This window comes from Spirosoma fluminis (assembly GCF_054778895.1).
This window is the reverse complement of record NZ_BAAGZD010000041.1, coordinates 632961-689781: the sequence shown is the minus strand read 5'-3', so window position 1 is coordinate 689781 and position 56821 is coordinate 632961. Positions and strand designations below refer to the sequence as shown.

General features: G+C 49.9%; 58 protein-coding genes (2 of these 58 only partly in view). 29 read left to right on the top strand and 29 right to left on the bottom strand.

The window, feature by feature from the left end:
• Both ACYVBJ_RS24865 and ACYVBJ_RS24860 read right to left on the bottom strand, forming a co-directional pair.
• Positions 1-2819, bottom strand: the 5' portion of a protein-coding gene (locus ACYVBJ_RS24865; protein WP_460984989.1) for a hydantoinase B/oxoprolinase family protein. It extends 1078 nt beyond the left edge of the window; 2819 of the gene's 3897 nt are visible here — the first part of the coding sequence; its start codon is at positions 2817-2819; its stop codon lies off the left edge, out of view.
• Positions 2820-2870: 51 nt separating this feature from the next.
• The gene (locus ACYVBJ_RS24860) at positions 2871-3656 is read right to left on the bottom strand and encodes a DeoR/GlpR family DNA-binding transcription regulator (protein ID WP_460985280.1); all 786 of its coding nucleotides are present in this window, start codon (positions 3654-3656) and stop codon (positions 2871-2873) included.
• Between the two features lie 21 nt (positions 3657-3677).
• On the opposite strand from ACYVBJ_RS24860, the gene nudK reads away from it, so the two are divergent.
• From nudK to ACYVBJ_RS24845, 3 genes are all read left to right on the top strand, one after another.
• Positions 3678-4262: a GDP-mannose pyrophosphatase NudK gene (gene nudK / locus ACYVBJ_RS24855; RefSeq protein ID WP_460984988.1), complete on the top strand. Its 585-nt coding sequence runs from the start codon at positions 3678-3680 to the stop codon at positions 4260-4262.
• A gap of 125 nt (positions 4263-4387) precedes the next feature.
• The gene (locus ACYVBJ_RS24850; RefSeq protein ID WP_460984987.1) at positions 4388-5398 is read left to right on the top strand and encodes an aldo/keto reductase; all 1011 of its coding nucleotides are present in this window, start codon (positions 4388-4390) and stop codon (positions 5396-5398) included.
• A 73-nt stretch (positions 5399-5471) separates the two neighbouring features.
• Positions 5472-6392: a helix-turn-helix domain-containing protein gene (locus tag ACYVBJ_RS24845; protein WP_460984986.1), complete on the top strand. Its 921-nt coding sequence runs from the start codon at positions 5472-5474 to the stop codon at positions 6390-6392.
• A gap of 72 nt (positions 6393-6464) precedes the next feature.
• Here the strand turns inward: ACYVBJ_RS24845 and ACYVBJ_RS24840 are convergent, their stop codons facing one another.
• Complete coding sequence (locus ACYVBJ_RS24840) at positions 6465-8978, bottom strand: PIG-L family deacetylase (protein ID WP_460984985.1); 2514 nt, start codon at positions 8976-8978, stop codon at positions 6465-6467.
• A gap of 291 nt (positions 8979-9269) precedes the next feature.
• Between ACYVBJ_RS24840 and ACYVBJ_RS24835 the strand changes: the two genes are divergently transcribed.
• The 3 genes from ACYVBJ_RS24835 (at position 9270) to ACYVBJ_RS24825 (ending at position 13184) form a co-directional block, all read left to right on the top strand.
• The gene (locus tag ACYVBJ_RS24835) at positions 9270-11516 is read left to right on the top strand and encodes a sodium-translocating pyrophosphatase (RefSeq protein WP_460984984.1); all 2247 of its coding nucleotides are present in this window, start codon (positions 9270-9272) and stop codon (positions 11514-11516) included.
• 149 nt (positions 11517-11665) lie between these two features.
• Positions 11666-12481 carry an AraC family transcriptional regulator gene (locus ACYVBJ_RS24830; RefSeq protein WP_460984983.1) on the top strand — a complete coding sequence of 272 codons (816 nt, stop codon included), beginning with the start codon at positions 11666-11668 and terminating at the stop codon, positions 12479-12481.
• Between the two features lie 64 nt (positions 12482-12545).
• Complete coding sequence (locus tag ACYVBJ_RS24825; protein WP_460984982.1) at positions 12546-13184, top strand: NAD(P)-dependent oxidoreductase; 639 nt, start codon at positions 12546-12548, stop codon at positions 13182-13184.
• Between the two features lie 129 nt (positions 13185-13313).
• Here ACYVBJ_RS24825 and ACYVBJ_RS24820 read toward each other — a convergent pair whose 3' ends face one another.
• A complete protein-coding gene (locus ACYVBJ_RS24820; RefSeq protein WP_460984981.1) occupies positions 13314-13697 on the bottom strand; it encodes a YtxH domain-containing protein in 384 nt (127 codons plus the stop codon).
• Between the two features lie 32 nt (positions 13698-13729).
• The gene (locus ACYVBJ_RS24815) at positions 13730-13978 is read right to left on the bottom strand and encodes a YtxH domain-containing protein (protein WP_460984980.1); all 249 of its coding nucleotides are present in this window, start codon (positions 13976-13978) and stop codon (positions 13730-13732) included.
• Positions 13979-14278: 300 nt separating this feature from the next.
• Between ACYVBJ_RS24815 and ACYVBJ_RS24810 the strand changes: the two genes are divergently transcribed.
• The gene (locus ACYVBJ_RS24810; RefSeq protein WP_460984979.1) at positions 14279-15352 is read left to right on the top strand and encodes an endonuclease/exonuclease/phosphatase family protein; all 1074 of its coding nucleotides are present in this window, start codon (positions 14279-14281) and stop codon (positions 15350-15352) included.
• A gap of 219 nt (positions 15353-15571) precedes the next feature.
• Here ACYVBJ_RS24810 and ACYVBJ_RS24805 read toward each other — a convergent pair whose 3' ends face one another.
• Positions 15572-15733, bottom strand: a complete 162-nt coding sequence (locus tag ACYVBJ_RS24805; protein ID WP_460979212.1) for a lmo0937 family membrane protein — start codon at positions 15731-15733, stop codon at positions 15572-15574.
• A gap of 479 nt (positions 15734-16212) precedes the next feature.
• Between ACYVBJ_RS24805 and ACYVBJ_RS24800 the strand changes: the two genes are divergently transcribed.
• Positions 16213-16587 (top strand): response regulator transcription factor, encoded by a 375-nt coding sequence (locus ACYVBJ_RS24800; protein WP_460979211.1) that lies wholly within the window; start codon positions 16213-16215, stop codon positions 16585-16587.
• A gap of 94 nt (positions 16588-16681) precedes the next feature.
• Positions 16682-18148 (top strand): sigma-54-dependent transcriptional regulator, encoded by a 1467-nt coding sequence (locus tag ACYVBJ_RS24795; RefSeq protein WP_460984978.1) that lies wholly within the window; start codon positions 16682-16684, stop codon positions 18146-18148.
• Positions 18149-18252: 104 nt separating this feature from the next.
• On the opposite strand, the gene ACYVBJ_RS24790 is transcribed toward ACYVBJ_RS24795, so the two are convergent.
• Positions 18253-18897 (bottom strand): porin family protein, encoded by a 645-nt coding sequence (locus ACYVBJ_RS24790; RefSeq protein WP_460984977.1) that lies wholly within the window; start codon positions 18895-18897, stop codon positions 18253-18255.
• A 656-nt stretch (positions 18898-19553) separates the two neighbouring features.
• On the opposite strand from ACYVBJ_RS24790, the gene ACYVBJ_RS24785 reads away from it, so the two are divergent.
• The 6 genes from ACYVBJ_RS24785 (at position 19554) to ACYVBJ_RS24760 (ending at position 23878) form a co-directional block, all read left to right on the top strand.
• Positions 19554-19994: a response regulator gene (locus tag ACYVBJ_RS24785; protein WP_460984976.1), complete on the top strand. Its 441-nt coding sequence runs from the start codon at positions 19554-19556 to the stop codon at positions 19992-19994.
• 68 nt (positions 19995-20062) lie between these two features.
• Positions 20063-21535, top strand: coding sequence for a two-component system sensor histidine kinase NtrB (locus ACYVBJ_RS24780; RefSeq protein WP_460984975.1), 1473 nt, complete (start codon positions 20063-20065; stop codon positions 21533-21535).
• A gap of 247 nt (positions 21536-21782) precedes the next feature.
• Positions 21783-22010 carry a DUF2188 domain-containing protein gene (locus tag ACYVBJ_RS24775; RefSeq protein ID WP_460984974.1) on the top strand — a complete coding sequence of 76 codons (228 nt, stop codon included), beginning with the start codon at positions 21783-21785 and terminating at the stop codon, positions 22008-22010.
• A gap of 28 nt (positions 22011-22038) precedes the next feature.
• Complete coding sequence (locus ACYVBJ_RS24770) at positions 22039-22455, top strand: four-helix bundle copper-binding protein (RefSeq protein ID WP_460984973.1); 417 nt, start codon at positions 22039-22041, stop codon at positions 22453-22455.
• Between the two features lie 103 nt (positions 22456-22558).
• Positions 22559-23062 (top strand): pyridoxamine 5'-phosphate oxidase family protein, encoded by a 504-nt coding sequence (locus ACYVBJ_RS24765; protein ID WP_460984972.1) that lies wholly within the window; start codon positions 22559-22561, stop codon positions 23060-23062.
• Between the two features lie 87 nt (positions 23063-23149).
• On the top strand, positions 23150-23878 hold the full coding sequence (locus ACYVBJ_RS24760; protein WP_460984971.1) for a DUF3891 family protein: 729 nt from the start codon (positions 23150-23152) through the stop codon (positions 23876-23878).
• A 206-nt stretch (positions 23879-24084) separates the two neighbouring features.
• On the opposite strand, the gene ACYVBJ_RS24755 is transcribed toward ACYVBJ_RS24760, so the two are convergent.
• The gene (locus tag ACYVBJ_RS24755; RefSeq protein WP_460984970.1) at positions 24085-24282 is read right to left on the bottom strand and encodes a hypothetical protein; all 198 of its coding nucleotides are present in this window, start codon (positions 24280-24282) and stop codon (positions 24085-24087) included.
• Between the two features lie 115 nt (positions 24283-24397).
• Between ACYVBJ_RS24755 and ACYVBJ_RS24750 the strand changes: the two genes are divergently transcribed.
• From ACYVBJ_RS24750 to ACYVBJ_RS24715, 8 genes are all read left to right on the top strand, one after another.
• Entirely contained in the window at positions 24398-24676 is a 279-nt protein-coding gene (locus ACYVBJ_RS24750; protein WP_460984969.1) for a recombinase family protein, read from the top strand.
• A gap of 69 nt (positions 24677-24745) precedes the next feature.
• Positions 24746-24925 carry a transposase gene (locus tag ACYVBJ_RS24745; protein WP_460984968.1) on the top strand — a complete coding sequence of 60 codons (180 nt, stop codon included), beginning with the start codon at positions 24746-24748 and terminating at the stop codon, positions 24923-24925.
• A gap of 30 nt (positions 24926-24955) precedes the next feature.
• On the top strand, positions 24956-25102 hold the full coding sequence (locus tag ACYVBJ_RS24740; protein ID WP_460984967.1) for a hypothetical protein: 147 nt from the start codon (positions 24956-24958) through the stop codon (positions 25100-25102).
• A complete protein-coding gene (locus ACYVBJ_RS24735; protein ID WP_460984966.1) occupies positions 25090-25425 on the top strand; it encodes a transposase in 336 nt (111 codons plus the stop codon). Before ACYVBJ_RS24740 ends, ACYVBJ_RS24735 begins: the two co-directional genes overlap by 13 nt.
• Positions 25426-25791: 366 nt before the next feature.
• Positions 25792-25923 (top strand): hypothetical protein, encoded by a 132-nt coding sequence (locus ACYVBJ_RS24730; protein ID WP_460984965.1) that lies wholly within the window; start codon positions 25792-25794, stop codon positions 25921-25923.
• Positions 25924-26318: 395 nt separating this feature from the next.
• A complete protein-coding gene (locus ACYVBJ_RS24725; RefSeq protein ID WP_460984964.1) occupies positions 26319-27191 on the top strand; it encodes a hypothetical protein in 873 nt (290 codons plus the stop codon).
• Positions 27192-27269: 78 nt separating this feature from the next.
• The gene (locus ACYVBJ_RS24720) at positions 27270-27533 is read left to right on the top strand and encodes a hypothetical protein (RefSeq protein ID WP_460984963.1); all 264 of its coding nucleotides are present in this window, start codon (positions 27270-27272) and stop codon (positions 27531-27533) included.
• Between the two features lie 86 nt (positions 27534-27619).
• Positions 27620-28678 (top strand): DKNYY domain-containing protein, encoded by a 1059-nt coding sequence (locus tag ACYVBJ_RS24715; protein ID WP_460984962.1) that lies wholly within the window; start codon positions 27620-27622, stop codon positions 28676-28678.
• A gap of 290 nt (positions 28679-28968) precedes the next feature.
• On the opposite strand, the gene ACYVBJ_RS24710 is transcribed toward ACYVBJ_RS24715, so the two are convergent.
• The 5 genes from ACYVBJ_RS24710 to ACYVBJ_RS24690 form a co-directional block, all read right to left on the bottom strand.
• Positions 28969-29892, bottom strand: coding sequence for an alpha/beta fold hydrolase (locus tag ACYVBJ_RS24710; RefSeq protein ID WP_460984961.1), 924 nt, complete (start codon positions 29890-29892; stop codon positions 28969-28971).
• An 82-nt stretch (positions 29893-29974) separates the two neighbouring features.
• Positions 29975-30406: a globin family protein gene (locus ACYVBJ_RS24705; RefSeq protein WP_460984960.1), complete on the bottom strand. Its 432-nt coding sequence runs from the start codon at positions 30404-30406 to the stop codon at positions 29975-29977.
• Positions 30407-30585: 179 nt separating this feature from the next.
• Positions 30586-30999 carry a globin domain-containing protein gene (locus ACYVBJ_RS24700; protein WP_460984959.1) on the bottom strand — a complete coding sequence of 138 codons (414 nt, stop codon included), beginning with the start codon at positions 30997-30999 and terminating at the stop codon, positions 30586-30588.
• 148 nt (positions 31000-31147) lie between these two features.
• Positions 31148-31411 carry a hypothetical protein gene (locus tag ACYVBJ_RS24695; RefSeq protein WP_460984958.1) on the bottom strand — a complete coding sequence of 88 codons (264 nt, stop codon included), beginning with the start codon at positions 31409-31411 and terminating at the stop codon, positions 31148-31150.
• Complete coding sequence (locus ACYVBJ_RS24690; protein ID WP_460984957.1) at positions 31399-32109, bottom strand: hypothetical protein; 711 nt, start codon at positions 32107-32109, stop codon at positions 31399-31401. Before ACYVBJ_RS24690 ends, ACYVBJ_RS24695 begins: the two co-directional genes overlap by 13 nt.
• Positions 32110-32429: 320 nt before the next feature.
• Here ACYVBJ_RS24690 and ACYVBJ_RS24685 point away from each other — a divergent pair, with 320 nt between their 5' ends.
• Entirely contained in the window at positions 32430-33206 is a 777-nt protein-coding gene (locus ACYVBJ_RS24685; RefSeq protein ID WP_460984956.1) for a LytR/AlgR family response regulator transcription factor, read from the top strand.
• On the top strand, positions 33206-36256 hold the full coding sequence (locus ACYVBJ_RS24680; protein ID WP_460984955.1) for a ligand-binding sensor domain-containing protein: 3051 nt from the start codon (positions 33206-33208) through the stop codon (positions 36254-36256). Before ACYVBJ_RS24685 ends, ACYVBJ_RS24680 begins: the two co-directional genes overlap by 1 nt.
• Positions 36257-36352: 96 nt before the next feature.
• Here ACYVBJ_RS24680 and ACYVBJ_RS24675 read toward each other — a convergent pair whose 3' ends face one another.
• The 10 genes from ACYVBJ_RS24675 to ACYVBJ_RS24630 form a co-directional block, all read right to left on the bottom strand.
• On the bottom strand, positions 36353-36640 hold the full coding sequence (locus ACYVBJ_RS24675) for a hypothetical protein (RefSeq protein WP_460984954.1): 288 nt from the start codon (positions 36638-36640) through the stop codon (positions 36353-36355).
• A gap of 224 nt (positions 36641-36864) precedes the next feature.
• Positions 36865-37722 carry a hypothetical protein gene (locus tag ACYVBJ_RS24670; RefSeq protein ID WP_460984953.1) on the bottom strand — a complete coding sequence of 286 codons (858 nt, stop codon included), beginning with the start codon at positions 37720-37722 and terminating at the stop codon, positions 36865-36867.
• Positions 37723-37971: 249 nt separating this feature from the next.
• Positions 37972-38472, bottom strand: a complete 501-nt coding sequence (locus ACYVBJ_RS24665; RefSeq protein WP_460984952.1) for a hypothetical protein — start codon at positions 38470-38472, stop codon at positions 37972-37974.
• A 564-nt stretch (positions 38473-39036) separates the two neighbouring features.
• Positions 39037-39216 carry a transposase gene (locus ACYVBJ_RS24660; RefSeq protein WP_460985279.1) on the bottom strand — a complete coding sequence of 60 codons (180 nt, stop codon included), beginning with the start codon at positions 39214-39216 and terminating at the stop codon, positions 39037-39039.
• Positions 39192-39680 (bottom strand): transposase, encoded by a 489-nt coding sequence (locus ACYVBJ_RS24655; protein WP_460984951.1) that lies wholly within the window; start codon positions 39678-39680, stop codon positions 39192-39194. The genes ACYVBJ_RS24660 and ACYVBJ_RS24655 overlap by 25 nt, the downstream gene beginning before the upstream one ends.
• 160 nt (positions 39681-39840) lie before the next feature.
• Complete coding sequence (gene glgX, locus ACYVBJ_RS24650; RefSeq protein WP_460984950.1) at positions 39841-41964, bottom strand: glycogen debranching protein GlgX; 2124 nt, start codon at positions 41962-41964, stop codon at positions 39841-39843.
• Between the two features lie 202 nt (positions 41965-42166).
• On the bottom strand, positions 42167-42622 hold the full coding sequence (locus ACYVBJ_RS24645) for a ferritin-like domain-containing protein (RefSeq protein WP_460984949.1): 456 nt from the start codon (positions 42620-42622) through the stop codon (positions 42167-42169).
• A 139-nt stretch (positions 42623-42761) separates the two neighbouring features.
• Positions 42762-43112 carry a DUF3140 domain-containing protein gene (locus ACYVBJ_RS24640; RefSeq protein ID WP_460984948.1) on the bottom strand — a complete coding sequence of 117 codons (351 nt, stop codon included), beginning with the start codon at positions 43110-43112 and terminating at the stop codon, positions 42762-42764.
• 5 nt (positions 43113-43117) lie between these two features.
• Positions 43118-43330, bottom strand: coding sequence for a hypervirulence associated TUDOR domain-containing protein (locus ACYVBJ_RS24635; protein ID WP_460984947.1), 213 nt, complete (start codon positions 43328-43330; stop codon positions 43118-43120).
• 37 nt (positions 43331-43367) lie between these two features.
• A complete protein-coding gene (locus tag ACYVBJ_RS24630; RefSeq protein ID WP_460984946.1) occupies positions 43368-44084 on the bottom strand; it encodes an OmpA family protein in 717 nt (238 codons plus the stop codon).
• Positions 44085-44519: 435 nt separating this feature from the next.
• Here ACYVBJ_RS24630 and ACYVBJ_RS24625 point away from each other — a divergent pair, with 435 nt between their 5' ends.
• The gene (locus tag ACYVBJ_RS24625; RefSeq protein ID WP_460984945.1) at positions 44520-45719 is read left to right on the top strand and encodes an alpha/beta hydrolase family protein; all 1200 of its coding nucleotides are present in this window, start codon (positions 44520-44522) and stop codon (positions 45717-45719) included.
• A gap of 124 nt (positions 45720-45843) precedes the next feature.
• Here the strand turns inward: ACYVBJ_RS24625 and ACYVBJ_RS24620 are convergent, their stop codons facing one another.
• From ACYVBJ_RS24620 to ACYVBJ_RS24610, 3 genes are all read right to left on the bottom strand, one after another.
• Positions 45844-46398: a DUF4468 domain-containing protein gene (locus tag ACYVBJ_RS24620; RefSeq protein WP_460984944.1), complete on the bottom strand. Its 555-nt coding sequence runs from the start codon at positions 46396-46398 to the stop codon at positions 45844-45846.
• Between the two features lie 228 nt (positions 46399-46626).
• Positions 46627-47739 (bottom strand): hypothetical protein, encoded by a 1113-nt coding sequence (locus ACYVBJ_RS24615; protein ID WP_460984943.1) that lies wholly within the window; start codon positions 47737-47739, stop codon positions 46627-46629.
• Positions 47740-48003: 264 nt separating this feature from the next.
• Positions 48004-48147, bottom strand: a complete 144-nt coding sequence (locus tag ACYVBJ_RS24610; RefSeq protein ID WP_460985278.1) for a hypothetical protein — start codon at positions 48145-48147, stop codon at positions 48004-48006.
• A gap of 427 nt (positions 48148-48574) precedes the next feature.
• Here ACYVBJ_RS24610 and ACYVBJ_RS24605 point away from each other — a divergent pair, with 427 nt between their 5' ends.
• Positions 48575-48967, top strand: a complete 393-nt coding sequence (locus ACYVBJ_RS24605) for a DUF1573 domain-containing protein (protein WP_460984942.1) — start codon at positions 48575-48577, stop codon at positions 48965-48967.
• 67 nt (positions 48968-49034) lie between these two features.
• On the opposite strand, the gene ACYVBJ_RS24600 is transcribed toward ACYVBJ_RS24605, so the two are convergent.
• Positions 49035-50297, bottom strand: a complete 1263-nt coding sequence (locus ACYVBJ_RS24600; protein ID WP_460984941.1) for a sensor histidine kinase — start codon at positions 50295-50297, stop codon at positions 49035-49037.
• 152 nt (positions 50298-50449) lie between these two features.
• Here ACYVBJ_RS24600 and ACYVBJ_RS24595 point away from each other — a divergent pair, with 152 nt between their 5' ends.
• On the top strand, positions 50450-50926 hold the full coding sequence (locus ACYVBJ_RS24595; RefSeq protein WP_460984940.1) for a response regulator: 477 nt from the start codon (positions 50450-50452) through the stop codon (positions 50924-50926).
• 115 nt (positions 50927-51041) lie between these two features.
• Here the strand turns inward: ACYVBJ_RS24595 and ACYVBJ_RS24590 are convergent, their stop codons facing one another.
• Positions 51042-53975 (bottom strand): S9 family peptidase, encoded by a 2934-nt coding sequence (locus tag ACYVBJ_RS24590; protein ID WP_460984939.1) that lies wholly within the window; start codon positions 53973-53975, stop codon positions 51042-51044.
• 64 nt (positions 53976-54039) lie between these two features.
• Between ACYVBJ_RS24590 and ACYVBJ_RS24585 the strand changes: the two genes are divergently transcribed.
• On the top strand, positions 54040-54729 hold the full coding sequence (locus ACYVBJ_RS24585) for a DUF6624 domain-containing protein (RefSeq protein WP_460984938.1): 690 nt from the start codon (positions 54040-54042) through the stop codon (positions 54727-54729).
• A gap of 88 nt (positions 54730-54817) precedes the next feature.
• Here the strand turns inward: ACYVBJ_RS24585 and ACYVBJ_RS24580 are convergent, their stop codons facing one another.
• Positions 54818-56821, bottom strand: the 3' portion of a protein-coding gene (locus ACYVBJ_RS24580; protein ID WP_460984937.1) for an ABC transporter permease. The gene runs 804 nt beyond the window's last position; only the last 2004 of its 2808 coding nucleotides appear in the window; its start codon lies off the right edge, out of view; its stop codon occupies positions 54818-54820.

The window sequence follows — 56821 nt, the reverse complement described above, 5'->3', positions numbered from 1 at the left end:
GTTGGATAAGATCCCTGGGTAAACTGCTGTTCCAGGCCTGTCGGGCCACCCCATTGAAATTCCCCGGCTTTCATTACGTAGCGCGGTTCCAGCACAACACCTTCTTCCAGGAGCGAAATCGCATCGGGTGGCATTGAACCCGGTACTTTGCCGCCGATCTCGGCGTGGTGAGCCCGGTTGATGACGTAGCCAATCAGGTGCTGTTTGCCATTCGGATCTTCGTCGGTAAACACACCACTGAGCAACGTAACGTCGGGGAGGTGCGACCCGCCGTATTTGGGATGATTGAGAATGATCACATCGCCCGGCCCGACGGGTAGTTTGGCTACGGTCAAGCGGGCGCAGACGCCTAAGCTGCCCAGGTGAACTGGAATGTGCGGGGCGTTGGCAACGAGTTCTGCGTTAGCGTCGAGTAAGGCGCAGGAAAAATCGAGCCGTTCCTTCACATTGACCGAAAATGCCGTGCGCTGTAGCTGAGCCCCCATTTCTTCGGCAATCGCCCGAAAACGCTGGGTGAACAACTCAAGCTGAATGACGTTATCAACCTGACCGATACGTTCAGAATGTGGGGAAGATGAGTTTACGTCAACAAGCGGCTCAGGGCCTGAATCAGCCGATAATTCGGTGGGAAATGAATCGTCTTCGTCTTCGATATAGTCAACGACAACATTCCGATTGGCCTGGACAACGAGCCGCCAGCCGGGTTCAATAAAAGTGGAGGACGTCGTATTCAGCAGCAGCGCAGGGCCACGAAACGTATCGCCTTCCTCTAAAACTGTCCAATCGTATGCCGGATACTCACCCGCCAAAAAGGCGGGTACGGCATGACGATGACTAACCGGTGAGCCACTGATAGCGTACGGGTCACTGATGGTACTCGCCAGTACGCGCAGACTTTCCACTTCAATAGGCCGCGGTTGTCCATGGGTGTTCGTCGGGTAGTGGCCGTAGAGGTGTTGATAGGCTTCCTGAAACTGGTCGGCCAGCGTGCGGTGGTTGCCTTCGGCGAACGGAATGGTAAGCGTTGTTTCCTGACCCTGCAACCGAAGGGAAAGCAGTACCGACTGCACCGACACGAAACTATTCGGGCCCACATCCTGCCGCAACGACGCCAGGGCCTGCTCCTCCACTTCAGCACGTATGGATGGCAGGTTCGCTTCAATCTGACTAAGCGGTTGCAGGATGGATCTTGACGTCATGCGTTCGATCCTGGCCTGTCCTATGCCGTAGGCGCTCAGCAAACCTCCATCGAACGGAAGCAGAATGCGGCTCATGCCCAGCCGCCGGGCGATGGCGCAGCCGTGCAGTCCACCCGCACCGCCGAAAACCAACAGTCCATAAGTGGTCGGATCGAATCCTCTGGCTACTGAAATCTTCTGGATTGCACCGGCCATGGTCTCGTTGGCGATACGTTCAAAACCACGTAGCAGGACGGTTGCGTCGGGTTGGGTGCTGGTTTTCTGGACGATCTCGTTGATAATGCGGCCTAAAGCTGCCTGAGCTTTTTCTGAAAATACCGGAATACCGAATTGGTCTGGGTGGAGCTTACCCAACAGCAGATTTACGTCGGTAATGGTTAGCGGTCCGCCCGCACCGTAACAGGCTGGTCCCGGATTCGCTCCGGCGCTTTGCGGACCCACGCGCAACTGCGAGCCATCGAACCAGCAGACCGAGCCACCTCCGGCGGCTACGGTTTCAATCGCCAGCGACGGAAGCTGCAACTCAAAAGCACCGATCTTGGTCGAGAAGCGGTAATCCAAATGGGTCTGAATACGCGCTACGTCGGTGCTGGTGCCGCCCATGTCGAGCGTTAAGACGTTCATGTCGTCGGCAACGCTCGCGGCACCGATCACACCACCCGCCGGACCACTTAGCAGACTGTCTTTCGGCTGAAACAGATCGGCGCGGATCAGGCCGCCCGAACTGGTCATGACCCGCACGGGATGCCCACCCAGCTGTTGCTGTACGTTGTGCAGGTAAGTCCGGAGTACGGGCGTCAGATAGGCATCGACAACGGCAGTTTGCGTACGCGCTACGTAACCAGGGGAAGTTGATACGTCCGTAGATAAAGTTATGAGTTGATAACCAGCCGCCCTAAGGGCCTGCCGGACTTGCTGTTCGTGAATGGGGTTTTGGTACGCATTAAGCAGGGAAACCGCTACGGCATCCGGGCTTGTTTGCCGAAGGCCCTCCAGCAAGGTAGCCATTGTTTCATCTGACAAAGGCGTTAGCACCTCGCCGTCGGCGGAGATGCGTTCGTCGACTTCCAGCACCTGATCATACAGAACTTCGGCGGGCGGAATAGCCAGTTCGAACAAGTTGGGCCGCTGCTGCGTACCGATCGACAAGAGATCCTGAAAGCCTTTCGTCACTAGTAAAGCCACCCGGCCCCCTTTTCGTTCGAGCAGCGCGTTTGTGCCTTTTGTGGTGCCCAGCCGCATTTCCAACGCGGGAAAGGGTCGGTTAAGGGGAGTCCGGGTAAGCAGTCGGGTGGCCAGCACCGGCGCTTCTTCATCGGCAAAAAGCTCGATCGTAAAAGGTCCAGCCAGTGAGCCGGGCCGCCCGTTCGGATCGGAGACACGTAACGTACCGTCAACGTCCAGCGATTCAACCTGATAAACTTGGTCTGTTTCAATGACCCGGAACTGATAGCCCGCAAAGATGGGTGCGGTTAACCAGGCCGATTCTACCTTGCCTTCCTTTAAGCGTCCGCGCAGTCGGCTGCTGCTTAACACTTTAGTGCGGTGCAGAATGCCGTCAGGGTCAAGGGCCAGGCCGTCGGTAAACGTACCGCCCGTATCAATCGAGATTTGCCACATGGGTTAGTCGGTGTAAGGGCGGTTCAAAAAGTACCGCGCTAATCACAAGCTTTAGTTGATGAGCGTAACGCCCGCCTGCCGATACGTTGTTATGAGTTCGGCCGGAGCTTCGGCATCCGTTATCAATATGTCAAACAGCGTCAACGGCGCAAAATAGAGGTATTTGTTGGTTTCTAACTTCGACGAATCGCAAAGTAGATACGTTCTGGCCGACTGTCGGGCCATTATCACGGCCGTGCTGGCTTCTTTTTCGCTGTTGGCACTCAATCCATGTTGCAGCGAAATGCCATCTACGCCAATAAACGCCCGGTTGGCCCGGTAGCGGGCCATATGCTCTTCGGCGATCAGGCCATGAACCGCCTGCCGATCTTTATCGACTTCGCCCCCAACCAGGTTAACGCTTACGTCGGCTGACATCAGTTCGGCTACAATCGGCAGCGAGTTGGTGACGACCGTAATGCGTTTGTTGCGGATGAATTGACATAACCGGAAAACGGTGCTGCCGCAATCCATAAAAATGACATCGCCTTCCTGGATCTCCTGCGCGGCCAACTGGCAGATGTAATCTTTACGCTCGGCATTGACCGCAGCTTTGTTAGAAAACCGAAACTGATCGGTGGCTGCGCTTACTTTCATAGCTCCGCCCCGCGTCCGATACACTAAACCGGAAGCCGCCAGCTGAACCAGATCACGCCGGACGGTCATTTCCGACGTTTGCAGCAGATCGGCCAGTTCACGTACGTCGGCTGAACCCCGCTGTTCGACCGTTTGTACAATAAGTCGCTTCCGATGTTGAAAATTCATGCGCAATGATTTGTTTTGCTCAAAAATAAACAAATTCAAACATATTTGAACAAAATGAGTAATAGACGGGTGCAAATAACCGAAGAGAAGCTGCTCTCTGACAACTGGTACGTACTGAAACGCTTTACGTTCAACTACCTTAAGAAAAATGGCGAATGGACAACCCAGCAGCGCGAGGCTTACGATCGCGGAAACGGAGCTACGATTCTGTTGCATAACCCCGACGCCAACACGGTGATTCTTACCCGTCAGTTTCGCCTGCCGACATTTGTTAATGGAAATCCGTCGGGTATGCTGATCGAAGCCTGCGCGGGTCTGCTCGATGACGAACATCCCGACGACGCCATCCGGCGTGAAACAGAAGAAGAGACGGGGTACCGGATTGAATCGGTACAGAAAGTAATGGAAGCGTACATGAGTCCGGGGTCAGTAACCGAAAAGCTCTATTTCTATATCGCTCAGTACTCGGCCGATACGCAGCGAAATGCGGGGGGCGGCATCGACGAAGAAGAGATTGATATTCTGGAGATACCGGTCAGTCAGGCGCTGGCAATGGTCGACAACGGGGAGATTATGGATGGCAAAACGATTATGCTCCTCCAATACCTGCGCTTGAAGCAAATCGCTGCGATGAACTAGGCTGCCCATAACAGAACTGGATTTCGGGGACCGTTAATCTGGATACAACAACAAGCGATTGGGCTACTTTTCTGCCGGCCGATCGGCTGACCTTTGTCTTGTTAATTAACCACATACACAAGCAAATGGACGGTATTCAAACAATTCAGCTAGGCAGTCAGGGACTCATCGTTCCGGTAGTAGGCCTTGGCTGCATGGGCATGTCTCAGATTAATGGAGCCGATATTTACGGACGAGCCAATGACGAGGAATCCATCGCGACCATTCATCGCTCGCTGGAATTAGGCGGCAACTTTTTAGACACGGCCGATTTATATGGTCCGTTGCAAAACGAACGACTCGTTGCCAAAGCCATTAAAGGCAATCGCGATCGGTACATCATTGCCACCAAATTTGGCTTCGAGATCGATGACAATGAGCAGCTGACCTGGCAGTTTAACGGGAAACCGGACTACGTAAAGAAAGCCGCCGAACGCTCGCTGAAAAACCTCGGTACCAACTATATCGACCTGTATTACCTGCACCGGCTCGACCCCGGCACGCCCATTGAAGAAACGGTTGGCGCAATGGCTGAACTCGTGCAGGAAGGCAAAGTTCGATACATCGGCCTGTCGGAGGTGTCGTCGGAAACGATCCGGAAGGCCCACCGCATTCACCCGTTAACCGCCGTGCAAACGGAATACTCGTTGTTTGAGCGGGAAGTTGAAGAGGCCGGTATTGTCGATACGCTTAAGGAGCTTGGCGTTGGCCTGGTTGCGTACTCGCCACTGGGGCGAGGCTTTATATCGGGCGATGTCAAAAGTCCCGATGATTTTGCGGAAGACGATTTTCGGAGAGGGATTCCCCGGTTTCAGGGCGAGCAGTTTTACAAAAATCTTGAGCTGGTCAACGAGATAAAACGGCTGGCGGCTGAAAAAGACGTAACGCCATCGCAGTTGGCTATCGCCTGGGCGATTGCGAAAGGTTCACTGCCAATTCCGGGCACAAAACGCGTTACGTATGTCGAGCAGAACATAGCTGCAGCCAGCATTACCCTGAGCGAGGACGACCTGAACCGATTAGAACGCATTATTCCGCTGGGAACGACGACGGGGGCTCGTTATGATGAAGTGGGTATGACTTGGATCAATAAGTAAACGACTTCACATTAACCGGATGAACTCGGTTATGCCATCCAGAGTTCTTCCGGTTGATTAACGGATTCTACCGATGAAAAAAACGGCGACTACTCCTTACGTCATCAAGTCAATTTCGGAATTACACCGCTTACTATCGCTGCCCCGGCCGCAGCATCCGTTGGTGAGCATGATCGACCTGAGTGATCTGAGAGCCTCCTGCTCGGAACTGGTCGGTAGTTTTGTTTATAACTTCTATTCGATCTGCATCAAAAAAGACTTCGCCGGGAAACTGAAATACGGTCAGAACTACTACGACTTCGATGACGGAGTGATGACGTTTTTTTCGCCCGGTCAGGTCATCGCTACCGATGCCGCCGATCAGATTGCGCTGAACGGCTGGTGGCTGGTCGTTCATCCTGATTTTATTCAGAATTATCCATTGGCCAAACGCATCAAAGAATATGGGTATTTCTCATACGCGGTGAACGAAGCACTGCATCTTTCCGAGAAAGAAGAGGCCATGATAACGTCTATCATGAAGAATATCGAACAGGAATATCATTCGGCAATCGATACCTTCAGCCAGGATGTTATCGTCGCTCACATGGACTTGTTGCTTACCTACGCCAACCGGTTCTACAACCGGCAGTTCATTACCCGGAAGCAGGCCAGTAACGATCTGCTGATCCGCGTCGAAGAACTGCTTACCCGTTACTTCAACAGCGAGGCCGTTCAGAAATCGGGGCTGCCTACGGTGCAGTACATCGCAGACCAACTCAACCTTTCTCCCAGTTATCTAAGCGATTCACTACGTGCGCTAACGGGGCAGAGCACGCAGCAGCATATTCAAAACAAACTCATTGACAAGGCGAAAGAGGTATTAAGCACTACGTCCATGTCGGTCAGTGAAATCGCGTATCAGCTCGGGTTCGAGTATCCGCAGTCGTTCAGCAAGCTATTCAAGAACAAGACGAACGTATCACCGCTTGAATTCCGGCATTCGTTTAACTAATTCCGAATAGCTGTAAACGTCAAAGCCAGTCGATGAGACTGGCTTTGACGTTTACAGAAGGTTTTTCTTTACTTATTTTCCCGCTGAGATCATATTGGCAAACAATCGGTAAGCTCCGGGCACACCCGCGGGCAGTTCGCGGAAAAACACCAGTCCCGTGTACATATAATGTCCTTTTCCGTAGCTGGCGTAAATCAGACTGCCCTGCTTCGGCGCTTCGTTCTGATCGTTGGCCGAGAAGATGGGTTCGTAGGCTTTGTCCCAGTCCTGGGCGAAGTAAAGGCCACGTTCCTGAATCCAGCCCGAAAAGTCGGCTTCTGTGATCTTGTTAGGCGTATTGAGCAGCGGATGCGCTGGATTAAGGAACGTCATTTTAGCATCCTCTTCAGTCACGCGGTCGCGGCCAACTGTAAAAGGGTAGGGGCCAAGCTGCGCTACTTTCAGGCCGCCGTTGTTCACAAAACCACCCGGCGTTACGTACTGAACGACCAGGTTGCCGCCATTCTTGACGTAATCAAAGAGTTTGGCCTGATAACGGGCTAAGTAGTCGTTGGTGTTATAAGCCCGCACACCGGCCACAATGGCGTCGTAGACTGCTAGATTTCCGTTTAGTTCGGCCGGGCCGAGCAAAGTTACCCGGCACCCCATCTGTTGCAGGGCCGCCGGAACCTCGTCGCCCGCTCCGACAATGTAGCCGATATTTTTAGCCGTCACCTTCACGTCCAGCTTCACCAGTTTGGCTTCGGCAGGCGGAAAGAGCGTCTGCGTAGGGATGTGCTTATAGGCAATCACGCGCAAACCCGTCGTGAATGTGCCCGAGTTGGTTGTCATCACCGCCTGTAGCTTGCCATTTTTCGCCTGCGCCGTTGGTGAAACCGTAAATGACAACCGCTGTTCGTCGCCTTTTTTTGTTAGCGTAAACGGCAGCGAAGCCGGTTCTGCCCGCCAGCCCACCGGAACGAATAACCGTAAGGTGCCCGATACGTTGGCGCGACCGGCCTGTACCACCACCTCGGCCGTCTTGGGCGTACTGGTTGAGAACACATACACCCGTTCACCCAGATTAGCCGTAACATCGGGCTGAATGATGAAGGGTCGGTAAGTCTCTCCGTCTACGGGATCCGTTGATTTGTAAACAACCGGTCGGGTGTAGGTAAAGCGCTGGCCTTCTATCTCAAAGGTATAGCTGGCGGATAGGGCGGGCGGATTCTCGGGTAAGCCAATCAACTGCTGGTTGTCTACCTGAAATAAGCCTTTATCGATTGGTTTTTCGAGCCAGTAGGGCTGCGAAATCTTGTGTGTTTTCGGAATCGTTACGGTTGTTGGCCACACCACGACGTCGTTCGGCTTGAGCGCCAGGTTCAACGTAGTGTCTTTGCCGGTTGAATACCGAATACCGACTAGTTTAACCGCTTCGGCAGAGCGCCCCACTACGTTGGTTGTTAACTTAATCGACTCGCCGGGCGTAGCTGCATAATCGGCCGGATTTGTCTCGAACCATAAGCCGGTACATTGCTGAATAAGCGTTTGAATGTCCTGGCGTTTCGTTTTTACGTATATACTTGAGGTGTCCAGCCTGCCTATCGCGCCGTACAGTTGCACCAGTGCGGGTACCGACGCGGCTGGCTGATCGGGTTTAAACTGAGCAATCACCTGATTGACCAGCGTCTGTACCGATTCGCTGTTCGGGACACGTTTCCAGCTTAGGTCGATACCGTCGAATGGATCTTTTTCGGCCGGATCACCCCCTTTCAAGAGAAGATAGTCCATGCGCGCTCCCCGGTTGGCCGCTACGCCAAATCCCTGGCTTTTGTGCTGAGTCCGGCTTTCGGACGCAATTTCGCCGTACGATTTGCCCAGCAGCGGGTTGTATAAACCTGTTTCAATGCCAATCAGATTGCCCGGCTCGTCGGGCTTTTTGTTGCTGAAAAACGCATTCGGAATAAATACATTCCACATGATGCGTTTGGCCTGCCAGGGTTTTACGTACGCCAGCTGCTCAGGAAACCGGTTGGCATCGTTCGCAATTTTGAAGGCTTCTTCCGCCAGGAAACCCGACGCGCTATGGTGACCGTGACCCGCGCGGGCATCGGGCGGAAAGCGCGTGATAATCACATCGGGCTGGTGCTTACGAATCATCCAGACGACATCGGCCAAGACTTTATCCTGACCCCACGTCCGAACGGCTTCGTTGGTCGATTTCGAGAAGCCGAAGTCATAGGCCCGGCTGAAATATTGGTCGGGACCGTCGATGCGCCGGGCGGCCAGTAACTCCTGGGTTCGGATAACGCCGATGTTTTCGCCCTGCTCGGGTCCAATCAGGTTCTGCCCGCCGTCGCCCCGCGTCAACGACAGGTACGCCGTCCTGACCAGCCGGTCTTTGGCCATGTACGCCAGCAGCAGCGTATTCTCGTCGTCGGGGTGGGCCGCTATGTACAGTACGGAGCCGAGTACATTCAGCTTGTTAAGGTTTGATAATATGTCGCTGGACGATGCGGTTTTAATCGGGCCGTAGGGCACCTGAGCAAGACCAGCCGAAGAAATAATCAGGAACAGGAGAACAGAGAGTAGGGAGCGTTTTTTCACGGGCTCTTGAATTGGAAATCAATACTGGCAAATATAACCGCTCTGGGCTTTTAAACACGCCTTCCGGCGTAACGTGTTTAGGAGTACGTATCAACAACGAGCTATGAAGTCAGCGGACGCATTGAATCATTCGACGCCGGATAAAAGTGGTTTTCCAGAGTACAGATGATTCTTCGAAAAACTGTAAAAAACCTCGAAAAAAGTCAACCAGCGGCCCTTATTACGTTGGGTTATGAAAGGGCAAATTCTATCTTTGCGAGCAATCAAATTTCTAACCTATTAATCAATCGCATGAATTACAGTATCTATCTGGTTCCCCTCCTGGGTATTGTTGGCTTGTTGGTCATGTTCACAAAATTCCTGTGGGTATCCCGGCAGGACGCTGGGGATGCCCGGATGCAGGAAATCGCGTCGTACATTGCCGATGGAGCCATTGCCTTTCTTAAGGCCGAATGGAAAGTACTGACGTACTTTGGTATCATAGTGGCCATCTTATTAGCGTACTCCGGTACGCTGGTCGAGAATTCCAGTCCCATCATTGGTCTTTCTTTCTTACTTGGCGCTTTCCTCTCTGCCTTAGCGGGTTATATCGGCATGAATATCGCCACCAAGGCAAACGTACGTACTGCCCATGCGGCTCGTACCAGCCTGGCCGACGCCCTGAACGTATCGTTTACGGGTGGTTCGGTGATGGGTATCGGCGTAGCCGGTCTGGCCGTGTTAGGACTAGGCAGCCTTTTTATCGTTTTATATAACCTGTACGTTGGGCCCGGTGGTGACGTGAATGGTCTGCCTATGGAAAAAGCCCTCGAAGTCCTGGCCGGTTTTTCGCTCGGGGCCGAATCAATTGCCTTATTTGCCCGCGTAGGCGGTGGTATCTATACAAAAGCGGCCGACGTTGGTGCCGACCTCGTCGGTAAAGTAGAAGCTGGTATTCCGGAAGATGATCCGCGCAACCCGGCTACTATTGCCGATAACGTAGGTGATAACGTTGGTGACGTGGCCGGTATGGGGGCTGACCTGTTCGGTTCGTACGTGGCAACCATTCTGGCAACAATGGTACTGGGTCGCGAGATCCGTATTCCGGCGGAAGCAAACATTACCGGACACGCACCCATCGTACTGCCTATGATGATTGCCGGTCTCGGCCTGATTTTCTCGATTATCGCTACGTATTTCGTACGTATCAAAAACGATAACGGGAGTGTACAGGGGGCGTTGAACCTCGGCAACTGGGCTTCCATCATCATCACCCTGATTGCGTCCTACTTTCTGGTAACCAGCTACCTGCCCGACGTAACGATGGAGATTCGGGGCGTTGAGTTTACGCGGATGGACGTGTTTTACGCCATTGTAACGGGTTTGATCGTGGGGGCGCTGATGTCGATAATCACCGAATATTATACCGCGATGGGCCGTCGCCCGGTCTTGTCAATCATTCGGCAATCAGCAACGGGAGCGGCTACCAACATCATCGGTGGGCTTTCGGTCGGTATGGAATCAACGGTTCTGCCGATTCTGGTGCTGGCGGCTGGTATCTATACGTCCTATCATTTTGCGGGTCTGTACGGCGTCGCTATTTCGGCGGCCGGTATGATGGCCACTACGGCCATGCAGCTGGCCATTGACGCCTTTGGCCCCATTGCCGATAACGCGGGCGGGATTGCTGAAATGAGCTACCTGCCCGAAGAAGTTCGGAGCCGCACGGATATTCTGGATGCGGTCGGCAACACCACGGCTGCTACGGGAAAAGGCTTTGCGATTGCCTCGGCTGCGCTGACGGCCCTGGCTTTGTTTGCCGCGTTCGTGGGTATTTCGGGTATTTCCGCCATTGATATTTACAAAGCCGACGTACTGGCTGGCTTGTTTGTGGGGGCAATGATTCCGTTTATCTTCTCCTCGCTGGCGATTGCCGCTGTGGGCCGGGCTGCTATGAAGATGGTGGAAGAAGTGCGCCGTCAGTTCCGTGAAATTCCGGGCATTCTGGAAGGAACCGGCAAACCCGAATACGAAAAGTGCGTAGCGATCTCGACTCAGGCATCGATCCGCGAAATGGTGCTGCCAGGTGCAATTGCTTTAACGGCACCGGTTATCGTCGGTTTCATTTTTGGTCCCGAAGTCCTCGGTGGATTGCTGGCGGGCGTAACGGTATCGGGCGTATTGATGGGGATTTTCCAGAACAACGCCGGTGGTGCCTGGGATAACGCCAAAAAATCGTTCGAAAAAGGAGTGGAGATCAACGGTGAAATGTTTTATAAAAAGTCGGAGCCGCACAAGGCATCGGTAACGGGCGATACGGTCGGTGATCCGTTCAAGGATACATCCGGTCCGTCGATGAACATCCTGATCAAACTGATGTCGATTGTCTCGCTCGTTATTGCGCCCTACATCGCCGTGCCTTCGTCCGATATACCAAACTCGGCCAGAGAAGGCAAGACAGCAGCCGGGACCGAAGTTCCTCTGGAGGAATCAACGGCGGCCGATAACGATACGATCAGCACACCAAATATGGGGAAAGACAAAGCCGAACGTCCTTAAACCAAACGCTCAGATACGAAACAAATACGCCGATTCCTGACAGGAGTTGGCGTATTTGTTTTTATGTTTGTTAAGTTCCTTTAGCAGTAGCAGCCAGGATTGTTTAAGGGAGAAAACAGGCTGGTTAATTATGACTGACGGACAGGCTTATGAATTACCGGGAAAGACAACCGCCTGACTACCTGCGGGGCTACGTTCGATATATCTGGACCTTGGAACGTACTACTGCCGACATCCTGCCGGCAACGTTCAGACCCATTGCCGATGGCTGTCCGGGCGTCATGTTTCACCAATCGAATGAAGGAGCGCTCGTTCAGAACCAAAAGCAACTGCCCGACTTGTTTCTGTATGGGCAAACAACGCAGTGTACCGAGATTTCGTCGATTGGTACACTGCGGACCATTGGCGTCGTCTTTTACCCCGACGCGCTAAAAACCGTATTCGGATTGGAGGCTGATGAACTTACCAACGGCTGTACAGACCTGAACCTGCTATCCCGCCGACAAGGGCATTCGTTGGCAGAGCGACTGCAGAATACTCAGTCGGTGGACAGCCAGATTAGCGTGCTTTCATCGTATTTAACCGCTCAGCTTACCCAAACCAGCAGACCGACCGATGCTGCCATGAAATACGCACTCTCGCAGCTGATCGCATCCAGCGGCAATGTGTCCCTAAAAAAGTTACAGGATGACCTGCGGCTGACGGAACGGAGCTTTGAACGCCGGTTTAAGCAATGGGTTGGTATTTCGCCTAAACTCTTCGCGCGAATCTGCCGCTTTCAGGCCTCGCTGGGGCAACTCAGGAACAATACGTACGACAAGCTGTCCGACATAGCATTTGAGCAGGAATATGCCGACCAGTCGCATTTCATTCGCACCTTCAAAGAGTTTGCGGGGGTCTCACCCTATCAGTTTCGGAAACAGACCGGCGACGTAGCCGATAACTTTTCCTTGCTGATGACGTAACGTAAGTGTCGGTTTTGTTCTATTTTCGGGCTAAGTGGGCTTCTAGTTTTGTCAAAAAAAGACTATGAAACTGCTTATTCTTGGATCAACCGGTGGCACAGGCCGCCAACTTGTCGAACAGGCCCTCGCACAACACCATCAGGTCACCGCCTTCGCGCGAATCCCCGCCAAACTCAACCTGACTGACCCCAACCTGACCGTTGTTCAGGGCGACGTACTGGATTACCCGTCGCTGGAACGGGCCGTACAGGGACAGGATGCGGTTCTATCGGCGATCGGGTCTCCGGCCAATAAAATTGGCACGATCCGCTCGGAGGGGACCCTGAATACTATTCGGGCCATGGAGAAAAACGGTGTCCAGCGACTAATCTGCCAAACCTCACTTGGCTACGGCGACAGTCGGGACGTACTGGATATGACCCCTTTCTTTTTCAAGTACATAATTGTGCCATTTATCCTGCGGAAGGGGTTTGCCGATCACGCCCTTCAGGAAGAATACATCAAACAAAGTCAACTAGATTGGGTGATTGTGCGGCCTGGTAACCTGACCGACGATCAGCTAACTGGTCAGTATCGGCACGGGTTTGCAGCTATCGACAAGGCGCTCAAAGTCAAAATAGCCCGGGCCGACGTAGCGGACTTTATGCTGAAGCAGTTAACCGACAATACGTACCTGCACAAAACCCCCGGTGTATCGTATTAAACCTATCCGGACGGACATCTGGAGGCAAGTCGATGTTGATTTGATCGGTAACGTTAAAAAGCGAGGTCCCCACCGGAAATTCCGGTGGGGACCTCTTTTCAATACGTTGAGTAAATCAGGTGCTAGAACCTAGCTGACTTTGAAAGAGTCTTTGTTATTCTCAATGGTGCTTTCTGCATCATCAGCCAGTTGGTCAACTTTATCGTTGTACTGACCTTTTACATCTTCCTTGTTTGTCTGCGCCTGATTGTAGGCCGACTGTGCCTGATCTTTATATTGGTTCAGTTGATCTTTCGCTTTGGCAGCGTATTCATCAACCTGAGTTCTTGCCTGCTCGTAACCTTCTTTCACCTGAGCCACGCCTTTTTCCCACTGATCTTTCAGGTCGCCCGAGCGCTTGTTGGCTTCATCAACCAGCTTGTCGCGGGTTTCTTTACCGCTACGTGGGGCTGTTAACAACCCAATAACAACGCCCGTAATAATGCCTGTCAGAAAATCTCTTGTACTTCTCATTGCTTTGCTTGTTTTAGGTGATTAGTGATGGTTTACTTCGCTCTGCGCTTCGTCTGCTCGACTACATCCTGCGTTTTGCTTACCGCCGAATCTACGTAGTCGTTGTACTGGTCTTTGATATTCTCAAGACCCGACTGAAGTTGATCCTGAAGGTCTTTGAAAAACGAGTCAGACTCCGACGAAATTCGCTTACGAGTCTTCTTGCCACTTTCCGGGGCTAGCAGAACGCCAATAACCGCGCCTACTGCTATTCCTACTAAGACACCTGGTAATGATTTCATGTGCTCTTGGTCTAGTGTGATGATTGGATACGCCTTCCCTTTAGAAAATTTTGTACCACATTGTGATATATTTAGTAACTCGCTGTGGATAAAATAGTTATCTGGTTGCAGTGGAAAGACGTATTTTTAATGAATTGAGGAGTAATTTCTACAACGACGTCCAGGTTTTACCCAACTCATCAATCTCAGGCAGACCAGATTGCATCAAAGCGACCAGGCAGAGTGGATTTGGATTCGCGATTGGAAAAACATTTGCCTAGGCTTTACAAGTTGCTTAATTACCAACCTTCACTTCGGGTAATGACACCTACACTCCTTTTCTTCTCGGTTTATGCAAGCTTTTTTGTTGTAGCCTCATTCATCCACTTCATCCGACTCGATTATTGGTGGATACGCATCTGGGATTTCCCTCATCTTCAGTTAACGGCCTTAACCACGGCCGGGCTGGTGGGCTGGTTGGTCGTCAATCCCGTTTTTAGCTGGCCGCTTGGTCTTATCCCATTCGGTTTACTGGCGGCCATGATGTACCAGGGCTGGCTGATTTACCCGTACACGTTTGTGCATGACAGGCAGGTAAAGGCGCTTCAACCGGTTACTGATGAATCGGCTATTACCCAGAATCGGATTCGTCTGCTAACGGCCAACGTGTTTATGGACAACACCCAAACGCCCGACGTACTGGCGCTGATTCAGACGCATCAGCCTGATGTTGTTTTGCTACTGGAAACCAATGAAGCCTGGCGACGCGCCTTGCAGCCTATAGAAGCGAGCTATGCCTACCGGATTCTTTATCCGCTCGAAAATACGTACGGTATGCTTATGTATTCGCGTATACCCATCGGCCATCAGGAACTGCGTTTCCTGATTCAGGACGATATTCCTTCCATCTACACCCAGTTAACGCTGCCTTCCGGACAACTGATTCACTTTTTTGGGGTTCATCCTATGCCGCCGAGCCCAACCGAACACTACCGTTCTACAGAGCGTGATGCCGAACTATTGCTGGTGGGAAAAGAATGCCGTACACTCGACGGGCCCATTATTGTAGCCGGTGATCTGAACGACGTAGCGTGGTCGCATACAACCCGTTTGTTTCAGCGAGTAAGCGGACTACTGGATCCTCGGGTCGGCCGGGGTCTGTTCAGTACGTTTCACGCCCGGTATTTCTTTCTGCGCTGGCCGCTCGATCACGTATTTGTGTCTCACCATTTTCAGTTGGAGACACTCCAACGGCTGCCGAATTGCGGCTCCGACCATTTCCCTATTCTAGTATCGCTGATTTATGCACCGACACTCCAGGCCGAAAAAGAGACTCCAGAGCCTGAACGTGACGACCTGAACGAAACAAAGAAGATTATCGATAAGGCTACCTAGCAGAACTGCGAGCATGTACGGTTGACTTACGTTCAGCTATAAAGGCATAAAAAAATCCCTGTGTTCAACTTGACACAGGGATTCCGTACCCACCGTAACTTGTACTTAACCTAAAATGAAACCACCTAAACCTAAACGTGCTAATTTGTTAGGCCTACTGTGTTCGTGAGTTGTGAAACTGCCACTAGTCACGCAATATCTTTTTGGTACTCGACTTCTTCACACGCCACGCCCCTGAATCAGGCGTAAAATAATCGCGATCACGGCAATAACCAGCAGTACGTGGATTAAGCCTCCCAATCCAAAGCTATTGAATCCGAGGAACCCCAACAGCCAGATGATGATCAGAATCACCGCAATCGTGTAAAGAAGGTTTCCCATAACGTTTCGTGAGTAAATCAGAACGAATTATCTCGCCGTTACCAGTTTACCTAGAAAAAGTTGTGCCAAGTTTCTCCGCTACTGGTGTTGTAAGAAGATAAGTAGCCATATAGGCTTGTAAATGAGAGATAAACTCGTTGTAACGTCTTCTACTATTGGTAACATCAGTACGTAGACCGACTTGAACAGTTGGGGAAAAAGTTCTACAACTGTGGAATAATCGTAGAAATAAAGCGCAATAGATCATGATTACGAGTGGATCGAGTGGATAGGTTTATAAATGGGATTATGCTCCTTTTTAATGCAAGTGGCTAATCTGTCGGTGATTATGGGTAGAAATACGCAAATTTTTTAATAAAGCTTAGTTTCGGCACTATATTTTATAAGAAACCGCTGTATAGATGTATGAAAAACAAAATTTGACCGTGGTGAGGACGATGTTAGGTGTTAGCGCGGGCCAGCAATTCAGACCAGCCGTAATGAATACAGGAAGTAGTGCCAAGCGTGTATTGATCGTTGATGATGAAGCCGATATTTGCTTGTTGCTTTCCGGATTACTTCGTCGGCTAGGCTATCAACCTACTTGCGCTCATTTCATTGAAGAAGGTCGGCAATGCCTCAATTCGCAGCAGTTTGACGCCATTTTTCTTGATTTGAATCTGCCAGATGGGCTGGGGTTCGATCTACTTCCACACATTAAGGAAGATCAGACCGAAGCCAAGATTATTATGATCAGTGCGTTCGATGGGCAAGCTGAGCGCCGACGTGCGACTGAACAGGGGGCCGATTATTTTATAGGCAAGCCCTTTACCCGGCGTTCGGTTGAAATGGCTTTGCAAACCATTCAGGTTTGAGTAACTTTGTTCATACAGCTAGGGAGGCCTTTCCATCGTTTCTTATTACTTGTTTTGGTGGGCTTCGTCTGTCTGAACAAGCTACTTCTCCTTCATGGAAAAAATTCTGATTGTTGACGATAATAATGATATCTGCTTGCTTCTGGAACGCTTTTTAACCAAGCAAGGCTATAAAACAGCCTCGGTACAGCGTGGCGAAGATGGCTTAGTACTACTACGGAAGGAAGCGTTTGAGTTAGTTATCTGCGATTTTAAATTACCAGATATCGACGGCCTTGAGATGCTGCGCCGAATAAAGGTTATGCATCCCACCACGGCCGTCATTATTATTACGGGCTATTCCGACGTTCGGGTGGCTGTGCAAACGGTCAAGCACGGTGCCTACGATTACGTAACCAAGCCTCTCTATCCCGACGAGATCCTGTACACGATTAAAGGAGCGCTCGAACGGCGCACCCAGTCAATCTCGCAGTCGACCAGCTCTGGTACAAGTACGCCCACCAAAGCTGCGCCCGCTAAAACTACTACGACTAAAGTATCGCTTACGCCGGACGGAAAGCGGTTTATCTTTGGTAAGAGCCGGGCCGCGGAACAGCTCCAGAAACACATTGATCTGATTGCTCCCACGGATATGTCGGTGATCATTACCGGCGAAACAGGGACGGGCAAAGAGTTTGTAGCTAATGCCATTCACCTGAAAAGCAAACGCGCCGACAAGCCGTTTGTCGCCATTGACTGCGGAGCGCTGAGTAAAGACCTGGCAGGCAGTGAGCTGTTCGGACACGTCAAGGGCTCGTTTACGGGCGCTATGTCGGACAAGGCCGGTAGCTTCGAGTTTGCTAACGGAGGCACCTTGTTTCTGGACGAGATTGGCAACCTCTCGTACGATAATCAAATCAAGTTGTTACGTGTTTTGCAGGAACGTAAAATTCGGCGGATCGGTAGCAACCAGGATATTCCGGTTGACGTACGGATTATCGTCGCTACGAACGAAGACCTGCGCGAAGCCGTACGACAAGGTAAGTTTCGGGAAGATATCTACCACCGCATTGCCGAATTCGAGCTTCACCTGTCGCCATTGCGGGAGCGTAAAGCCGATATTATGATTTTTGCGGAACACTTTCTCGAATCGGCAAATCAGCAGTTGGAGAAAGACATTCTGGGTTTCGACGACGAAGCCAAGGAAAAGCTGAAGGAATATTACTGGCACGGCAATCTGCGCGAGTTGCAGAACGTAGTAAAACGGGCTGTGCTGCTTACCCAAGGCGATTACGTTGAGGCTGACGTATTGCCGCACGAAATTATTTCGCCCCAGTATTTTACGCATGAAGATACATCCGGCGGGGGTGTTCAGGTTAGTTTTGATCCCGTCCGTCCCGGTGTTCCTGTATTTAGCCAGTCAGCAGCTAACTTAAAATCTGTTTCTGAAAATGCGGAGCGGGCTGCTATCCTGAAAGTTCTGGAAAAGACCGGCTACAATAAAACAAAAGCGGCCGAAGTACTCAACATCGATCGTAAAACGCTTTACAACAAGTTAAAGGCGTACGATATTCATCTTTAGATTATAAGCGCCGAGAAAAATCGGAGTAAGGCAATAATCAGGAGCGTACTGGAAGCGGAGTAGTTAAAAAACTCGCTTTCAGTACGCTCCTGATTGTGTTTACACTAGTTTATGCTTAGACCCACCGAGATCAGCCCGACGCTGTTCTTGGCATTACCCAGTAAGGAACGGGCTGCTCCCCCCTCGGCGATCCGCTGTAAGCCCTGTTCGTAACGAGCGCCAATGAACGCTTTTCCGAAATAGATGTTCAGCCCACCAGCCAGACCATAGTCTACCTTGTTGAAATTATCGCGGTTGATGGCTGCCGTACCGACACCAAAATCACCGTTCGAATTTATGTTCGAATTGAGTAGGTAGCCGACATAAGGCCCCGCCTGTAACTCAACCGCCTGGCCTAATTTAAACGTTGCCAGAACGGGCAGTTCGGCGTAATTCAGTTGGAATGTGTTTCGACCATTAACGCTTAAAATATTGTAATCGGCTGAGGCTCCTTTCGTCATGTACAACAATTCAGGCTGGATAGCGAAAAATTCGCCGATAGGAGCCTGAGCAAATACACCGGCGTGGAAGCCAATCCGTTCATTTTTATTGGTTACACCCTGCGAATCATAAAACAAAGAGCTGGCATTTAAACCGCCTTTGATACCAACCCGGGTGCGGCCCTGAGCCAGTGCAGTAGATGGATTGATGAGATACAGACCAGCCAGTAAGGTAACGGCTACAAGTAAGGTCTTCACAGATTTTTTCATAACGACAATGTAGTTAATGTACCAGCAGAATGGGTTCCTGCTTTACGGGTCAATATGTCAAAAGCGTGCCAAACCCGTCTGCAAAGCTTGGAACAGGCCTATATACTTGGATTATACCGATTTGGACGCGTCGGCTGACGTTACGGCTATACGTGGCAAGAAAGAAAAACGCGTAAGTTTTTCTACAGTTTGTAGAATAGACCGTTCAACTTATCGGTCATATTTTTAAAGCAGCAAAAAGGATTTTGCTTAGAATACATGCCCAACTAATTAAGCCGAGAGGCTATACATTGTCTCCGCAGAATAATCCGTCAGTAATGGAATATAGCAATGACTGGTGATACGTAATCACGGGTTTTCCCTGTCAGTCGGTCGCTGGCTTTTTGAATAAAAGAAGCCGGTAGTATCTTTTGCCTATCGTAAATAAGGACTAAACAACGGGCAGTTCGTTTATCACGATTTTAATGGAGTAAATCCGGTTGTAGTTTAAGGTTTTTAGCTATTTTTGGTCAGAACAACTGTCAATCTCTTTTGCCAAACCCTCATTAGTAAGGCATTAAAACGTTTGGGTTAAGTACCGAAAAGCTAACCAATACGTAAGAAATTGACCGCTGAGCTGTACGTCCGTAACTTAGTTCTGCTTTATCTATAACTTTATGCACCGTAAGCCGAAGAACATGACAATCCTGATTGCTGATGATGATACTGACGACCGTTTGTTTATGGATCAGGCACTTCGGCAAAACGGATACACACAAGCTGTTCACTTTGTGGAAGATGGTGAAGAATTAATGGAATACCTGCGTCATCAGGGTCGCTATAACGCATCCAATGCGCCGTGGCCTAACCTGCTGATTCTGGATTTGAATATGCCCCGGAAAAATGGATTCCAGGCACTTGAGGAAATAAAAGATGACCCTAAACTACGTCGTTTGCCGGTTGTGGTCATGACCACTTCGTCGGCCGATGAGGACGTAGTAAAAACTTATAATCTAGGCGTGAATTCGTTCGTTACCAAACCGTTCAATTTCAATCGATTGGTAGAGATGGTTGGCGCCCTGAAAACGTATTGGATGGATACGGTTAAACTGCCGTAACCTCGGGCAAACTCCTTACTGGTTTACGTACCGCTGAATCGTCACTGAAAACAACGTACTCATAGTTTATGATAGCTGCTACACTCGACGTAATAGAAACACGGAAAACGATTCGTGTCTTGCTGGTTGAAGACGACGAAGATGATTATATGCTGACCAGGGCGCTTGTAGCCGCTCGGGAAAACGCGAATATTAAACTCGACTGGGTCGACAGCTACGAGGGAGCGATGAAGGCCATCGGCGACGATGAGCACGATGTATATCTGGTCGATTACCGCCTGGGGCACAACACCGGGATCGATCTGATTCAGGAAGCCTTCCGACTGGGCTGCCGCGCGCCCATGATCCTGCTTACGGGGCAAGACGACCTGACCGTCGATCAGTCGGCCCTCGAATTGGGAGCCGCCGATTACCTGGTTAAAGGACGTATTGATGCCCAATTGCTGGGCCGTAGTATTCGGTACGCATTACGTCAGGCAAGTGTACTCGCTGAAGTGGCTCAGAAAGAGAATAAATACCGCTCGTTGTTCGAGCGCTCCATTGATGCCATCTTCGTTGCTACGAACGACCTGCGCTTTCAGGACGCCAACCCCTCAGTTGAACGATTGCTGGGCTACAACCGTGAAGAATTGCAGGAACTGAACCCGGCGCGGCTTTTCTCAGATTTGAATCACCTGCGTCAGCTACGGTTCAATGTCCGGGAGCATGGCCAGATTAAAGATTTTGAAACAACGCTTATCAACCGAAACGGCCGTAAGCGAATCTGCCAGATTTCTGTCTGGGCCGTCGACGACATAGTGGGGCGCCCCGAATGGTACCAGGGAATTGTACGCGACATTACCGATCAGAAACGGGCTCAGCAGGATTTAATTCTCGCCGAGAAACTGACCATGACCGGCAAAATAGCCCGCAGCATTGCCCATGAAGTCCGGAACCCGCTCACAAACTTAAGCCTTGCCCTGGAGCAGCTCAAAGAAGAACTTGATTCGGACAATGAGTACGTCAACATGTTTACGGACATAATCGGACGTAATGTTGACCGAATTGGCCAGCTCATTACCGAGATGCTGAATTCGTCGAAACCACGGGAACTTGACCGGAAGCGGCAGGATTTCAACGCGGTAGTCAGGGCAACGCTGCAGTTGGTAAACGACCGGATCAAGCTGAAGCGAATGCGGCTGGTAACTTCTTTTTCCGCCGATGACTGTACGGCTATGCTGGATAACGATCAGGTTAAAACGGCTTTGCTGAATATCCTGGTTAATGCTGTCGAAGCTATGGAAGAAGGGAAAGGCGTATTGGTGGTTAAAACGACCTGCACGGAAGATAATCGCGTTTGCGTTGACGTAACGGACAACGGGGGCGGCATCAGCGAATCGGACCGTAAACGGTTGTTCGATCCATTCTTTACCGGCAAGTCAGGCGGTATGGGTCTGGGCCTAACGGCCACTCAGAACATTATAAATAGCCATAAAGGATCGATTGAGGTAGATAGCGCTGTAGGGCAGGGAACCTCTTTCCGGTTGTTCTTCCCCAAGTAGGAGCGTGAAGCTTAGTGTCATCATCAGAAGCCGCTCACGCGGCTTTTTTTGTGGAATTGAGTGGGCAAAAAAATACACACTTCCCGGAATATTTCCACAGCCTAAAATTTCTGATGGTGACTTTATGTTAGATTTAACTAGCTGTTATGTATGTAATTTGTTGATAGTCAACTTATAATTTGAATTTCTAAGTGCACTGGATAGGTGGAGTAATAGCTGGCACAATATAAGCTATAGCATAATCACTATGATGACTACGCGTATGTGGACACCTTCTCACTTTCCAGCGGCAATGCGCTCGCTAAACCCCAGCACACGAGCGAAAGCAATTGAAATTGCCAATCAGTTACTGGAACAAGGGCAGTTAGATAAACAACTGGTCATCTCTACTAGTGTTGACATGGCCCGGCAGTGGGCTCGTAACCTGAGCGCTGATCAGGAACGGTCGGCGATAGTAGCTCGTCCTTACGCTTAATCAACCTTAACCCTTGTCAAGTTATACCATGGTTTGGAAGAAAAACATCTACGATTCGTTAACAGGTTGCGCAGCTTTGTGCGATGAGTTTGCCACCGAATGTTCGCGTTCGGAAGACATCGAAAGCTGGTACCGCAGCATTTTTCTTAACCTCGACTGTGCCGATATGTGCCGTCAGTTGGCCATGCTCTATGTGCGGGGTTCCGAAAATACCCGTTTGATGGCGAAGGCCTGTATTGAGGTTTGCGAAAAGTGCGCGCAGGAGGTCAGCCAGTTCAATACTGAACGCTGTAACCAAGTCTATGCGATGTGCCAGCAAACCATTTGTAGCTGTGTAGGCATTCTGGATATGGCTTACCAGACAGAGGTTGAATCGAAAAACCCAGTGACAACGCCAGCTTCGTTGTTCTACGGCATCGATTTGCGCGAAACGTTATATAATTAATTTTTACCATTGATCCGCCAACATCGCGGCCCACTACTCGGTTATAACGGGTACGTGTACGGCGCTATGTCGGCGGATCAACGGCTTTTCACCATTCAACGATATGGAAACGAAACCACAGAACAATAACCAATTAGAAAAAGTCCGGGAACTGGTGGGCGATATTCGCATTGCGATGATGACCACCGTCGACGAGCAGGGGAATCTGGTCAGTCGGCCAATGGCGGCCCTGCAAATGGATGAAGAAGGCACGCTCTGGTTTTTCACGAAGCGTTCGTCGCCGAAAGTGGATCAGATCGACAACACGGAGCGCCGGGTTAACCTCGCCTTCGTTTCCGTAAGTGATGCTGAATACGTTTCTATCTCGGGAACCGCCGATGAACTTGATGATCGGGCGAAAGTAGATGAGCTTTGGAATCCGCAGGCCAAAGCCTGGTTTCCGGAGGGCAAAGACGATCCGGATCTGATTCTTCTGAAGGTTCATACGCACATGGCTGAGTTTTGGAATGCCAGCGATAGTACGATGGTACGTTTATTTCAGCAGGCAACAGCCGCCATTACGGGCAACCCGCCGAAAATGGGTGAAAACGAAAAAGTATATAATTAACGAGTACACGTAATACAGAAGGGGACGAAGGGAAAACTTATTTATCCTTCGTCCCCTTCTGTATTACGTGTACTCATCTGCTCGTTTATGATTGTTACGCAAACAGATACAGGCTGGCAACTGATTAACCAGCAGGCGCATGGACTATTGGCAGTGCAGCTGGCCGTACACTGGCGAACTGACAAACGTCCGGTTCATTGGTACGAAACCCTGATTGCGCTCACGGAGCATGACGATGGACAGGATAGCTGGGAGGGCCGTAATCACTTAACCACGGCCGGTGCTCCGCTGCACTTTCAGATTCTGGAATACTCACTGTCACAGTGTCAGCAGATGATTCAGATTGGCTTACAGAAGAGCCGCTGGAACGCCTTGATGATGTCGATGCACACCTCGTTTCTTTACGAGCCCAAGCGGGGCAAGGACCCTGAACTGGACGCTTTTCTCGATCAGCAACGCCAGGTCAACCAGCCCACGTGGCGGAAGCAGTATAAAGCCACAAAAGCCGAAGCTGAATACGCCTACGCGTTTCTGCAATGGTGCGATGCACTATCACTGATTCTGTGTATGGATCAGCTTCCTCCCGAAGAACGCCGTCTGGAAGTGAGTGTTGGGCCCGACGGTGTTTCTTATTTCATTCGGCAACGTACTGATGAGACAATTAGCCTGGACCCCTGGCCGTTCGGGGATGCCGAATTCAGCGTACACGTTGAAGCGTTTCAGTTGGAACAGCTCGTTTTTGCGGATGATAATGCGCTATATGAGGCCATTCAGCAGGCGCCTGTAACTATCAGGGAGTGGAAATTTAAGCAATAGTTTTCTCGGATATTTTTCAGCAGGTCGGGCGCGTGCGTACCAGAGAAGGAGATAAAATTGTTGCCGGGACGTAGTAGCCGATACTGGGCGTATCAGGAACGAGGTGAAGGCATTAAGGATCGGCTTACGAGGGACGTAACGAGCTATATAGTTCAAAACTAGTTGGCCAGCCTCACTGAGGCTGGCCAACTAGTTTTGAAGAGGCACTACGCTACGTTGATCTCTAGTTTATCCATAACCAGACGTAACATCTGACCCAGGTTGAAGAAGTCAGTCACGCCAACTACGGTTCCACAATTGGCACACTGCACAAAATTTAGCTTAAAGTTACTTCCCTTAATGTCGTCTTTCTCTACAATCTCAAAGCGTTTGGTGCTGCATTTCGGGCAAATAGAATCAGGCATTGGTTTACTGGTTTGGTGACTGGAAAATTTAGCCTTTAAACTAACAACATTTTCACGAGTTAAACAAAACAATCTCCGGTTGCAGGGGTAGAAGAGGTACGTATTGTTGAGGCTAATGCTGAACATGTTTAAGGTTTCCTGTTTTTGGGAAGTTTTCGAAAGAAAATGGGATATTTCTGCCGTTTCGTACAAAATCCGTCACTTGCCAGTTTTGATCGATTCAATAGCTTTCACCAGTCAAAGTTCAAAAAGTCGTGCCTTTCTGAACCCTCTTTTTGGCTATAGCCGCGTCTCAACGCTCGAACAGAATCTGGATACCCAACTAAATGCCTTGCAGAAAGCAGGCTGTGACGAAATTTTCCAGGACAAGATCACTGGTATTAGGGCGTGTTGACAGTTAGGTAACTGTTAGCCAAGCGTTTCATCTTTGCACCATGCGCCGTTATAAAATTACCAACCAGCAATGGAAACGAATCACCCAGCTACTCCTACGCCGAGAGGGCCATGTAGCAATGCCGTCTTAAAGATAGCCCGTTCAGGAGCACCCTGGCGAGATTTGCCCGAACGTTTTGGACGGTGGAACTCGGTCTATCAACGCTTTCGCCGATGGGCCAAGTCTGGCGTTTGGCAAAACGACTTCTAGGCTTTACAAGAACCAGACCTGGACTGGTTGATGATCGACGCCACCACGGTGGGTGCCCACCAGCATGCCGTTGGGCAGAAAAAAGGGCCCTGCCAGCGAATGCTTAGAGTAATCGGTGGGCCGCTGGAGCGGTTGTCCAGCGGCCCGGCAAACTCCATGCGGTGGTGGATGCCTTAAGCAACCCATTAGGAATTGTTTTCAGCGTTGGGCAACAGGCCGATATCAAGCAGACCGAAGCTTTGTTGGCTAATTATGAGACAGATGCCGTAATCGCTGACCGGGGCTATGAGGCTGATTCGTTGTTGAATTGGTTGGGTAACTCGCCGACAGAAGCGGTCATAGCGGCCAAGAAGAATCGGTTCGTTGAGCGTTCGATTGACGCCAATCTGTACAAAGACCGCAACAAAGTAGAGCGTTATTTCAACAAGCTCAAGCAGTACCGTCAGTTGGCTACACGCTACGATAAGACAGCAGCGACTGTGCCGGATTCATTTACATAACGTCAGCTTTGATTTTGGTAACTTGAATGTCAACACGCCCTAGCGTATGAAGTCTATTTATAGCAGCGTTGGCAAGCCGGTGTAACGTGTGTCAAAACGCTGTTTGAGGAAATCAAAGTCCAGAGTTAAAATGGACGCTATACCATCTTTGCTGCCTTTTTAGCAAATTACCCGCGCCCTTCTTACGAGCCTACTTTACCACCTGCCCAAAAAGAACTCAGCTATTCAAGCCGTCGGCTCATTCGATTAGTAGGCCAGCCAGCCGTCGATTGGCTGGACACAGATCGTCCTTTTTTAGAATACTTACTCCATTGCAATGAATTGATTAATCAGGTGAACCAACTGAGTTTACGTTTCAAGCAACTCATGCAGAACCGTCAAGCGGAAGAGTCAGCAAACTGGTGTGCCGATGCTGAAAAGATATATGTCTTGAGTGAGTTTGTGCGCGGTATGCGTCAGGACTTTGCCGCTGTTGATGAAGTGTTTCGAGCCGAGTAGAGTAACGGTCAAACGGAAGGGCAGGTGAATCGGCTGAAGACCATCCAGCGAACCATGTATGGCAAAGCTAAATTTGATCTATTGCCCCTGCGAGTGTTGACTCGGAATTCGACGGCTTCCCCAAAGTGACGCTGAACCAGCATCTCCGAAATACATAGTGACTACCTGGACGAGATAAAATGAGAAACCCCATTGGGGAAAGACTCAGGCCTTGCTGCATGGATAATCCTGCCAAAGTCAGTTCGTCGGCAGATCCCCACCCTTCAGTCAGTGAATCGCTACAACTCCTAACGAAATCTTTGATGGACCGTTTCAGTACCCCCACTTTTGCTTCGTAAACAAACAAGTAAGGCCGAAACTCGGCTCCTGATTTTAATCAACCAATCACACTGCCAATGAACACGTTACGTCAACTTATCACCGCTGGGCTGGGTCTGGCTCTGTCAATAAGCCTGGTTTCCTGCGAGAAAGACGGTCTGCTCAACCCAACTCCGTTGAACGGCGCCCGCTTGGGAACCGAGAATGAGGAGATTTTTCCATCGACTAACCTCCCGCAAACGCACAGACTCACTAAATACGGTAACTCTAGCCTTTCGTATTCATCCGACGGCCACCTTCAAAAAGTGACCACAGCCGTCCGGGGCGGGGTGGAGTATCATACCGATTATACCTACGCTCCCGGCTCCATCCGGGCGGCCTCTTACCAAGGCCCCATTCTGGTTCGCGACGAAACCTTTACGCTCAACGCGACGGGGAGCCGCTGCACCGAATCCGTCGTAAAGACCAATACGGGTGAAACTCACTGGATTTATACCTACAACGCGAAAGGTCAGTTGTCGTCCTGCCAGAATCAGAACAGTTCTATCGGTGGCGCCACCTATACCTACGACAAAGACGGCGATTTAATTAAGGCTACGGTGGCGATCACTACAACTGAATCCATGGACATAACCTTTTCCTATGTTGTACCGACCCTGGATGATCACCACTCCTACGTAACCTACCCGCTGAACCTGAATGTTCCTATGCTGCCGGAGCACGATACGTTTTTGCCTATTTTCGGCAGGAGCAGTCTACACTTGGTGAAATGGGTATACTATAGCCCCTCGGGCTTGCCTGTCGTTGCAACACCGAGTGACCGATTCTATTCCTACATGATTCCGGGGGATGGCTATGTCGCCGACCGAACGATGTCGTATACGTTTGGCGGAAGTCCGGTCGAGAAGATCCACTATGCGTACGTGATGGCTACTATAGGCCTTCACTAGAACCGACTACCTACTCATTACTTTCAACTTTATCCCTCTGGCACGAACGCCAGAGGGATTTTCAGAACGATACGTCAGATGTCAATTATCAAACTACTTACTACGACAAACTGGGTACTGATCGGTATCTGGACATTACTGGTGTTATATGCACTGCTTCAGCCGAATGGCTCCCACGATGCCGCCGGACAGGGCGTCGAATCAACCATCAAAGGGTTGATGATTCTCAGCCTGCTTGTATTACTGGGACTGAATTGGTTACCCTACCCCTGGACAAAAAGTATGGCCTTACTGCTGGAAATTCTCATCCTGTGGCTTGTCTATTATATTCGTTCGAATTGATGAGAGACTTTTTTAACATAATCAAACTGATGTATTTTCTGGCTAGGCAATCGCTTGGGCTCCTGCTTTCTCTCCTCGGTCTAAGCATGCTGGTAGCCTGTAAAAAGGGTGGCTATCAGACAAAAGATGGCTCGGTTTATTATAAAGATTTCCGGATGCGTTCAGCTGATTACGATTCGTTTCAGGCATTGAACGCTGTTTTTGCAAAAGATAAAAGTACTGGTTATTACCGGGGCATTTCGCTTGATTCGTCAAACGGGACGAGTTTTACCGCGCTCGATGAGCATTACGCCAAGGATAATGCTTCCGTTTTTTATTGCGACAATTACCTCGATTTCAAGTTGTTTGAGACCACCAGAAAGGATAAAATCAGCCGGATTCCGGAAGCAGATGCTGGCTCATTTCGGGCGATTGCCTACGACTACGCTAAAGACAGGTTTCGCGCGTATTATAAAGAAACAGGCTTTGCGGTGGTCGATATAGCTACGTTCAAACCGCTCGACTATCCGTTTGGGCAGGATGAAAAAGTCGGCTATTTCAATTTCAAACCAATTCCCGGAAGCGATGGGCCTTCATTTGCGGTAGTAAGTACAAATTTTTCGAAAGATAAGCGGGCGGTTTATTATTCCTGGACCAGTCTGGACGGCGCCGGTGCCCCGGGCATACGGGTCATTAAGGAAGCTCAGCCCGACTCCTTCACGGCTGTTGGCTTTTATTATGCAACCGATAATCGGCACGCTTTTTACAAAGAAGATGTGCTACCAGCCGCTGACCCGTCCACCTTTAGTCAATGGGATGAAATCTACGTTGATTATGCCCATGACACCACCCATGTCTATTTTCAGAATAGCCTGATTGCCGCTGCCGACAGAGCGAGCTTTTCGATCCTGTCGTATCAGTACGCGAAAGATAATAAGGTCATTTTCTATAAAGCTGATCCGTTAAAAGAGGCCCATTTCCCGTCGTTCCGTATGCTGGAATATGGCTATGCTAGAGATACCAAACGAGTCTACTACGAAGGTAAATTACTCGAAGGGGCTGATCCGGCTTCATTTACAATGGTCACCAACGAAGCCGACCGCGACGCTGCGGATAAGACCCATTCCTATAAAACCGGTCGTCGGGTTAACCGGGAGGAGTACTAAGTAACGAGAATTCGGGATTAGAAAGGGCTCCAATGGGCCTCGGCAGCATAGCGTCGCTGGGCCGCCGATGCGGTAGAACAATTCACTCTTGCACCAGGGTTATGTACCTGACGGCACATGGCCCCTGCTGAACTCAAATCTACCTACGCTACGCTGTTAAGGGCATAAAGTGGCTGACTACAGTTTTAATCAATCCCAACTTTACGTTAAGCAGGAACCCATTCATTGACGAATACAGATGGAACTGTATCCTCTTTCAGGGTCATGGTTAGCCTGTTCCTTCCTCAAATTTACCTTCTTGTTCCCGGATCCGTTTGGAGGTAATTATACATTATTCTGATCGCTTCTTTTGAGGTTTCAATACCATGGGCTGTATTGGTTAACAGGGCTACATCCTGAAGCGACGGAATGTGCTGCTTCGCTAATCGAATGGTTTCCCCAGCAGGGAATAACAAATCTTTTTCGCCCGTAAGTAAAAATAGATCAGTCGTTAACCGATGCAATTCCTCTTTTTTGAGCGGGGCCGGGTAATCACCCCGGAACGTATGATTCTTTAAGGCATAAAGCAGATAACGGCTCATCAGGTTCCTATAATCGGATGGTATACTGTGCGTAGGCGAACAAAAAACAGCCGCGTCTAAAAACCGGTTCAAATTGCCCGGTGTAGGCCACAGCATTGGCAGGAGGTTATAGTATAGATTTCCAGGCGATGAAGAGAACGATTGGATGCCTGCCGGATTGAGCAGAAAGGCGCGGTCAATCCGGTTGGGCGAGGCTAAACATAATTTCATACAAATAAGTCCTCCCAAAGAAGCCCCGGCAATAGAGGTCTTTTGCAGGCCAAGCCCATCCAGAATCTGGGTAGCCCAACGGCCATAGTCCGTTGTTTTAAGATCTGGGCAATGCCCATCGCTTAAGCTTGGCTGACCGTTCACATCGACCAGGTAATACCGGTAAGTTTCGCGAAAAGGAAGCAGGCAATTGTCCAGATCCCAAAACAGGCCACAGGTTCGAGCACCGGGAAAGAATACTATTGGTTTAGCCGTGGACAGATGGCTGTTGGCGGCCCAGACACGCGTATTTCCGAACGTGGTTGGAATCGTAATTCGTTCGTAGGTGAATCCATTGAGTGCTTCCACCTGCTGACTCCAGCTTTCAAGAAATAAAGTTGCCTCCGCTGGATGCTTAAACGTTGATACCCGACGTGATTTCATAGCGACCACAAAGCATGATTACAGGCAAAAAAGAGAGTCTTGACGAGAAGATTGACGTAGTTATCCAGAGAAATGGGTACATCTAGGAATGGGTTACGAGCTGTTCCCGGGCGGCCTTTATCATAATAGTCGCCAGCAGGGTGTAACAGGCCACCCAGGCGTTTTTAGTTTCTTCCGTCCAGAACTTTCCCAGCCCTTGTTCAAGCGTCCAGAGTAAAGCCTCACCCACCAGATCATAATGCCGATCCTGCACACCGTAGCGAACGTGCCGCTGGGCAAGTTGGGTCAGATCGGCCACCAGGCTATCGGGTTTGTCTAGGCGTGCCACTACGTAGGCAAGCATAGTCAACAATTTACGGGACTGCTCTGGCATAGTAGTCCGGCTGAATAAAGGCCTCACTTCGGGAGCGATGGCGAAAAGCCGGTTGTAAAACAAGGAACCGACGGTTTCAGCGGGGAGGGCAGCAACCATTTCAAATGTTTTCTGCACAAGTTGGGTTTGATGGGGTGTCATGAGTAAAAAATGTATTTTGTATTGGTTACCTGGTTCGAGAATGAACGGGCAACTCGTATAAACTGATTGGAGATCAATTATTGAATCAAAATTAGTAGCGCGTCGTTGGGTGACCAAGTAAACAAAGGTGAAGGGTAGGATAGAGCCGATAAAGCGTAAGCGGTGCGCCTTTAAAGAAATTAGGTCGTTATCGGCTCCTGCATTTTCTGAGCAATAGTACTATAGAGGTTGGCCCAGGCCTGGGCAATATTTTCGTTCCAATCCCGGCCCAGACCGGATTGTAGTGTCCAAAGCAATGCTTCGCCAACGGCGTCATAATGGTCTGGCTTGACACCATATTGCTTGTGCCGTTGACCCACCAGCTCGACCTCGCGGGTAAATTCGTCGAACCGGTGAAGCTGACTAACCAGAAAACTTAACGTATCGATAAATTTTTTATACTGTGCTTCCAGAGGCCCTTTAAAGAGCGGTCTTAGTTCTGGATGGGCCATAAACAGTCGACTGTAGAAGACATCTCCCAGCAGAGCAGGATCAATGTCACGCAACAATCGCCAGGATTTTTTGACAGTGGCTATTTGTTTCTCGCTTAGCATCGGCTATGTGCATTTATTGACTAAATCTTTTCCTATTAGGACAGGGGAGGTTCTTTTTTGTGTGCTACCAGAGAGGTATTCACTACGTCGGTTGCCGCAAATCGAGCGCCGTTAAAGCGTTCGGCAGGCGGGGAGCTAAGTGCCTGTTTCAGATTATCACGTTTGGGTAAAACGTGATAATCTGAACACTAAATTGACTAGTAATGGCGCGTAATAAATGATCTGTACCGTAGGCATCAAAACTCCAGAACTGGAGGGTATCACTGCTTTCAATGTCTATCTTTATGTCTACTGATAACTGCTCAATAGTCTGATTCAACGGCTGGATAAACGCATCCGGATGGACTACCCGGTTGCTACTCAGGAACGAATAGACTTCCCGGCAGTAGTATTTATTCGCTAAAAGGTCCAAGAGCAAGGTTTCTCAACCGGGGTGCGATTTAATTTTGGCCAAAGTCGCCTGTCGGAAATCATCGGCTTGATACCGGGTCGTAAAGAGTAATAAAGCGAGGATCGAGCCCCCGGTTTATGGGCTACTTCGTCCAGATGCTGCTGATGCCAACGCTTTTCATCATCAAGTGGGGTAACCACGCTGGCTTTTGCCCGCTGCACGGAATCACGCACATAGCCAACCACCAATCCTGCCACGAAGAGGGTACTGGCTCCCAATCCAGTCCAAAACGGAATGGTAAACGCCCGGACCGCAACGGTCGATTGCCAGGCCGGGTGTAGGGATAGCAAACTCACAACCAGCCACAGCAGAGGTACCCAGAGTTGGACATACCCCAAGGCTAACCAGCGCAAAAAGTGGGGATAGGCACCCTCTGAATGCCATTTCAGTTTAAATACGACCCCGAAAAAAGTCGTTAACGCCATACATAACCAGAACGCAAAGACAAGCGCTGTGCGTGTACCCGTTTCCTGAGCCACCCAGTCAAATTCACCTTTCGAGCGAATAAGAATTGTTAAGGCAAAGCCCAACGACAGAAGAACCAGTCTTAACCCAGAGGCCACGCTACTATCGCCACCCGGTTTTATCGGTGTAAATAGGCCCAGTCCGATGTAGAATAAGGCGGTGATAGCAAAGAAAACGTAAGTGAGTAGTTGCATAAAATCCGTTTGTTGGCTAATCCGCGTTTTGTGTTTAGCCGAATGGGTTATCAAAAATGAAAGACAAACTGGAGCTGGTAAATTATTTGTGGACGAAGCGTACGCTATAGCGAATAAATGGTACGTATACCGATTTAATGGGTGATTCGGCATACGCCTTTAATTGGCGTTGGCCAAAGCACTAGGTTGCTGGAGTATGTGACAGTATTGCTGCTACGCTTCATTCCGTTTTCCCCACCACTCAACTGCTTTTTTTTGTCTATCTTACACCTTATCCTAAACTTTGAACAGCCGTTCACTCTTCTCACTTTTTCACGCCGATGAATGCCGTCATTATTGAAGATGTTAAGTTAGTAGCCAAAGAGTTAGCTTTCAAGATCGCAGAAGTTGATCCCGCTATCCGCATCCTGGAAACATTACCTTCCGTGAAGACGTCACTCAACTGGTTTGGCCGCAACGAAGAACCCGACCTGGTATTTGCCGATATCGAATTGGCCGACGGGATGAGCTTCGATATTTTTAAACAGTTCCAACTGAGTTGTCCGGTCATTTTTGTGACGGCCTACAATGAATACGCGATCCAGGCTTTTAAAGCCAACGGCATCGATTACCTGCTCAAGCCCGTTGAGCCGGCTGAATTAAGAATAGCCATCGAGAAGGCCCAGAGTCTGCATAAAAACAGGACTAATGTACCGATTGATATGCAGCAATTGTTGGCCATGTTTGGTCAGCCGGGCCTGTCCCCGAAGCCGATGCACAAAGAAACATTTTTGGGTAATTCGCGGGCGGGCTGGGTACCCGTAAAAACGACGGATATCGCTTATTTTCACTACGATTCCATTAACTTCATCGTCACCCAGGCGAATGAACGCTACCCGGTTGATTATGACACCCTGGAACAGATCGAAGACCTGCTCGACCCGGCCCGGTTTTTTCGGGCCAACCGCCAGCTCATTATCAACTGCGATACGGTTCAGTCGGTCAAGAGCGTCGAAAATGATAAGCTGATAGTTCGGTTACGGCCACCTCACCATACGGTCGATGTGCAGATCAGTCGGCATAAAGCCCCGGCCTTCAAACGTTGGCTGAACCGGTAATGATGGCTTCCTTTACCCATATCGGCTATACCAGCTGGCTGCTAACGATGTTGATTCATACTGCCTTGCGAGCGCAGCAACCGCCCCTGGTGACGTATGAATTTAACCACATCCAACAGGCCGATGGCTTATCATTTAATTATGTAAACTGTTTCTTTAAAGACCGGGATGGGTTTTTATGGATTGGCACCAATAACGGCCTGAACCGGTTTGATGGCAATCGGTTCACCATCTTTAAGCACGCCCCGGCCAACCCACACTCACTGGGTAACAACACCGTTCATGCCATCTGTCAGGACAAAGCCGGGCACCTATGGCTAGCCACGGATACCGGGATTAGTGAATTCAATCCTGAGACAGCTCAGTTTCGAACGATTTCGACGGGGCTTGGGCGTGTGTTAGGCAATTGCCAGAATGTTCTCTGCGACCGGTCGGGAACGATCTGGTTCTCCACGATTCATCATGGCTTGTTTCGCTATGATGTACGCACTGACCACTTAACCCTGTATACCCATAACCCCCAGAATCCGCGTTCTTTATCCGAAAACTTTATTTCCGGAAATGGTATGCTGGAAGACCCCTTGCGGGCCGGAATCTGGGTCGCCACCCGCCGTGATGGTGGATTGAACTATTTAGACATTGCCACGGGTGAATTCCAGAATTACCGCCATAATCCGGGAGCATTACCCATTTTTACGCCCCATTTTACAGGAGCGCTGGCGCTAGATGGCACTCAGTTGCTGTACGCTGATAATAATGAAGAGCAGATTGTTCTCTTCGATCTGAAAAGCCGTAAACTCGTTCGAACCATCAAACCCATCAGCCAGACGGGTCGCCGGGTCGATGAATTGAATTCTGTTTTTGTGGATCGCCAGCACAATATCTGGATCAGTAGCCTGAGTTACCTGATGTTTTATGTCAAGGCAGGCACTGATCAGGTCAGCGAACTGATTCATAAAGACACCCGACGCACCTCCATTGCAGGTAGCAGTTTCTGGGCAGGCTGGCAGGATGACGACGGCACCATTTGGCTGGGCACCGTCAATGGTATTTCCTACACCAATCCAAGCCGGGCGATCTACGAAGCGAATAATTTAAGCCGATGGTTCCCAACCCTTAAAACAGGGGCGCAAATCCAGAGTTTTTATGAGGACCCCGATGGTTCCTGGTGGGGCCGGGAAGAACATACCCCGGCGACACTACTGCACTACTCAGCCGAGACCGATCGTCTGGAACGATACCCGGCCCCCGGTGCTTTCTTCGCCTACGGCATTTGCGCCTACGGCCCTGATTTGTACGTGGCCAGTCCAACACACCTGCTTCGTTTTACTAAAAAGACCCGTCGATTCACCCCCATTCCGCTGCCAACTTATGTTCAGACTGACAAAATAAGAGGTGGTCGGTATCGCATGCTTCAGCAGAATGATTTACTGTGGCTTTTTTACGAAAATAAGCAAACCGTTTGTTATCAGATTTCGACGGGGCAGTGGCACCAGTATCCTATTGTCTCCAACTCAAAACACCCCAAGTTCTGGGTCAGAAATGCTCTGGTTGACCGCCACAATGCGGTGTGGCTGGAGCTTTATCCGGAAGGGTTTGCCAAATTCTCCCCCCAGACAGGGCAATTTAATCTGCAAAAAGGCCCTGCCGAAGCCGAGTTCGAGAATACGATTGCTTCGTTTACCGAAGATAAACACGGGTATTTCTGGCTGGCGACCAATGGCTATGGGCTGGCCCGCTATGATCCCCGCAGTCATAAGTATCGGTTCTGGGGTGTGCACGACGGATTAGGGGATAATCACTGCCTGGCGTCTTTACCCGATCGATACGGTAACATATGGGTAGGGTCTTATAACTTGTTTTCCATCTTTACGCCCGCTCGCAATCAGTTTCTGACCATTAGCTTGCCCTACAGTGAAGATAATCAGGAGTATTTTAATTACCTGTGGCCACTCCGGAGTGGCCATATTCTGGCTGCAATAAAGGGGTATCTCATCGAATTTAAACCAGAGATCCTCTCGCGTTTCTCCGTTAAGCCCGCTCCTGTTTTACTAAGTGGACTGGTTTCCGGCGATTCAACGTACTGGCTAAATGGTTCGACACCGTCTGTACAACTGAAGGCTTCGGACAATTCCTTTTCCGTCCAGTACTCGGTGCTGGGCCCGCTCCACGAAAAGCCATACCTATTTCGCTATAAGCTGGAAGGTTACGATACAGAGTGGAGCAAAGCCAGTTCACAAACGAGTGCGGGGTATAACAAACTGCCGGGTGGCGATTACGTATTTGCTGTAAAAGGGGTGTCAATCAACAACGTGGAAACGCCAATCCGCAAACTTACCATTCATATCGACACGGTGTTTTACCAAACAGCCGCCTTCCGGGCGCTTTTGCTATTGACCCTACTGGCCATTGCTGTTGGCCTGATTCGCTACCGGGTTGGCCAGACCGCCCGGCTCCATCACCTTCAGGTGCAGGCGACACGGCTCGAACGCGATAAAACCGAAATTCAATATCAGAACCTGATCAATCACCTCAATCCTCACTTCCTGTTCAATAGCCTTACCTCGCTCAACAGCCTGATCATCATTGACCCTAAACAGGCTTCGGGGTTCCTGCAAAAATTGTCAGCGATCTACCGCTACATTTTACAGAACAAGGAAAAAGAAACCATCAGCCTGGCCAGCGAACTAGCTTTTGTGCAACAATACATTAACCTGCAACAAGCGCAGCTTGACGACGGGTTACAAATTACTATAGACGTAGCCGCTGAATTCTTAGCCTACGAAATCGTACCCGTGACGCTTCAAAACCTCTTTGAGAACGCCATCAAACACAACACCACCGATGAGGACAACCCGCTTCGAATCCGAGTGTTTGTCCAGGATACGTATGTATGGGTGGCGAATAACCGTCAAAAAAAGCCGCTGGTCAAAACTTCGAATCAACAGGGCCTTGATAGTTTGAAAAAATTGTATGCCTACCTGAGCGACCAACCGCTGCTGATTGAGGAGACCGACACTACATTCATTGTGAAAGTGCCCTTACTTTGACCTTATTGATGTCTGCCAGTACCCTTGAGCTACTTGCATAATTCCCAGCCAATAGTGTTTGTCAATTCTCAGGCATTCGCTGCGCTGACTTACTACCTAAACATCTTTTACACCTTCCAGAATTATGCTCCAGATCACCTGAGCAGGCATCGTCTGGGCCTGCGAGGCATAAATAACGCACGGCCGGTAAGCCAGGTGAGCAGCCGTCAGACTGGCTGGGTCACAGCTAAGGGCAAAGTCGCCGTTACGCTGACGAATAATGGTAAATGAAATGAATTTGCCGGGTCGGGCCTCCACCCACTTGTAGCCAACAATCGAGGATCCATTCCTGTCTGGCTGGGAAGGAATACAAGCTTCATACCAATGGGGGGCGATTTCTCTCATACGAACTATTCTGATCAATAGCCTTACATCTATTATAGCTGGCAAGGTATCAGATCGACCAAATGCATTTTACCCTTTCGGTCATTCTGTACTGAACTAACATAGGTAGCTGTAAATTCAAGAATTGCTCCGGTGATAAGGCCGGAGCAATTTTCAACACATACGCCTGTTGTGCCTGCCGCGTTCACTAGGTGAAATGATGTGAACGCATAGGTGTATACGTGCTAGGGCTGTACGGTAATATTCACCATATCATAGGCGTATAGAGACGTTTTAGGCAACTTAATACTTTGGCCGTCATATTCTGTTTTTTGCGTCACGTAGCCCTCGGTGTCAAGCGTGTAGACGTAAGACAGATTACCCGGCACAGAACTTCCGTCAAATGAAGTATATGCTACCTGTTTTAGCAAGTGTCGGCTAGGCTTGCCGAAAATTCGCAGGTACATATCGTGCCCAGCCAACCTGGGGAGGCTCACATTCAGCGGATACTTATCATCCTGTAGAGGGTCACCCGTCGGCTTATTGTAGAAAAAGGCGATGCTTATACCGTTTGAAGGGCTGGTAGACAACATGGCCAGTCCCAAATCGCCATCTGTGTTGTAATAATAGCTCACTCCGCCCACACAACTGTTTTTGTTATAAACAGACTCCAGTCGACCCTTCGTATCGTAGTTAAACGTCCAGTGTATATCACTAGCCACCCCAACTTCCACCGATTCGGTACAGCGACCGCTGGCGTCGAGGGTAAACGTTTCGTCATGAAGGACGATCTTTCCCTGATGGGTAAACGCCCTGATCTTCCCAGGACTATAAGTGTAGTCGGTCTGGATATTCATACTGCCGCGGACGGGCGTTGTCACCGCCAGAAGCTGGCCATTGTCAGCGTACGTCAGCGTAGCCTCACCATGCCGGGTGAGTTTATGAATTTGAGGAATGCTTACAACGATGCCCTCATCTACAGCACTAAACCGGGCGCGGCTCGCCTGGTCAGGCGTGAGCAGACTATCTTTCTCGCAGGAAGTCAGGCCAATTGACAGCAATACACTCGTGCTCAAGGCAATTTGTTGAACTAAGGTTTTCATTAGTACTTTGTTGTTTTAGATAGAAAATGAATGGGAAAGAGGGACTCTGCGCAGCGTAGAGCTGAACGACCAGCTTAGTTATCAGATAACTGCACAATTTATGCTCGATCAAGGCACCAACTACACAGTACTCATCTCGTTTCGTCACGTAGCCGTCTGCGTTCACTGTACAGGTGTAGAATTTGCCGCCCAACGACAGTTTATTCGTGATTAGCTTCACCTGATGTTTGCTTGGCGTGCCAAAGATGGCTAGATACGAATCGGGAAAATCAGCAACCTCTGCATACAATCCATACCGTTCTTCAGAATTGGGCCACCTGTTGGTTGGTCATAAACGAAGGTATCATCAGCCCAGATTTTAGCGGCAAATGTACTGGGGTTCGGGTGGTAGCGAGTGGCCCGGCTTAAGTTGCCATCTGCATTGTAGCTATACTCCGTCCGGATGGCCGCATTCGATTTATCGGTTGCCGTTTGCAATTGACCCTTGGCATTGTAAGTGAAAACTACCTCTGTTTTCTCGGTCAGACTTGAATTACTATAAGTGTATTTCAGCTCTTTGTATTCAGAGCAGCGTCCGGTTGCGTCGAGCCAATACGTTCGCTCGTATAACGGACTGGTGCCAACGTGAGCTATTGCCTGAATCGAACCCAGGCTATAGGTGTAGTCCACCCGTGTATTTGTGCTGCCCCGTACATCCGCACCACGCATCGCACGTTTCAGTCGACCGCCGGGATAATACGTCAGGTTCATATCGCCATGCGTGATGAGTTTGTATACAGCTGGCCGTTTCGGCGAGAAAACATCGTTTGCCGATTGGGACGAATTCGTGGGGGGTATCGGGCGTGATCAGTTTGTCTTCCTGACAGGACATCAGGCCTAATGACAGAACGAAATCCGCAGGCAAGCAGAGCTTATTTAGTACTGAGTTCATGAATAGTATGTTGTTTTAATTATACGTGAAGCGGGTTATCGGTGCTGATATCCCTTATTGGTAATTGTAGGACAAAGGTGAGGCTATCGGTGGTTGGATATCAAAACTTTTAGTCCCATTGGTCCTGCCCGACTATTAAATAGTAGGCAACTGACGATGAGTTGTTTGATACGCATCAGCTGCCTGTCTTTAGCAATCCTATTGATATCACGTATACAATAAGCCCCCGACGCAGAACGACAGGAGGCTTTCCATAAGATAAACGTAGTGAGTACGTTGCCAATAACCGAGGTTTTTCTGAACGGCGGTTGAATAGGAGGGAGGTGGCCTAAAAGTGGGTTTTCGCATTCAATAAAACCGTTCATTTTAGTAGTTCAGCGTTTTCAGTCATAAAGCTCATCGCCCTGATAGCCCGCATCGACCCATACTGACTTGATACGGCTACAGAGTTCTTTCAACCAGCCGATGGCCCAAATCTTTTTAAGCAAAGCTTGGGCTCCCGTTTTTTCAGCTGTGTTGGCCGCCACTACTTTCACGGCTAGCAGCAAGCCCAGTGTGTCCACCAAAATGAAGCGTTTACGTCCCTTGATGCATTTGCCGCCGTCCAATCCTCGAGTTTCTCCCCTGCCTGGTTCGTCTTAATGCTCTGCGAATCAACACTTGACGCGGTAGGGCGTTTCTTGCGACCAGCTTTCTTACGCACCTTTTTGACTAAGACCACATGCATCTTTTCCCAAAGCTGTTGCTTGCTCCACTGGTTGAAATAATGATAAACACTCTTGTGATGCGGATAGTCATTGGGTAGCATCGACCCGCTACAGCCACTGCGCATCACGTAGAGAATGGCATTGATGAGCTGGCGTAACTCCAAAAGGTTTCGACCTGGCCCACCTGCCTTCTTTTTAGGCTGAGGTAGTATTTTGCGTAAGTGCTTCCATTGCTTTTGACTGAATTCATGGAGGTATTTTTTAGCAACTTTGGTAGTTTTGTGAATTGGAATCGGCCTTGACTGGTTTTGTTTTCGCACTTCAAAGTTCAGTCATTGGCTGATGCCAATCATTATCTTAACTCATTTTCAGACAGTTTCTAAACAGGCCTATAGCCGCTCGCACAATTTGGAGATCGATTAAAAACTAAAGCCGGCCCAGATAGGCCGGCTTTAGTTTTATAAAGGAAATTTTACGAACCTATTTCAGACGTAACAACATGGCCGAACGCGCCTGAACCGTAACGGGCTGGCCTCCTTTGGCTGCGTCTACCTTAGGTTGGACCTGTCCGCTGGTGGTGTCGACAAGCACTTCCCAGGACGAACTCTTACGACCAATTTTGGGCAGCATGAACGGAAGGTCTTCCCAATATGAATTCAGGATCCAGATCAGCTGCTCATCGCCTATATCTTGCCCATCTTCAGTTTGTTCACTCACCCGTAGTCCATCAATAAACAAGCCAATGCAGTGCATGCCCGGATCGTTGAGGTCATCAGTGGTCATTTCGTGCCCATCTGAGCGTAAATAAGCAACTTGTTCACTACCGAAAAACCGGCGACGACTTAATAGCGGAATTTCCTGACGTAACGCCGTTAGCTGACACGTAAAGTCGTACAGCGCCTGCTGCTTATCGTCCCAGTACCAATTCATCCAGCTGATCTCGCTGTCCTGATTATAGCCGTTGTTGTTTCCGTGCTGCGTACGGCCGCATTCATCGCCCATCACCAGCATAGGCGTTCCCTGACTAAGCAACATGGTCGACAGGAAATTACGCTTTTGCCTCTCACGTAATTCGTTAATAGCGGGGTCATCGGTAGGGCCTTCGACCCCACAGTTCCAGCTTATATTGTCGTTCGACCCATCGCGGTTGTCTTCGCCATTGGCTTCATTGTGTTTCTCGTTGTAGCTAACGAGATCGTTCAACGTAAAGCCGTCGTGGGCGGTGATCAGATTGATACTGTTGGAAGGGGATCGACCATCATTTGCGTAGAGGTCAGGGCTACCCAGCAGGCGCAGTACGGTTTCCGCGGCTTTGCCATCCTCACTTTTCCAGAACGCCCGCAACGTATCGCGGTATTTACCGTTCCACTCCGCCCAACGTACCGGGAACCCGCCTACGTGGTACGACTGAATGTCCCAGGGCTCAGCAATCAGTTTCACCTGAGCCAGAATCGGGTCCTGGGCAACGGTATCCAGAAACGAGGAAACCCGACCTGCTTCTTCATCGGTCCGGATGAGAGCCGAGGCCAGGTCGAAGCGAAACCCATCCACATGCATATCGGTCACCCAGTAGCGCAGGCTGTCCATCACCAGTTGTAAGGCTCGCGGATGACTTAGGTTAAACGTATTCCCCGTGCCAGTGTAATCCATGTAAAAATCCGGGCTGTCGCCGACCTGATGATAATAGGCCCGGTTGTCAATGCCTTTGAACGACAAGGTGGGGCCAAGTTGATTGCCTTCCGCCGTGTGATTGTACACTACGTCCAGAATAACTTCGATACCGGCTTTATGCAGGTCTTTCACCATCTGCTTAAATTCAGTAACCTGCTCACCCGCCATGCCTGACGATGAATACGTATTTTGGGGGGCAAAGAACCCAATGCTGTTGTAGCCCCAGTAGCTTTCGTCGGTAAACTGATGAACGGGTAGCAATTCAACGGCCGTTACGCCCAGTCTTTTCAGGTAGTCGATGCTCTCGCGCGTACCGAGTCCGGCATACGTACCCCGAATGGCTCTGTGAATTGTTGGGTGCTGATACGTAAATCCTTTTACGTGCATTTCGTAGATCACCGATCGGTGCAGGGGCGTAGCAGGCGCGGTGTCGTCGTCCCAATCGAAGGCATTACTGTCAATCACCACCGATTTAGGCATACTCGGGCCGCTGTCGGTGCTGCTCATGACGAGGTGCTTATCGTCTTCGCCTTCCGCTTCTTCGTAGTCATATCCCAGCCAGTCGTCGTTATGATTCAACGGGGCATTGATAGCGCGAGCGTAGGGGTCCAGCAGCAACTTATTGGGGTTGAAAAAGTGACCCGCCTGCGGATCGTATGGCCCATCGATGCGAAACCCGTACAATTGGCCCGGCTGGAGCCCATCAATGTAAATGTGCCAGACAAGCTCCGTCCGCTCCAGCATCGGGATCATCGCGGTTTCCTGAGTCGGATCGTTGGCGTCGTAGAGACAGAGATAGGCACCCGTACTGTTTTCGCTGAAGAGCGCAACGTTTACACCCTCACCGTCGTACGTAGCACCGAGGGGATAAGGTTTGCCAGGTTTTGTTGTAAACGTATCCGTAGTCGATCCCGTTTTTGTTGGTTTATTCATAACGTATTGTGGCAGGAATGGAATGGTATCTATACCGTCTTACTGCAATTAATGGACTATTTCTGAAACCCGTGTTCCGGACGAATGTTTGTTGAAAAAGCAATAATGGTATTGCTGTTACTAGAAAGGGGAAATAGGCTTAGTAGACTAAAACAAAAAAGCCTGCCCTCAACGAGGGCAGGCTTTCCGATCCCACCATTCACTACACTACCAAGGCTAAACGAGCCATCGAGGCATGAGCCGAATCGATGCTCTGTTTCTGACGTAGCAGCAGCTCCCGGGTGCTGGCCACTAAGTCGGTTTCTTGCAGTACGGAGTTGTAGTTCTCGATCGCATCCTGATCGCCACGCTGACACTCCTGTACCGTTGCTTTATCATCGTCGCTGGCAAACGTAGCTTTTACGTTAATCCAGGCGCGGTGCAGATCGGCCGCCAGGCTGGTACCGTTATCTGGTTCACCACCTAAGGCGCGAATCTCACGATCTAATTCCATAGCGAACTCAGCCCGCTGACGCGACTGCGCCATGAACAAACTTTTCAGTTCGTTGTCTTTTACATTTTCTGATGCTTCCTGGTACCCTTTTTCAGCATCGTGGTTGCGGGTTAACAGGCGGTTCAAAGCATCCAGAATTTCTCCACGTGTTTCTTTAACAGTCATAACGTTGGTTGGTTGTGTGTTGAATTAAAAAGTTATAAAACGTTGTATTGAGTAAATTAGAAAGCCAGATCAGCGTTTGGGCGGGGTGTAACAACTTCGAGCAAATCCACATACCGCTACGTTACACCCCGCCAATCCGCTATTTCTTTTCGGGGTCGTGGCCCCAGTTTTTCAATGAGTATTCCCAGTTCGAACCTTCTATCTCCTTAGGTTGCTGAGCACTGTGCCGTTTTACGTAACTGATCACTTTTCGCATGTGCGCGTAATCGTCATCGTCCAGTTCAGCGTTCTTTTTTCCCAGTATCTTGATAATTTTCTCACCGGATTTATGTCCCGTCGATTCCGTGTCGCCGTCCTGTTTCTGGCCGACAGATTTGGATTCTTCGGTTTTGAGCCATTTTTCGAGTTGAGAAGCTGACATATTAACTAAGCTGTCGAACTCACTCCTGATGTCTTTCTTCTCCGTTTCATCGAGCGTTGCTGTAGCCATGTCGTTTATTTTTTTGTGACCTCGCTGGCCGACTTCACGATTGTTTTAGTGCCTTGCTTGAGTACAAGGGCAGGCTCTTTATCCGACCCTTTACGCTTGGTGGTCGATCCCTGCGTTTTCTTGGTTACGTCTTCTTTGTGAACTTCGGCAACGGTGCCTTCCGCTTTGCCTTTCCCGTACTTCCATGTCACCTCGTCACCTTTCTTCACCGTTGCCATAGTTCAAATACTGTTTAGTTGGATAAAGCGTGCCCGATTAGTTATCGAGCTTACCATCTTTAGCATCTTGTTGCATCTTTTTGTTTGCAAAAACTGCAACATCTACCCGACGATTTTTGCGTCGGCCTGCTTCGGATGAATTATCGGCTACGGGCTGTGCTTCACCATAGCCTTTTTCGTCGATCCGCGATGCTTTCACACCCTGCGCCTGTAGAAAGCTAGCGACGGCATCAGCCCGCTGTTTCGACAATTTTAGATTATAATCGTCCGAACCACTGGCATCAGCGTGTCCCTCAATCCGAATGTCAGTATCTGAATACGTATTCAGCGTCTGGGCAAATTCGGTCAGTTGGCGTTTGGTTTCTGATTTCAGTTCGTACGAATCGACATCGAATAAAATATCGGAGCCAAAGGTGATTTTTATGCCTTCGCCAACCCGTTCAACCTGGGCGCCCGGCATACTCCGCTTCATTTCCTCAGCCTGTTTGTCCATTCGGCGACCAATTACGGCACCAGCCGCACCGCCAACGGTTGCACCAATAATGGCACCCAGGGCTGTGTTTCCTTTTGCGTATTTGTTACCAATAATGCCACCTACTACGGCACCACCACCGGCACCAACTGCCGCACCTTTCTGAGTTTTATTTAATGAGCCAGATGACTTACAGCTTGTTAAAACGTTTCCGGACAACATAGTTGCTGCTAGGAGCACTGCCGCCGACTGTTTACCGACTGATTTCAACTGAATGTTCATGTGTTGTGAATGTTTGGTACTGCTCTTTGATGTCCAAACCTTGTACCAGTTTAATTTATCCGTACGTCGGTTATAGGTTACATTTAATCAACTGTTTGATATACAGACGGTTAATTTGCTGATCATTTTCGAATGAATTTTAATCTCAGTATTTAGGGAAGTAATTTGATAGGATAATAGGGAAGCGATATGCCTAATCTTGTAGAGCCCATTCCACACAAGTTTCCTCAAAAAGATTTGCCTCAGGCAGGCATTTAGTTTCTGAAATTGGATTGATCTTGGTTGATAATAATTAATCGTTTTCTATAGGTAAGTACCTGTTAGTCTGACAATTAATTGTACAGCATAAGGCGTAGATAAGTATGGCACAGCAAACGAAAAAGTAGACCATAACGTTAGCTATATACCATATAGATATCTCATTAATTCTTCTGCATGATTACAATTAAATCGCTTTTTGCGCTGATTTTCATAGGTAGTCTGCTCGTCATAGCGCCCTCGGGATGCCAGACATCTGAGCCTACCGAAACTGTAGCACCAACACCAGTACGTACGCTGGTGAATAGTTCGTTGATCGGTGAGTATTCCATTAGCCAGCTTAAGAGTCGGTACACGGGAGCCAGTTCGCTCTTTCAGGTTTTTATTCGGTATGGCATCAAAGCCTATCGGCTGGAATACACGACTACGAATACTGACGGCAAGACGGTTAAAGCCTCCGGTGCCTTGTTGATCCCCGATGTAGCATCGCCTGTGCCGATGCTGAGTATGCAGCACGGTACGATCACAAACGATAACGACGCTCCGTCTTATTACCGGCCGGGCAGCGAAGCCTATCTGTTTGGGTCTGTGTTTGCCTCGCAGGGCTACATCATTGCGGCCCCGGACTACATTGGTTATGGCGCGTCGAAGGAACTGCCGCATACGTATGAGCAACGTAATGGATTGGCTACAGCTTCCCTTGATATGTTACGTGCCGCTCAGGAGTTTCTGACCAAGCAGCAGGTAAACTGGGACAAGCGTCTCTTTTTGGCGGGTTACTCGGAAGGCGGTTACGCGACCATGGCCCTCCAGAAGAAAATTGAGGACGAAACCGGAACCGAATTTAATCTGGTTGCGTCGAGCTGTGGAGCTGGTGCCTACGATAAACCGGCCTTCATGCGGCAGATCATTAACGAACGGAGCAGCAGCAATAATAGCATCAATCGATTGTATATCTGGGTGCTGCTTACGTACGATCGCATCTACGGATTAAATCGGCCCATGACGTATTACTTTAAGGAGCCGTACGCGAGCCAGATTGCCGCCCAGGGGAAAGATGCGAGCATCAATGTGAGCGTAAACACTATTTTCGCCGATAGCTTCAAGCAAGCGATCAACGAGGGGACAGACAAAGAATTTATTGCTGCTGTATTGGACAATGATATTCACGACTGGAAACCGCGTACGCGTACCCAGCTTTACCACGGCGATGCGGATGATACGGTGCTTTTTCTGAACTCGCAGAATGCCTTTGACGCCATGCGAAAACGGGGCGCGACCAACGTTGAACTAAAGGCTATGAAAGGCGCTAACCACGCTACGGGTATCGTAGAATTTATTACCGGTACCTACGCTTTTTTTGGATCGGTTCAATAGCAAACTCCGTTCTGATTAGCAAAACAGGGGCGCGAGCGAAGTGTGGTGCAACCTTCGTTCGTGCCCCTGTTTTGCTGCACTCGCCTATGTCGTCTTGAATAAGCTGACAATCAGCAAGGAAGTCTTAAAACGCTTTGTAGTTCTTTACATTTTCCTGTAGGGCGGCCAGCATAGCTTTCAGGTGCTTATCAAGTTCAGCGTACACCGTTTCCATGTTCTTGTCGCTTTTCTGGCTATAGACTTCAAGCGGAATGCAGCGGTTTCCGTCTTCAATACCTACCTGCGTAATAGTTGCCCGGTATTTACGGTTGCTGCATTCAATAACCAGACTGTACCGAAAGGTATAACTGCCACCCGGCGAACTCTCTGAACGGGGGACTGTGATGACTTGGGTGACACGCCCGGCCAGGTCGCCAGTTTCTTTGTCGTTCAGAGAAAATAAAGCCTGGCTGGAATCCCACGATTGGGCTACCCACAGTCGGGCTCGTCTGAACAGATCGGCCTGGGATACGCTCCCACAATCGACGACCTCTTCATACCTCATTTTCAGCCCAACGATTGGGAGCGTTTCCTGAACGGTTTCGGGCATAACTCTAGGTGGATTATCTGCTTTTACGTAGCTGATAGCTAGCAGCGACGTAACGAGCAGTGTAAGATAAACTGGGCGTATTGGTTTCATTAGTGTTGTTGTTAGAAAAGAGAGAAGGTCCTGTAAAACTTGCGGGCAAATGTAGGTGTGGTATTGCCCCGCTGGTAGCCAGAATTAGTGAACCGTCGGTCTGACTGAATAAACGGTAGTAAAAACCCAATAAGTCGTAGAAGCGTACTGATCGCTACGTAACGAGTCAGCCCGCTTTCAGAGATGAAAGCGGGCTGACTCGTTATTTAATTGATACGTAGTAAACGGTTAATTGATCGTCAGAATGGTGTACGCTGTCTGGTGCGGTTGCCGAACCCGATTACCTACTGAGGTACGAACGCGGTCGTCGTCGTGAATAATCAGCAGTCGGTTTTTGTCGAGGGGCGTAACGTCTTCGGCTTTGTGGCCTAGGCGCAGCGGCTGACCCTGTTCATCGCGGATGAGGGTGAACGGTTTGTTAGTCGCCAGTTCCTCTGGACTAGCGGTCCACAGGTAGGCGTCAAGTTTCCCATCGGCTTCCATAGATGTCAGCAGCCAGAACCGGTTGCGGAAGGCGTCATATTCGATACTCGACAGGGCCAGTGGTTGCGGAAGACCAGCCTCTGCTTTCGCGGGATCGAAATCAGCAACGAGCGTCCAGTCGTCGCCCAGCCGAATTCGGAGGGCTTTGCCGGTTCCTTCGATTCTGTACGACACACCGATTATTTTGGCCCGGTACTTAAAATTATCAAATGCTTTACCTTCTTCGCGGATGCCAAACAGCAACTGCCGATCCGTAGCGGCCAGTCCTTCAATCTTAAAGTACGGCATAGACCCTGGAAATTCGTCATTAGCCAGAAGCTGGGCGATACGCTGCCGGTAGGCCATTGAGGTTCTGCTGGTATCGTCGGGAGCCAGCACCCGTGGCTGTTGTTCATCGCCTTTGGGCCAGTACAAAATCGTGTTATAGCCATCCCAGTCGCGGCTGCCGGGCTTTACCCGGTCGAAGGCCGTAGTCAGGAAAACAAACTTACCATCGGGCGTCTGGGCAAAATCCTCGTATTTACGGGCGGCTGCGTAGGCCGGTGCGAGCAGGTAGGTTGGTGGCTGGGTGGAGTCCGCCAGGGCAGTCAGGGTTTTTGTAAATACTGGACTAAAGCCACTTGGCATGTCTTTATCGTTGGCGACCAGGACGTTTTTTCCGTCGAACAGCACGGCCGATGCTTCGCACCAGACGGGTTTGCCATCCAGGGCGGTGCCGGGGGCAAAACAGGTTAGCAGCCCTTCTTCGGCAATCGCAGCCGACCGGGGTGCTGTCGTAATAACGGTTGGCTTAACGGTCTTACAGCCAATACTTAATGAGGCAATAGCAACGGCGACAAGGGTTACTTTTAAATGCATACGGTGCATGGAGGATATAAAATGGTGGCGCAAACTACGGATTACTGACGCAAAATAAACCCCACTCCGTGCACATTCTCAATTCGAACATCAGGCGTACTGGCCAGCCGTTTGCGTAAGCGCGAAATAAAACGTCGAGGCTGCGGCCCATAAAGTAATCATCGTCGCCCCAGACGGCGCGGAGCAGCTCATCGCGCCCGATAAGTTGACCGGTTGAGAAGATGCGCCATCCTTGTAGTCGGCTATCCTTGTCGGCTAAGGCGCTCAGAAACAGAATTGGTACGTGTCATTTACTGCTCGAATTTTTTGGACTAACGTAAAGCTATCGCTTTGGGGCAGCATAATATCCAGTAAGCACAGATCAAATTGACTAGCCTGAAACGTTGCCCACGCATCAGTGCCGTTCAGGCAATGCGTAACCGAAAAGGCTTCGTTTTCGAGGTGATACGAATCGGCCAGGACTCGATCGGTAGTCGCCTGTAAGTCGAGTTCGACATGGGGAGCAAACAGTTGAGCGGTCTTTTGAAGCTATACCACCTGCACCGTTAAAATTCCTATGATTGACAGTACGGAAAGAATGATCAGCAATCGGAGTCGGAACATGGTACCGGCTAATACGTTAAAAATAAAAGCAGAAGAGGATAAGCCGAATTTATGGCTTATTTTAGGGCTCCAAAGTACGTCTTTATCCAATATGCAATTGATTAGGAACCTGTAAACGTCCTTTCTAACAACTCATAAACAGCTGTTAGAAAGTCCCTAACAGGTATAGGCTATTTGAAAAACTAAGTTTGTGCCGTTGCTCAGGTGAGTAACTATAAACCGATCTGATTGTATGAAACGCATCCTTTTTCTGGTATCATTCGTTGCCCTGACCGTGTCTGTTGCCATGACCGATGCAGCTGCTGTGTTCAAGTGGGTAAGCACCACCCACGATTTTGGCCGTATTGAGCAGGGAAAACCCGTTACGGCTAAGTTTACGTTTACCAATACGGGCGATTTACCACTGGTTATCAATACAGCCAGAGGATCATGTGGGTGTACCGGCGTTGATTTTTCGAAAGATCCGATTATGCCCGGACAGTCGGGCAGCGTGAAAGCTACGTTCAATGCGGCTGCGTCGGGAGCTTTCAGCAAAACCGTTACGGTTGAATCGAACGCGGAAGGCGGCCTGACGGTGCTGCATTTCAAAGGCGAAGTTGTCAGCAAAACGCCAGTGGGCCAATGAACCCTATGAAACAGGTCTTGCCACTTAAGTAGCGGCAGGACCTGTTCCAGTACGTGTGTCTGCGACGTTATGACTTGTAATGAATAGGGAACCGAACCCGAAAGAGCGTTCCTTCGCCGGGCTCGGTTTCAATGTCGACGTTTGCGTTTAACAGTTCGCACAACCGTTTAACGATGTACAGGCCAATGCCTTCGCCCGAGTCGGATCGTCGTTTAAAGGTTTGCCCCGGTGCTGGAACCCCGTTGGTCGCCAGGTTCGCTTCGGGGGCTTTGTCGAATATCTCACCCGATTCGTGCAGGGGTTTTAACGGATCGATGAGCGCGTTAATTAATCCTTTGGGCAAGCCCGGTCCCGTATCCTGAACGCTAACGAGCCATCGGTAATTATCTTCGCTGGACCAGGATACTGAGATGATCCCCGATGGGGTGTACTTCAACGCATTAAGCAATAAATTCTGAACAATCCGCTGAATTTTAACCCGGTCGGTGTCAACCAGCAGTTGAGCGGGGCCGTCGGCGCGTAGCATCAATCCACGCTGCTGAGCTAAGGGCTGAGCACTTTCAACAACTGATTTCAACAGGGCGCTGACATCGAATGACTCGATCTGAAGGGTTTCCTGACCTGCTTCAAGGCGTGCCAGATCGGTTAGCTGCGCCAGCATATCGCTGACTGATAAGAGATTACGCTGCAGCATCTGCACCTGGCTTTTACGCTCCTGATCCGAGTTGCTTGGACGGTCGAGCAACACCGCTGCGCCATGAATAACGCCAAAGCCTCCCCGCAGGTCATGTGACGTCATCTGCAATACTTTGCCGCGCTGCTGAGTCAGAGCATTGACCTGATTGAGTGTTTGCTGGAGAGCATCAGCCCGTCCGGCCGCCTGTTTGCGCTGAAGGTCATCATAGCGGATCACGCTGCCATCGACCAGTTCATTATTGAACCGGACCATTTTCTCGTAGGCATCGACCAGCACCGAGAGGTTGGCCGCGGGATATAACTGACCGTAGCAGGAAATTTCCGTAGATAAGCATTGGGTGAAATGGTTGATCTCGGCCAGCAGTTCCCGCAAGATATAGCCTTTATGCCAGCGGTGCAGGCCATGATCAGAAGCGGTATCGACAAGCGGCCGCTCTTCGGGAAGATTCCGTAAACGCTGCCCCAGAATATTCAGCATAGCTGGTGCTTCATTGTTAAACTCCTCACGCGACAGACTGGCTGTGTGAGCCAGTACCGGATCGGCCTGGCAGGAGGCCCGCCACATATTCAGAATTGCTTCCCGACGGGCAAACAAATAACTGGGCAGGCTGATTGGTTCGGACGTATCGCTCATAAGGTATATAGAGGAATGAACTCACTTTTACTTGAAACTACCACCAGTGGCACTAGTATTGACTAAGTAAACGTAGATTTGTTTGCCTAAGGCCGAAGAGCTTGATACCACTTAACTAACCCCCTTATTTCTGTAACTATATTTCTGTAACTATGGCTCAACAGTACAATCGCAATGCACTCGACAACAACTTTCGCCATGCGAGTGTTCTGGTTGTAGAGGATAAGCAGGATCACTGGATGCTGATTCAGGCTGCTTTGCGGGAGTCGCTGCCTGAAGTCAGGACGATCTGGGCTCAAAGTGCTGAGGAGGCTTATTCGTATATGACCGGCTGCCTGGAAGAAAACCGGGTATTGCCTAAATTGATGCTTCTTGATCTGTACCTGCCTGAATCCGAACCGGCCTGGAACTTGCTGAGAACGCTCAAGACCCCAAACTCGCCCTTTATCCGGATGCCCATTGTCGTGTTCAGCTACTCCGCAAACCGGGACGATATTGGTGATCTGTACACCTTCGGCGGGACGTCGTACATTACCAAGCCTACGGATTATAATCAGTGGCTACTGTATTTCCAGACCATGCGCAGCTACTGGTGGGAAACCGTAACACTGCCTGGCGAACGGTTATAGTTATTGGTTGTCATCAATCATTGTGGTCATTGGCTGCTATTCCTGGTTGTTCTAACCCGTATTAAGAATGACGTAATAACCTGTGCTGACTAATGACAACCAATGACCAGAGTGGCTAATATTTCATTTCTCCGCGATCTTTCTCTACGGCCGTCCGACCTTCTTTCATCCAGGTTGGCATGGGCGCATCCTTCAGGTAGTGATCGAAGAACTGATACATCCGAATGCTCAAATCCTTGGCGTTGTGCCGTTGGGTGAGGTTATGCCCTTCGCCATTGTAGACGAGCATCCAACTTGGCTTATTTAAGCGACGTAAAGCCGAAAACAACTCGATACTCTGGTACCAGGGAACGGCTCCGTCGGCATCGTTGGCCATAATCAGCAAAGGGGTCTGCACGCGATTGGCGTAGAACAGGGGTGAATTCTCGATGTAATTCATGGGTTTATCCCAGAGTGTACCGCCGATGCGACTCTGCGTTTTTTCGTACTGGAACGCCCGGCTTACGCCCGTTTCCCACCGAATACCCCCGTACGCTGATGTCATGTTGGCCACGGGAGCACCTGCTTCGGCGGCCCGGAACAGGTTTGTTCGGGTAATGATATAGGCCGTCTGATAACCACCCCAGCTCTGCCCCTGAATGCCAATGCGGTCGCGGTCAACAAAGCCGCGATCGAGCAGACTTAGCACACCAGGAACCACGCAGTCGTAGGCATTAGGACCGGGTTGCCCCGTCGTATACACAATATCGGGAACGAAAACGAGGTAGCCGTTCGATACGCAGTAGGGAATATTGATCGTTGACCGGCTGGGGGCGGGTACCCGATAGTCGTTGAGCGTTTCGGCGTTACGTTCGTAGAAATAGACCAGCATCGGGTACTTCGTTTTGGCGTCGAAACCCTCGGGTTTATAGAGCAGCCCTTCCAGTTTAGTGCCATTGGTGCCTATCCAGTTGACCAGTTCGACGCTTCCCCACCGGATGCTGTCCTGCTGCGGGTTTGCGCGGGTGAGCTGCTGCGGACCCGCCATCGTAGAGTCGGTCAGGAACAGGTTAATCGGCTCCTGGTAGTTGCCCCGGTAGAACGTCATCGTCGGCGCATTTTTAGCTTTGTTCAAACCAAAGTACCGGTGGTTGCTTCGGCTAAGAACCGCCGGTTCAGTAGCCGCTATCCCGTTTTTCTGTTTCAAAATACCGGTTGCTTTATCGCGTTCCCAGATACCGGTCAGAAATAACGCCTGGCCTGGGTCGATGGCTTTTTCTCGGGACGGTCCGTCGTTGGGGTCGAGGTCGGCCCGACGGAGCCGGACGTTATTTTTTCGGCCCCAGCCAGCGGTCAGATTCAGCGGCTTCTCTTTGCCGGTTGGGTCAATTTGCCAGATATCGTAACGATCGTACAGCCAGACGTACCGATCGCCGGTTGTCCAGCCCGCAGAACCATACGAACCGGGAAGATTGGGCGTATCATGTTCTTCATCGAAAAATTTACTGGGCAGGCCCCGGGTCAGGTCGATCCGTTTGCCGTCGGCGATGGAATAGGCCCGCCAGAGCGAATCGCGCTCATCGAACCAATAGGCATACGTACCGCCGGGCGAAAGCTTAGGCTCCGAAGCCATGACGTCATTGGCGATACGTTTTTTGTCGCCTGTCTGGGTATCAATCAGATACAGGTCAGTATGGCCGGGGTCCCAGGAAGCCTGAACCTGATACGGCAGATCGCTCAATCCCAACAGGTAACGGGTGTTTACTTTCGGATCGAAAGTAACCGTAGCGACTTCGCGACTCGCCAGGGGCGTAACCCGGCCGGACGTGAGATCATACACGGTCAGATAGCCACGCTCTTTTTCTTCCTTCAACCGACGCTGCTGCATGGGTTGCAGGCGGCTGTCGGTCCAGCTCCAGACGTCCATTTTTACTTTTTCGTCGTCGGGCGTCAGCGTATCCTTCGTTGGTTTGGGTGGAATCGGGGAAGACGAAAAATACAATCGTCTGCCATCGTCCGAAAACTTTGGTTCGCGAAACTCATTGACAGACCAGCCTTTCGGGAGCGCCTTCGTCAACGTATCGGCAACAACCCGGTAGGGCAGTTCGGCGGTCGTTGTCTTTTTCCGTTTGCCTTTTGTGGGAAGCGTTGCCGAAGCCAGGTTCCTGTAGTACAGAGTAAACACCTTCACGTCTGCCCCCGAGCTGTCGGCGGAGGCCATCCACGCCAGCTGCTGCCCGGCCTTATCGACAGCAAGCCCTTTGTAAATCTTGCGCTGCGAACTGGTGTCAACCAGGGTCGTTTGTTGGGTAGACGTATGGAACAGAAACACGCCCGGAATGCTGACTTCGCCTGTTTTCAGCGAATCATTCGCCGACTCTTTGCTGTAAAAAATTGACTGCCCATTTTCCGAAACGACCGCACTCGTTACGTAACGCATGGTTTTGCGCGTTCCGTCGGCCATGTTCAACAGCGTAAGCTCATCACCTTTCGGCTTTTTGGGTGATCCTTTTTTTGCCGTTGCTGACGTAGTAGATACGGGCGCTGACGGGTTGAGGGTATCTTTCTGAGCAACGGGTTTGGCCGCTGGTTTTTCTTTCTCATCCTTCCGTTCCTGCAGGACCGCCAGCCACGAACCCGCTTCTTTACCGAGCATGAATGATTTTACGTTCGGCAGTTTCGTTGTGGTGCCCGTTCCCAGATTCAGGACGAGCAGACTGTCTTTTGGCAGTTCGTCGCCTTTCTTCTTCTTGAGTTTGGCTTTGCGCGTCTCGGCCGCGGGAGCTTTTAAGCGCATAACCAGAAATTTGCTGTCGGGCGTAAACTGAGCCATGTACCCTCGCGCGAACCGGCGCGGTTGGGTCTTGCGGGTAGCGTCCGCCAGTTCCAGGTAGCCATCGCCGTCCTGCGGGTCGATCTGGTACGTAATCCAGTGCCCATCGTTGGCTATTTTTTCGGAGCGCACACTCTGCCAGCGGTCATAGTCAGCCGCCGTAAGCGGACGTTTTTGGGCAGAGGCTGTGGAAACGGTATAAAACAGAAGGAAGAGAACGGAAAGTTTACGTAACATAATGGGCGAGTGCCAAAAGCCGGATAGTAATCCCTAAATTTAAGCACATCGAACCGTTTTCACTATGTCCAGGGGGCTTTTCCTGCTGATTGTACTGATGCTTACGTCCGCTGCCGCTTACGCGCAACGTAACGCATCGCTGAAACATGAGTTGGACAGCATGTATGTACTCGATCAGCAGTATCGCGAGTACTTGTCGAATATGGGTCAGAATATACGCATGCGCGACAGCCTGAGCAACGTTTTCAAGGTCAGCCCAACTGATCTGGGAGGGCTTTTGTGGGGAAAACAGAGCGCCATCGACAAATCAAATCTGGCGCGTACAGAGGTAATCTTGAAGCAGAATGGTTATCCCGGAAAAACGCAGGTTGGGGAGCCGACCAACGAAGCTGTCTGGTATATAATCCAGCACTCTGATAAAATAGACCAGTATTTGCCCCTGATTCGTGAGGCCGGTAAACAAGGTGAGTTACCGGCTCGACTGGTGGCAATGATGGAAGATCGGCAACTAATGAACAAAGGTAAACCACAACGGTACGGTACTCAGGGCAGCTGTTATCCACTACGGAGTACTCCGAACGCGTCCGAATGCTTTATCTGGCCCATCGACGATCCGAAAGGTGTAAACGAACGTCGGCGGCTGGCGGGCTTTACCCAAACGGTAGAAGAAAACGCTACCCGCTTGAATATCACCTACAAGCCACTGACGATTGCGCAGATTAAAGAACGGTACGTGATTGATCTGAAAGACTAATGTCGGTCAACGTGACTTTACAAAATAGTAGACTGTACAGCCGCTTCATGTTAGGATGTCTGGATAAATCCTGATGAGTTACTAGTCCTTAAAAGATTTTTTGATTATCTCGCTTATTCAACTCTGGCCAAGCACCTAGGGGATCAATAATGACGGTTTGCGCCGAAGGTAAAGCCGGTAAGTAAACCCGACGCTCATCAGGTTCTGGCCGTACCAATGTCTTGTATATGGGCCGATTATTCTGATCAAGAATGACTAATGGAATGAGATCGTTGATAGGTACTTTTTGTTGTGTCCCAGTTTCCTGATCACGCCATTTCTTAGGCACAATTTCAACTAGTAACCCATTGGACAGATGCACGACTCTACCGATTTTGAAATCGAACCAGAGCTGATCGGTTAAATACGTTGTCAGATACTGGAGTGAGTCAGGAAGTTGATGAGCCAAGTGGGTTACAAAGGCATCCGCCGTAGCTGATGTTGGCTTTGCAATGGCTTGCTGATAAAACTGACCGATCGCTCGACTCAATAAAGAGTCTCCCCAAACTTGCCCAATACTGGTTAGCAACAGTGCAGCCCGATTGCGTTCAAGCAGATGGTTGTCACTAGACTGGATTAGAGGTGCCTCAACCTGATGATTGCGATTATGACTACGTAGATACGTGGCCCACCGTTGGGCAAGTCGCTTTGCCAATTGTTCAGAACCATACTGCTTGCCAACGAATTGTAACGAAAGATACTCGGGCAAGCTCTGGCGTAGAAAGCCGTCGCCTGCTTGCTGGACTGGTTTTAGCCGATGAACTATCCACTGCTTCAATACCTCTCTAACTATCAAATAATCAATAAAATCAGCTTGTTTGTCTCGGTGATTACTAGCTGTCCAGCCTTGTTTTTCAGATATAAATACGCAGCCAGGTGTCGACCAAATTGCCTTGGAGCCAGACGGTACTTCCGTAATGTTGAATGTATCATAAGGATAGGCACCAAACAAGTGCTCACCCATTTGGATAGCTAATTGCGCAACGTCGAGTATGTGCTGGACTTGATAAGGATGATGGTGCGAAATGGAAACACGAACCGATTGACCCGAAATGGAAGTAAGTGTGGCCCATTGCCTTTTGTAAGGTATTGATGCCGTCAGCTTATCCTGATTACGAAGCTGTTGAATGGTAAAAATTTCCGTTGCTGACAGACTACCGAAAAGCAGAAAAGGTATACCATATCGCCAGTCGAACTGTTGTCGCCATTGCTGAATACGTACAGGTAACGAAGCTAAGGCACCTCGGTTCCAGGTCAGTAAGAAAAGCGTAATAAATAAGCCTGCCACTGCCCACCATAACAGATGAATGGGCCCTCGGATGAAGCGGGTTGTGCCATAACCAATTAAGTCGGAATAGGAATCTGAGCCGGGCAGGAAACTATACAGGTAGTAAGAAAACGACGACGAATCGAACTCATAAGCTACGGCAAGGAGGAGGAACAAAAGGATACTGATAACGTGGCTAACCAGGCGGTTGTTGACAATCACCGCTATGAATGCACCTAGCGCGATGACCTGTATGTAACGCAAAAAACCGTCTTGCATTAAATCGGAAGCATAAAGCCTCCAATCAATGTCCATAAAACCATTAACCAGTTGAATGCCTATGCCGGAAACGAATAACAGTAGAGTTAATAGAGCCGCTGCTATTGTTAGGGCAAGCAGTTTGGCCAGCAATAATACAACGTTTGGCTGGGGCATAGTGTGGTAAATCGGCCAGGAACCAATCGTTCGCTCATAGTAAATCAACTCATTGGTCATAACCAATAGAAATAGGCAAATAAATACTCCCATTGGTAACCGAAGGGCAGTTATCCGGGAGGTGATGGGTAACTCCTGAAAATCTGGGTTTTGGTTAAAGACCGTAGCAAAGAGTATCGTTAGGATGACTAATAACAGAGCCGTAATCTGGAAAACGGGTTGCCGAATCAGCGTAGCTGCCTCTAGTTGAGCTAAGCGAAGAGTAGTTTGGCCATATAGCAAGCCTCCAAATCGTTGTTTGTTTGTAGGAAGAAGGGGCAGGGCTGGAAGCATGTCATCAGCACCCATTTC

Coding starts and splice junctions, on each gene's coding strand:
- ACYVBJ_RS24755 (WP_460984970.1), bottom strand. CDS start 24,282: ATGCCTGATTCTATTTGCCCGAAATGCAGCACCAAACGCTTTGAGATT.
- ACYVBJ_RS24745 (WP_460984968.1), top strand. CDS start 24,746: ATGGAAACGAATCACCCAGCTACTCCTACGCCGAGAGGGCCATGTAGC.
- glgX (WP_460984950.1), bottom strand. CDS start 41,964: ATGAATAAACCAACAAAAACGGGATCGACTACGGATACGTTTACAACA.
- ACYVBJ_RS24595 (WP_460984940.1), top strand. CDS start 50,450: ATGGCTCAACAGTACAATCGCAATGCACTCGACAACAACTTTCGCCAT.
- ACYVBJ_RS24830 (WP_460984983.1), top strand. CDS start 11,666: ATGAATTACCGGGAAAGACAACCGCCTGACTACCTGCGGGGCTACGTT.
- ACYVBJ_RS24605 (WP_460984942.1), top strand. CDS start 48,575: ATGAAACGCATCCTTTTTCTGGTATCATTCGTTGCCCTGACCGTGTCT.
- ACYVBJ_RS24750 (WP_460984969.1), top strand. CDS start 24,398: ATGCTGAACATGTTTAAGGTTTCCTGTTTTTGGGAAGTTTTCGAAAGA.
- ACYVBJ_RS24665 (WP_460984952.1), bottom strand. CDS start 38,472: ATGAACCTGACGTATTATCCCGGCGGTCGACTGAAACGTGCGATGCGT.
- ACYVBJ_RS24800 (WP_460979211.1), top strand. CDS start 16,213: ATGAATACAGGAAGTAGTGCCAAGCGTGTATTGATCGTTGATGATGAA.
- ACYVBJ_RS24705 (WP_460984960.1), bottom strand. CDS start 30,406: ATGACACCCCATCAAACCCAACTTGTGCAGAAAACATTTGAAATGGTT.
- ACYVBJ_RS24635 (WP_460984947.1), bottom strand. CDS start 43,330: ATGGCAACGGTGAAGAAAGGTGACGAGGTGACATGGAAGTACGGGAAA.
- ACYVBJ_RS24820 (WP_460984981.1), bottom strand. CDS start 13,697: ATGAGAAGTACAAGAGATTTTCTGACAGGCATTATTACGGGCGTTGTT.
- ACYVBJ_RS24630 (WP_460984946.1), bottom strand. CDS start 44,084: ATGAACATTCAGTTGAAATCAGTCGGTAAACAGTCGGCGGCAGTGCTC.
- ACYVBJ_RS24765 (WP_460984972.1), top strand. CDS start 22,559: ATGGAAACGAAACCACAGAACAATAACCAATTAGAAAAAGTCCGGGAA.
- ACYVBJ_RS24795 (WP_460984978.1), top strand. CDS start 16,682: ATGGAAAAAATTCTGATTGTTGACGATAATAATGATATCTGCTTGCTT.
- ACYVBJ_RS24675 (WP_460984954.1), bottom strand. CDS start 36,640: ATGAGAGAAATCGCCCCCCATTGGTATGAAGCTTGTATTCCTTCCCAG.
- ACYVBJ_RS24815 (WP_460984980.1), bottom strand. CDS start 13,978: ATGAAATCATTACCAGGTGTCTTAGTAGGAATAGCAGTAGGCGCGGTT.
- ACYVBJ_RS24645 (WP_460984949.1), bottom strand. CDS start 42,622: ATGACTGTTAAAGAAACACGTGGAGAAATTCTGGATGCTTTGAACCGC.
- ACYVBJ_RS24700 (WP_460984959.1), bottom strand. CDS start 30,999: ATGCTAAGCGAGAAACAAATAGCCACTGTCAAAAAATCCTGGCGATTG.
- ACYVBJ_RS24740 (WP_460984967.1), top strand. CDS start 24,956: ATGATCGACGCCACCACGGTGGGTGCCCACCAGCATGCCGTTGGGCAG.
- ACYVBJ_RS24730 (WP_460984965.1), top strand. CDS start 25,792: ATGCAGAACCGTCAAGCGGAAGAGTCAGCAAACTGGTGTGCCGATGCT.
- ACYVBJ_RS24810 (WP_460984979.1), top strand. CDS start 14,279: ATGACACCTACACTCCTTTTCTTCTCGGTTTATGCAAGCTTTTTTGTT.
- ACYVBJ_RS24620 (WP_460984944.1), bottom strand. CDS start 46,398: ATGAAACCAATACGCCCAGTTTATCTTACACTGCTCGTTACGTCGCTG.
- ACYVBJ_RS24585 (WP_460984938.1), top strand. CDS start 54,040: ATGTCCAGGGGGCTTTTCCTGCTGATTGTACTGATGCTTACGTCCGCT.
- ACYVBJ_RS24670 (WP_460984953.1), bottom strand. CDS start 37,722: ATGAAAACCTTAGTTCAACAAATTGCCTTGAGCACGAGTGTATTGCTG.
- ACYVBJ_RS24590 (WP_460984939.1), bottom strand. CDS start 53,975: ATGTTACGTAAACTTTCCGTTCTCTTCCTTCTGTTTTATACCGTTTCC.
- ACYVBJ_RS24805 (WP_460979212.1), bottom strand. CDS start 15,733: ATGGGAAACCTTCTTTACACGATTGCGGTGATTCTGATCATCATCTGG.
- ACYVBJ_RS24850 (WP_460984987.1), top strand. CDS start 4,388: ATGGACGGTATTCAAACAATTCAGCTAGGCAGTCAGGGACTCATCGTT.
- ACYVBJ_RS24780 (WP_460984975.1), top strand. CDS start 20,063: ATGATAGCTGCTACACTCGACGTAATAGAAACACGGAAAACGATTCGT.
- ACYVBJ_RS24775 (WP_460984974.1), top strand. CDS start 21,783: ATGATGACTACGCGTATGTGGACACCTTCTCACTTTCCAGCGGCAATG.
- ACYVBJ_RS24685 (WP_460984956.1), top strand. CDS start 32,430: ATGAATGCCGTCATTATTGAAGATGTTAAGTTAGTAGCCAAAGAGTTA.
- ACYVBJ_RS24835 (WP_460984984.1), top strand. CDS start 9,270: ATGAATTACAGTATCTATCTGGTTCCCCTCCTGGGTATTGTTGGCTTG.
- ACYVBJ_RS24715 (WP_460984962.1), top strand. CDS start 27,620: ATGCTGGTAGCCTGTAAAAAGGGTGGCTATCAGACAAAAGATGGCTCG.
- ACYVBJ_RS24600 (WP_460984941.1), bottom strand. CDS start 50,297: ATGAGCGATACGTCCGAACCAATCAGCCTGCCCAGTTATTTGTTTGCC.
- ACYVBJ_RS24825 (WP_460984982.1), top strand. CDS start 12,546: ATGAAACTGCTTATTCTTGGATCAACCGGTGGCACAGGCCGCCAACTT.
- ACYVBJ_RS24680 (WP_460984955.1), top strand. CDS start 33,206: ATGATGGCTTCCTTTACCCATATCGGCTATACCAGCTGGCTGCTAACG.
- ACYVBJ_RS24725 (WP_460984964.1), top strand. CDS start 26,319: ATGAACACGTTACGTCAACTTATCACCGCTGGGCTGGGTCTGGCTCTG.
- ACYVBJ_RS24770 (WP_460984973.1), top strand. CDS start 22,039: ATGGTTTGGAAGAAAAACATCTACGATTCGTTAACAGGTTGCGCAGCT.
- ACYVBJ_RS24720 (WP_460984963.1), top strand. CDS start 27,270: ATGTCAATTATCAAACTACTTACTACGACAAACTGGGTACTGATCGGT.
- ACYVBJ_RS24640 (WP_460984948.1), bottom strand. CDS start 43,112: ATGGCTACAGCAACGCTCGATGAAACGGAGAAGAAAGACATCAGGAGT.
- ACYVBJ_RS24710 (WP_460984961.1), bottom strand. CDS start 29,892: ATGAAATCACGTCGGGTATCAACGTTTAAGCATCCAGCGGAGGCAACT.
- ACYVBJ_RS24845 (WP_460984986.1), top strand. CDS start 5,472: ATGAAAAAAACGGCGACTACTCCTTACGTCATCAAGTCAATTTCGGAA.
- ACYVBJ_RS24690 (WP_460984957.1), bottom strand. CDS start 32,109: ATGCAACTACTCACTTACGTTTTCTTTGCTATCACCGCCTTATTCTAC.
- ACYVBJ_RS24790 (WP_460984977.1), bottom strand. CDS start 18,897: ATGAAAAAATCTGTGAAGACCTTACTTGTAGCCGTTACCTTACTGGCT.
- ACYVBJ_RS24625 (WP_460984945.1), top strand. CDS start 44,520: ATGATTACAATTAAATCGCTTTTTGCGCTGATTTTCATAGGTAGTCTG.
- ACYVBJ_RS24760 (WP_460984971.1), top strand. CDS start 23,150: ATGATTGTTACGCAAACAGATACAGGCTGGCAACTGATTAACCAGCAG.
- ACYVBJ_RS24615 (WP_460984943.1), bottom strand. CDS start 47,739: ATGCATTTAAAAGTAACCCTTGTCGCCGTTGCTATTGCCTCATTAAGT.
- nudK (WP_460984988.1), top strand. CDS start 3,678: ATGAGTAATAGACGGGTGCAAATAACCGAAGAGAAGCTGCTCTCTGAC.
- ACYVBJ_RS24785 (WP_460984976.1), top strand. CDS start 19,554: ATGCACCGTAAGCCGAAGAACATGACAATCCTGATTGCTGATGATGAT.